We start from the raw sequence: 55,773 nt of genomic DNA, 5'->3' as shown, positions 1-55,773 counted from the left end.
TTCTGCTCGCCGTCGAGTTCGTACGGGAAGCCGAAGTTCACGCCGAAGCTCTTGCCGATCCAGTTCTGCTGCATGATCTTCACGCGCTCGGGCCAGCCGAGGCCGTCGAGATCGTTCAGCAGCTCATCCGCGTACTGCGTGATGCGCAGGTAGTACATCGGGATCTCGCGCTTCTCGACGAGCGCGCCCGAGCGCCAGCCGCGGCCGTCGATCACCTGCTCGTTCGCGAGCACGGTCTGGTCGACCGGGTCCCAGTTCACGGTGCCCGTCTTCTTGTACGCGATGCCCTTCTCGAGCATCTTCAGGAACAGCCACTGGTTCCATTTGTAGTAGTCGGGCTTGCACGTCGCGATTTCGCGCGACCAGTCGATCGCGAGACCCATCGACTGCATCTGGCCCTTCATGTAGTCGATGTTGTCGTAGGTCCACTTCGCGGGCGGCACGCCGTTCGCCATCGCGGCGTTCTCGGCCGGCATCCCGAACGCGTCCCAGCCCATCGGCATCAGCGTGTTGTAGCCGTTCATCCGCAGATAGCGGTACATCACGTCGTTGATCGTGTAGTTGCGCACGTGACCCATGTGCAGCTTGCCGGACGGGTACGGCAGCATCGATACGCAGTAGAACTTCGGCTTCTGCGAATCTTCCTTCGTCTTGTAGGCATCGGCTGCGCGCCAGTCGCCCTGGGCGGCGGCTTCGACGTCGGCGGGTACGTATCTCTCGTGCATGGTGTGGTTCGGGCTAGGCTTTAAGCGGCGCGACGGCTCGCGCGCAGGATTGGATCGAAAATCGTGCGTGCCCGGCGCGGGAACGGGCTGACCGGTTCCGCGCCGGGAAAAACGTCGATTATACCGCCCGTGCGGGCCCGCACGGCCGGTCGCGCGGGCCAGGGCCCGTTCACGCCAATAACGGGCTTGCGCCGGCCCCCGGAATGAATTTTTCCAAACCGGGGAGCGCGCGCCGGGGCCCGCAGCGACGGCGTATCAGGCGTATCAGGGTTTCGCGCCGGCGGCGGCCGGCGCGGCCGCGCTCCCGGCCGGCGGCACGTCGGTCACGAAGCCGATCCGCGTGAGGCCCGCGGCCTGCGCGGCGCCCATCACCTGCGCGATCACGTCGTAGCGCGTCGCGCGCGACGCACGCAGCCGCAGCTCGGGCGGCGCGGCGCCCGCGGCGGCGGCCTTGAACCGCGCCGGCAGCGCATCGAGCGCCACGGGCGCGTCGTCCCAGTAGAGCTTGCCCGCGTCGTCGATCGACAGGGTGACGGATTGCGGCGTGTCGCGCGCGACACTCGCCGCGACCTTCGGCAGGTCGAGCCGGATCGCGTGCGTCATCAGCGGCGCGGTGATGATGAAGATGACGAGCAGCACGAGCATCACGTCGATCAGCGGCGTCATGTTGATCTCCGCCATCGGCGCGGACGTCTTGTGGTGCTCGAGCCCGCCGAATGCCATGGTCGTTCCTCCGGAACCGGCGCGTCAGGCGCCCTGCGCGCACACGAAGACGTGCAGATCGCGCGCGAAGCCGTCGAGTTCCTCGGCGAGCTGCCGGACGAGCCGGCCGAGGATGTTGTACGCGAGCACCGCGGGAATCGCGACGACCAGCCCGAACGCGGTCATGATCAGCGCCTCGCCGACCGGCCCCGCGACGTTCTCGATCTGCGCCTGCCCGCTCGCGGCGATGCTGCCGAGCGCGTGATAGATGCCCCACACGGTGCCGAGCAGCCCGACGAACGGCGCGGTGCTGCCGATCGACGCGAGCAGCACCTGGCCGAATTCGAGACGCCGCTGCGAGCGCAGCATCGCGTGACGCAACGCGCGCAGCACGCGTTCGCTGCGCTCGACACGCGCGGCCAGCGCGGCCGGGTCGTGGTCGTCGGCCGCATCGCGCGCGGCTTCGGCGAGCGGCACGAACACGCGCTCGCGATCGGCGCCGGCCAGCGCGGCGATGCCCGCGTCGAGCGACGGCGCGCGCCAGAACGCGGCGAGCGCGCGCGGCCCCTGCCGCTTCGCGCGGACCAGCAGCCAGGCTTTCATGAAGAGGAAGCACCAGCTGGCGACGGACATCGCCAGCAGCACATAGGAGACGACGTGCGTGATCGCATCGCCGCTTTCGAGGTAGTGGACAACGCCGGTGGGAATCGCCATCGGAGTTTCCTCGCGGTGTCAGCGCAGGCCGAGCACGTCCTGCATGTCGAACAGGCCGGCGCCGCGCGCCGACAGGAAGCGGACCGCACGCAACGCGCCCTGCGCGTACGACACGCGGCTCGACGACTTGTGCGTGATCTCGATGCGCTCGCCGATCCCGGCGAACAGCACGGTGTGGTCGCCGACGATGTCGCCGCCGCGCACCGCGGCAAAGCCGATCGACGACGGATCGCGCTCGCCCGTCACGCCGTGGCGGCCGTACACCGCGCAGTCGTCGAGCGAGCGGCCGAGCGCGCCGGCGACGGCTTCGCCCATCATCAGCGCGGTGCCCGACGGCGCGTCGACCTTGTGGCGGTGATGCGCTTCGATGATCTCGATGTCGTAGCCGTGCGAGAAATGCTTCGCCGCGAATTCGAGCAACTTCAGCGTGACGTTCACGCCGACGCTCATGTTCGCCGCGAACACGATGCCGATCTTGCCCGCCGCGGCTTGCAGCTCGGCCTTCTGCTCGGCGGCGAAGCCGGTCGTGCCGATCACGAGCTTCACGTCGTGGCGCAGCGCGGCCTCGATATGGGCCATCGTGCCTTCCGGACGCGTGAAATCGATCAGGTACTCGGCCTGCGCGAACACGGCGTCGAGGTCGTCGGTCAGCTTGACGCCGGTGTCCTTGCCGAGGAACGCGCCGGCGTCCTGCCCGAGGAACGGCGAACCGGCGCGGTCGAGCGCGCCGACGAGCTGCGCGTCGGCATCGTTGAGAACGGCTTCGATCAGCATCCGGCCCATTCGGCCCGATGCGCCGGCAATCGCAATCTTCATCAGTTGCTCCGAGAAACCCCGTCCTTCAGGACGGGGAGGAAAGGAGCGCCGCTGTTTGACAGCGGCATTCCGCCGTTAAAATGGCCGGCATGATCCTTGTCTATCGCTACCGGGTGAAATCGCTCAACGGACTGCTTAACAAGCAGAGCCGTGCGGTGAACTACGTCTGGAACTTCTGCAACGACACGCAGAAGCACGCGCTCAAGTGGGGCAAGAAGTGGCCTACAGGATTCGACCTGAACGTGCTGACGACCGGCAGCAGCAAGGAACTCGGTATTCACTCCGGCACGGTCAACGCGACGTGCGAGCAATATGCGAAGTCGCGCAGTCAGCACCGTCGGCCCTACCTGCGCTATCGCGGCAGGAAATCGCTGGGCTGGGTGCCGCTGAAGGGCCGAGACCTGAAGCGCGAAGGCGACGCGTTTCGTTTCGCCGGCAACACCTTTCGCGTGTTCAACAGCCGCCCACTTCCCGAAGGCAAGATCAAGGACGGGACCAACTTTGCGCAGGATGCACGCGGCAACTGGTTTCTCAACATCGTGATCGAGATACCCGATGTTCAGGCCCGACCGATCCGTTCCGGTGTCGGCATCGATCTCGGCTTGAAAGACTTCGCCACACTTTCGACCGGCGAGAAGCTGCCTAACGATCGGTTCGGTCGATGCGCGGCCGAGAAACTCGCGAAAGCGCAACGGGCGCGAAAGCACAGGCGGCATATCGCGAAGTTGCACGCCAAAGTGACGCACGCCCGTGCCGATTTCCAACACAAGCTCGCGCTCGATCTGGTGCGGCGTTTCGATTACATCGCGGTTGGCAACGTATCTGCCGTCAAACTTGCCAGAACCAGGATGGCGAAGAGCGTCTATGACGCATCCTGGTCGTCCTTCCGAAACAAGCTCCGCTACAAAGCGATCGCGCACGGAGCTACGTTTGAGGAAGTCGACGAAAGCGGTTCGACCCAGTTCTGCTCGGCGTGCGGATCGAAAGACAGCACGACGCGGCCGAAAGGTATCGCGGGACTGCGAATAAGAGAGTGGGCCTGCAGTGACTGTGGTGTCGAGCATGATCGAGATACCAACGCTGCGCTAAACATTCTCCGATGCGGACGTGCATCGCCAGGTGTGGGAATCCCCTCCCTTTAGGGAGAGGAGGACGTCAAGGCTTTCTACACGACAGGTCTAAAGGCGGGCGGCGCATGCTGCCCCGTTTCCGCACGCCGGCCGCTTACTGCGCCGGTGCGGTGAGCGGCTGGTTCTGCAGGTTGTCCGAGCCTTGCGGGCCGACCGGCGGCGACGCTTCGTTCGACACGTTCGGCTGCGGCGGACGATGGAACTGGAACTGCGGCTGGATCGCCGGCGCGGCGCCCGGCGGCTGCCCGCCCGGCACCGGCGCGCCGCCCGAGGCCTGCGCGGCCGGCGTGAACCGGCGCGAACCCGAACCCTGCCCCGACACCTGGTTGGTCGCACGGTTGGCCGCGCGCGCCGCCTGGGCGTTCGCATCCTGGTCGACCACCGCGCCGGACGCCGGCACCGTGGCCGGGCTCGCGGCAGCGGCAGCTTGCGCGGCGCTTGCGGCGGCAGCGGCTTCGGAAGCCTTCTTCGCCGCGGCAGCAGCCTTCGCCTTCTTGCCGCCGCGGTCGCCGTCGATGTCGGCCAGCAGGTCGAGTTCGGACGGCAGGTTGTCGGCGCCGGTCCAGCTCGCGACGCGATCGCCGGAGAAGTTGACCACGAGGTCACGCTGCTGGACGATCGACGTCGAGCCGCGCTTGAAGTAGAAGAGGTAATCCCAGCGATCCGCGTGGAACATGTCCGCCAGCAGCGGCGTGCCGAGCAGCGCGCGGACCTGCTCGCGCGTCATGCCGGCCTGCAACTGTGCGGCTTTCTCCTGCGACACGAAGTTGCCCTGCACGACGGTGATCCGATATGGCGTGATGCTCTGCGCAATGCGCTGCGTCACGCTGTCGTACGACGAACAACCCGCCAGCGCGACAACGGCGGCGGCAGCGATGATGGCACTCCGCATGCGACTCCTCTGAAAGTGCGAAAGCGATTCTGGGATCATTTCCTTCACCGTGCTGGCCCGCGTGCAGGCCGCGCGTATATCTGGAACGGCGAAAAGCCGGTAACATTGAAGCCCTGCATTGTACTCTAGGGATGCCTAGCCATGACCAATCCGACGGATCTCAAGAATATCGGGCTAAAGGCCACCCTACCGCGCCTCAAGATTCTCGAGATCTTCCAGCAGAGCCCCGTGCGCCACCTGACGGCCGAAGACGTCTACCGCAACCTGCTCAACGAGCAGCTCGACATCGGGCTCGCCACCGTCTATCGCGTGCTCACGCAGTTCGAGCAGGCCGGCCTGCTGTCGCGCAGCAACTTCGAATCCGGCAAGGCGGTGTTCGAGCTGAACGAAGGTTCGCACCACGACCACCTCGTGTGCCTCGATTGCGGCCGCGTCGAGGAATTCTTCGACGCCGAGATCGAGAGCCGCCAGCAGGCGATCGCGAAGGAACGCGGCTTCCGGCTCCAGGAGCACTCGCTCGCGATGTACGGTTCGTGCACGACCGAGAACTGCCCGCACCGCAAGCACTGAAGCGCGCCACCCGCGCACGCAAGACGGCCCGGCCGGCATCTCGCCGCCCGGGCCGTCCGCTTTTTCGGGGAATGGTGCCGCGCGCCCGGAAGGCTTACGAAAGCCCTTCGGCGCCCGCGCAGGCCGGCTCGAACTCGAGCGCCCACGCGCGTTCCAGCGGGATCTCGTCGCAATTCGGCTGCGGCCCGCCGCGATCGACGATCACGAAATCGCTGACCGCGTCGAGCGCGAGCAGCGGATGGTGCCAGACGCCCTTCGCATAATTGACGCCCTGCCAGCCCTCGGCCAGGAACGCGCGCATCGCGTCGGGCCGGAATTCGCCGGCCGGCGCGACGACGATCGCGTAGCGCGACACCGCCGCGAGCGGGATGAACGCCTGGCTGCCGTGCGGATGACGCTCCATCAGCGTGATCGCGACCGGCACCGCGCGCGGCTGCGCGCGAAATACGCTGACGAGCGGCCGGCCGCCGTCCGCGCAGACGTCGATCGTCGCGAGATCGTGAAAGCGCTCGGTCGTGCCGCCGTTGATGGGGAAATGCCGCGCGCCTTCGAGCGCGATCACGTCGCCGAACGGCGCGAACGCTTCGCGGGTCAGGCGCTCGACGCGCAGGATCGGGGTTCCGCTCATGCCGCTGCCCTCCTTCAAGCCGGCTCGCCCCACAGACGCAGGCGCGACACGCCGCCGTCCGGGAAGATGTTGAACCGCACGTGCGTGACGGGGCCGAGCGCCGCGAGCTGGTCGAACGTGTGCACGTGATCCATCTGCAGCTTCTGCTCGCCGAGCAGTTCGGCCCAGAACATCGCCTGCGTGACGAGCGAATCGTCGGTGCCGCCCGTGACGTGCGCGGCCTGCAGCGAGCAGCGATCGGGGAAATTGCCCTTGAAGAACGCCGTGTCGACCTCGACGCGCCGGATGATGCCCGGCCGCGCGAGCGCGACGATCGCCCAGTCGTTGCCGGGCTCGCGGCGGCGCCGCGTTTCCCAGCCGTCGCCCATGTTCGCGCCGCGCCCCGGCATCAGCATCTGCGAGGCCGGGCCGAAGTGCTGGTTGTTCGCGGCCACCAGATAACCGCCGTTCTCGATCGCCGCGAGATCGACCAGCTCGCCGGCCGGCACGTGACGCCAGTCGCGCTGCGGCTGGCCGTACACGCGCAGCCGCGCGAGCCCGCCGTCCGGATACAGGTTCACGCGCAGGTGCGTGGCCGGCCGCGCATCGTCGACGCTCACGTAGTGATGCGAGTTGCCCTGCAGCGTCGTCGCGGGGACGATGGTGCGCCACTCGGCGTCGTCGGGCGGCGTGTCGCCGTCCACCGCGCAGGCCTCGATCGACGCGGCCGGCGGAAAGTTGCCGGTGAAGTGGCTCGTATCGAGATCGACGCCGAAGATCACGCCCGGCCGCGCGAGGCGCACCACGCAGAAATCATGGCCGGTCGTGCGCTTGCGGCGCGTTTCCCAGCCGTCCATCCACTTGCCGTGGTCGTCGTACTTGCCGGGAATGAACACGGCCGGCTCCGGATTCAGCATGCGCTCCTTCGGCGCGAAGAATTCGTCGCTGGCGAACAGCGCCTGCGCCCCGAGGCGCGGGTCGGCGAGGTTCATGTAGCGCCGCGTGAAAGCCGGCGCGTTCGGATCGAGAATGGGGGCTGCCATGTCGTCTCCATCATGTTGAGAAGCGCCGGCACGTCATCGCACCGGTCGCATGAAGTTCGGTCGCGCGGGGCGGCCAGGGGCGCCGCGCCGCGCGGGAGTCGCGTTCAGAGCGCGTGGGCCTGGTCGCCGGCGACCGGTGCGGCGCTGCCCGGCGCGTCGGCCACGTAGCGCAGCTCGCGGTTCAGCACGCGTTTCGCGCGGGCGCGGTCGATGTCGTTCTCCCACACCGCGACGACGACCGTCGCGACGCAGTTGCCGATCAGGTTGGTCAGCGCGCGGGCGATGCCGACGAACCAGTCGACCGGCAGGATCAGCACGAGGCCGAGCACCGGAATCGCGGGAATCGCCGACAGCGTCGCCGCGAGGATCACGATCGCCGAGCCGGGGATGCCGTGCGCGCCCTTCGACGTGACGAGCGACACGAGCAGCACGACGATCAGGTCGTGCGTGGACAGCGGCGTGTTGGTGGCCTGTGCGATGAACAGCACGGCGAGCGTCAGGTAGATCGAGAAGCCGTCGAGGTTGAACGAATAGCCGGTCGGGATCACGAGGCCGACGGTCGAATCCTTGATGCCCATGTATTCGAGCTTGCTCATCACCTGCGGCAGCACCGCGTCCGACGACGCCGTGCCGAGCACGATCGACAGTTCCTCGCGCAGGTAGCGGATCAGCTTGAACACCGAGAAGCCCGCGAGCCGCATCACCGCACCGAGCACGACCGTGACGAACACGAAGCAGCTCAGGTAGAACACCGCGACCAGGTAGCCGAGCTGCTTGAGCGACGCGACGCCGTACTTGCCGGTCGTGAACGCGATCGCGCCGAGCACGCCGAGCGGCGCGAGCTTGATGATGAAGCCGATGATCCGGAAGAACACGTGCGACAGTTCCTCGATCAGCGAATTGACGCGTTGCGCCTTGTCGCCGAGCAGCGACAGCGCGGAGCCGAACAGCACCGCGAACACGAGGATCTGCAGGATGTCGCCCTTCGCGAACGCGTCGATCGCGGTCTCGGGGATGATCTTCATCAGGTAGCCGGCCGTGTCCTTCAAGCTTTCGGCGTTCTTCGCGTACGTCGACAGCGACGCCGCGTCGAGCGAGCGCAGGTCGATGTTCATCCCGACGCCCGGGCGCGTGAGCCACGCGAGCACGAGCCCGATGCCGAGCGCGAGCGTCGTCATCACCTCGAAGTAGACGACGGCTTTCAGGCCGACCCGGCCGACCTTCTTCAGGTCGCCCGCATTGGCCATCCCGCTAACCACGACGCAGAACACGATCGGGCCGATGACCATCTTGATGAGCTTCAGGAAGCCGTCGCCGAGCGGTCGCAGCGACTCGGCGAAATGCGGGAAGAACGCGCCTAGCGCGACCCCCAGGATCAATGCGACGACTACCCGGCCAAACAGCGAATTGAGGAATTTCGACACGGCGCTCTCCCGATCCAACGGTTGCAGTTTCGTCTGTTCATACTGGTAAGACCAGTGATGTTATGGTGGATAGTAGGAAGCCGATATAGTGGCGTCAAGGACGGACAAAATAGGGATTTCCCGCCCCTGCGCACGCACTGCCGGCGCATCGGAAAGGGGCGGATCGTGGCTTTCCCGTAGGGCGGTCGTACGCCGCCCGCGTGCGGATTACAATGCCGGTCAGACCGGCCATCGTTCACATCATGAAAAATGTTCCGCATACCGTGACCGACGCCGCCATCGCGACGATCCGCGACCGGATCGAGGCAGGCGTGTATCCGGTCGGCAGCCTGCTGCCGGCCCAGCGCCAGCTCTCCGAGGAGCTGGAGATCAGCCGCGCGTCGCTGCGCGAGGCGCTGTCGACGCTCGAGGCGCTCGGGATGCTGCGCATCCGCGCGGGCAAGGGCGTGTACGTCGAAAGCGCGCAGGCGTCGGCCGCGCATCCGTGGCAATTCGCCGAGCAGTCGTCGCCGCCCGATACCTACCAGATGCGCTATGCGCTCGAAGGGTTCGCCGCGCGAATGGCCGCGCACGTGGTCAGCGATGCCGACATCGCGTGGTTCGAGGACAACCTCGCCGACCTGCACGTCGCGCTGACCGAAAGCGCGCTCGACGAGGCGTCGCGGCTCGATTTCGACTTCCACATGCGGATCATCCATCTGGCCGGCAACGCGGCGATCGAGTCCATCCTGCGCAGCAGCGCGGACATCATGAAGGAAAGCCAGCGCATGCCGTTCTACCGGCGCGAGCTGCTGCTGTCGACGTGGCACGAGCACCGCGCGATCGTCGACGCGCTGATCGCGCGCGATGCGGCGGCCGCCGGCACCGCGATCGAAACGCACATCGCGAACGCCGCGCAGCGCGCGGGCATCTTCTTCCCGACGCCCGGCGCGTAATCCTCCCGCGCCGCCGCCCGGCCGGTCCGGTCACCGTTCCGACCGATCGCGATACGCGCGCACGCGCTCGATGAACGCGCGGGCCGCGACGCTGCGGTACGCGCCCTTGCGCGTGAGCAGCGCGGCCGTGCGCGTCGGCAGCGGCGGATCGATCTCCAGCGCGCACAGGTCGCCGCTCTCGCGCGCGACCGCGTCGGGCAGCACCGTCGCGAGCCGGCCGCGCCGCACGAGCTCCAGCACCGCGCTGACCGTATTCGTCTCGATCGCGATCAACGGTCGCGCGTCGTGCTCGACGAAATACCGGTCGATCCGCTCGCGCGTCGCGAACGCACGGCTCAGCAGCACCAGCGGCTCGCCGCCGAGTTCGGCCGGCGTGAGCGCGCGGCGATGGCGCGCGAGCCGATGCGTGCGGCCCGTCACCAGCGCGAGCGGCTCGTCCCACAGCGGCAGCGCGTCGATGTCCGGCGCGCGCGGCGGCATGAACGCGAAACCGGCGTCGAGCCGGTCGTCGGCGAGCAGCGCCTCGATGCGTTCCTGCGGCATCGCGTCGATCGTCAGCGCGACGTTCGGATGGTCGGCATGGAACGCGTCGATCAGCGAGCCACTCAGGTAGGCCGCGAAAGTCGGCATCATCGCGAGCCGCAGCGAACCGCGGCCGAGATCCGCGACATCGTGCAGCGCGCGCTGCCCGGTATCGAGCTCGTGCAGCGCCGCGCGCGCATGGCGCGCATAGACCTCGCCGAATTCGGTGAGCCGCACCGTGCGGCCCGAACGGTCGAACAGCTGCACGCCGAGCGTTTCCTCGAGCTGGCGGACCTGCTGCGACAGCGTCGGCTGCGATACGTGCAGCGCGTCGGCCGCGCGCGTGAAACTGCGCTGCTCGGCGACGGCCAGGAAATAGCGGATGTGGCGGAGAAGCATCGCGGCCAACGTATTGGTTTTGCCAATAGAGACCATAACGATCCAGTCTTGGACGCTATGGGTCGATTCCCGCATCATACGCACATCCGCTTCCGCGCACCGCCGCTGCCGGCGCACCGGAGCGGCACGCCCGGGCCTGCCCTGCCGCCCGCCGCACGACGATCCGCCGGCCGCCCGATCCGGGCCCGGCCGCGATCCGCCCGGCGCGCATCGGCTCACCGCCGATCCGTCGACGCCGGCCCCGATTTCCGTCACCCCGCGCAGCCGACGGCCCCGTGCCGCCGGCCGGCGCCGCCGTTTTTCGCGATCATGGAACCGCATCACGACAACCACCCTCCCCTCACCCGCGGCATGACGCTGCTGTTCGCGTGCGCGTGCGGCATCGTCATCGGCAACATCTACTACGCGCAGCCGCTGCTCGCCGCGATCGCGCACAGCTTCGGGCGCGCGCCGACCGAGCTCGGCTATCTCGTCACGCTGACGCAGCTCGGCTATGCGGCCAGCCTGCTGCTGATCGTGCCGCTCGGCGATGCGGTCAATCGCCATACGCTGATCGTGCGGTTGCTGATGCTGAACGTCGTCGCGCTGGTCGCGGTCACGTTCAGCACCAACTTCACGATGTTCGTCGTCGCGAACGTCGCGGTCGGCTTCGTCACCTGTTCGACGCAGCTGCTCGTGCCGTTCGCGGCGTCGCTCGCCGATGCGCGCTCGCGCGGCCGCGCGGTCGGCACCGTGATGAGCGGGCTCCTGCTCGGCATCCTGCTCGCGCGCGTCGCGGCCGGCGCGATCGCCGACGGGTTCGGCTGGCGCGCGGTGTACGGCATCGCCGCGGTGCTGGTGCTCGCGCTGACCGCAGTGCTCGCCGTGAAGCTGCCGAAGGATCGGCGCGACGCGCGGCTCGACTATGCGGTGCTGATGAAATCGCTCGTCGCGCTGGTGCGCGCGCAGCCGCTGATCGCGCTGCGCTCGACCTACGGCGCGCTCGTGTTCGCGTGCTTCAGCCTGCTGTGGACGGGTCTCACGTTCCTGCTGAGCCAGCCGCCGTACAGCTATTCCGAAGGACAGATCGGCCTGTTCGGCATCGTCGGCGCAGTCGGTGCGCTCGCGGCGACGTCGGCCGGCCGGCTGGTCGATCGCGGCCACGGCAATGCCGCCACCGGCCTGTTCGCGGCGGCCGTGCTCGGCGCGTTCGCGCTGATCGCGACCGGCGCGCATTCGCTCGCGGCGCTGATCGCCGGCATCCTGCTGCTCGACGTCGGCGTGCAGGGCATGCACATCTCGAACCAGAGCGTGATCTATGCGCTGGCCGGCCATGCGCGCAGCCGCGTGACGACGATCTACCTGACGAGCTACTTCATCGGCGGCGCGCTCGGCTCGTTCGCGGCGAGCGTCGCGTACGGCCTCGACGGCTGGCGCGGCGTGTGCATCGCGGGTGCCGCGCTATCGGGCGTACTGATCGCGCTGTGGCTCGCGTCGCAACGCGTCGGTTCGCGGCAGGTCACGCAATGAGGCGGTAGAGCGGCAATCCAGCGATTCGTTTGCGCCGCACGACGAAAAAGGCACGCGCCGCGCATCGCGGGCGTGCCTTTTTGCCAGGGGCGTCGCTGCCGTCTCGACGCGCCAGCGCCGCACCGTCACGCGGCCTCGTTCGCGAAATCGATCAGCACCTTCATCGCACGCTGGCGGTCGCCTGCCAGTTCGAATGCGAGGTTCGCGTCGCGCATCGGGAACACGCGCGTGACGGCCGGCCGCAGGTCGACGCGCCCCGCGTTGATCAACTGCACCGCCAGCGCGAATTCCGCGTGGAAGCGGAACGAGCCGCAGATCGACAGCTCCTTCGCGACCACGACGTTCTGCGGCAGGCTCACGTCGCCGCCGAGCCCGAGCTGCACGACGATGCCGCGCGGGCGCATCACGTCCAACCCGTCGCGCAGCGCGCGCGCATTGCCCGAACACTCGATCATCACGTCGAACGTGCCCTTGCCGGCGCTGTAGCGTTCGACCCAGCCGGCATCGGCCGCCGCATTGATCGTGCGGTCCGCGCCAAGCGCGCTCGCGATTTCCAGCGGCGCGTCGACGACGTCGGTCGCGACGATCTCCGCCGCGCCGTGCACGCGCGCCGCCGCGACCGCCAGCACGCCGATCGGCCCGCACCCCGATACGAGCACGCGCTTGCCGATCAGCGGGCCTGCCCGCGACACCGCATGCAGCCCGACCGCGAACGGCTCGGCGAGCGCCGCGAGCGACAGCGGCACGTGATCGGCGACCTTCACGCACTGCACCGCGTCGCACACGAGCGCGTTGCGGAACGCGCCCTGCACGTGCGGCATCCGCATCGCGCTGCCGTAGAAACGCATGTCGAGACACTGGTTCGGCAGCCCTTCGAGACAGTAGCGGCACACACCGCACGGCCGGCTCGGATTGACCGCGACGCGATCGCCGACCTTCACCGACGTCACGTCCGGCGCCACTGCCGCGACCGTGCCCGCGACCTCGTGGCCGAGCACCATCGGCTGCTGCAACCGGATCGCGCCGAAGCCGCCATGCCGGAAGTAATGCAGGTCCGAGCCGCAGATGCCGCCCATCGCGACGTCGACACGCACCTGGCCCGGGCCGATCTCGCCCGCGTCCTGCTCCTCGACCCGCAGGTCGTTCGGCCCGTGGATCACCACACACATGCAACGCAACCGCATGACGCGCTCCTGGTTAGACGGCACTGGTCAGCCCGCCGTCGACGAACAGCGTCTGGCCGTTCACGAAATCGGACGCGGCCGACGCGAGGAAGATCGCCGCGCCGCACAGCTCGTCGACCTGCCCCCAGCGGCCGGCGGGCGTACGCTTGCACAGCCAGTCAGAAAACGCCGCGTCGTCGACCAGCGCGCGATTCAGTTCGGTTTCGAAATAGCCGGGTGCGAGGCCGTTCGCCTGGATGCCGTGGCGCGCCCAGTCGGCGCACATCCCTTTGGTCAGCATCCGCACCGCGCCCTTGGTCGCCGCATACGGTGCGATCGTGGGCCGCGCGAGTTCGCTCTGCACCGAGCAGATGTTGATGATCTTGCCGTGGCCACGCGCAATCATGTGCCGCGCGACGGCCTGCGCGACGTTGAACACGCCGTCGAGATTCACGCGCATCAGCGCATGCCAGTCGTCCGGGTCGAAAGCGTCGAGCGGCGCGCGGCGCTGGATGCCCGCATTGTTCACGAGGATGTCGATCGCGCCGACGCGCGCCTCGAACTCGTCGATCGCCGCACGGACCTGCGCGTGCTCGGCCACGTCGAACACCGCATGGTCGGCCGCGAAGCCTTCGTCGCGAAACCGGCGCGCGAGCGTCGCGGCCTTCTCTTCATTGCGATCGTTGATGACGATCGCCGCGCCGGCTTCCGCGAGCCCGCGGGCGAGCGTCAGTCCGATCCCGCGGCCGGAACCGGTAATCAGCGCGCGGCGGCCGTCGAGGCGGAACCGGTCGAGCGCATGGGTCATGGATGTCTCCTCGTGCCAGTCGAGCCGGCCGCCCGTCGCGCCCAGTCTCGTGTTCACGATATCTTCGGCCGCCGGCCCGGCCCGCGCCAATGGTCTTTTTTGATCCGGTTATCATGAAAACTGATTACCGTCGCGTCGTCCCCGCCACCCATGGAACTCAAGCAATTGCGCGCCTTCGTCACGCTCGCGGAAGAGCTGCATTTCGGGCGCGCCGCGCAGCGCCTGTTCATCGTGCAGCCCGCGCTGAGCATGCAAATCAAGGCGCTCGAGGCTGAACTCGGCGCGCGCCTGTTCGAGCGCGACCGGCACAAGGTCGAGTTGAGCGACATCGGGCGCGTGTTCCTGCCGGAAGCGCGGGCGACGCTGCAGCAGGCCGCGCGCGCGGAACAGATCGCGCGGCTGTCGAGCCGCGGCGAAATCGGCACGCTGCGGATCGCGTTCGTGTCGTCGGTGTTGCCGGCGCTGCTGCCGGCCGTGCTGCGCACGATGCGCGAGCGCTACCCGCTGATCGCGCTCGAACTGAAGGACATGCCGACGCCCGACCAGGTCGCCGCGCTGCGCGACCGCCGGATCGACTTCGGGATGATCCGGCTGCCGGCCGCGTATGCGGGCATCGACACGCGCGTGGTGCTCGAGGAAGGGTTCGTCGTCGCGCTGCCACTCGACCATCCGCTCGCCGCGCACGATACGATCGCGCCGGCCGCGTTGCGCGGCCACCCCGCATTCGTGCTCGCGCGCCGCTACGCGCCCGGCTTTCACGACGACATGCTGCTCGCGCTGAGCCGCGCGGGCACGACGCTCGACATTGCGCAGGAGTTCGGCGAATTCACGACGATGCTCGCGCTCGTCGCGGCGGGAATGGGGATCGGGCTGATTCCGGCGGAAGCGGCCAGCGCGCTGCCGCCGAACGTGCTCGCGCGGCCGCTCGACCTGGCCGGCCACCGCAGCGGCATCGGGCTCGCGTGGGCCGATCTCGACAGCCCGCTGAAGCGCGCGTTCGTCGATGCGATCGAGCACGTGACGGCGAACGCCGGGCAATAAAAAACCCGGCCGGGAAACCCCGGGCCGGGCTCGTTCGCCACGCCGGCCGCGTTGCGGCGGCCGCGCGACGTGCGGGATTACTTCGCGTTCGCGAACGCGACAGCCGTATCCAGCATGCGGTTCGAGAAACCCCACTCGTTGTCGTACCAGCTCGACACCTTCACGAGGCGGCCCGACACCTTGGTCAGCGTCGCGTCGAACGTCGACGAAGCCGGGTTGTGGTTGAAGTCGATCGACACCAGCGGTGCGTCGTTGTAGCCGAGGATGCCCTTCAGCGCGCCTTCCGATGCTTCCTTCATGATCGCGTTGACTTCCTCGACCGTCGTGTCGCGCTTCGCGATGAACGACAGGTCGACGATCGACACGTTGATCGTCGGGACGCGGATCGCGTAACCGTCGAGCTTGCCGTTCAGTTCCGGCAGCACGAGGCCGACGGCCGATGCCGCGCCCGTTTTCGTCGGGATCTGGCTGTGCGTGGCCGAACGCGCGCGGCGCAGGTCTTCGTGATAGACGTCCGTCAGCACCTGGTCGTTCGTGTACGCGTGGATCGTCGTCATCAGGCCGGTTTCGAGGCCGATCTTGTCGTTCAGCGGCTTGACGAGCGGCGCGAGGCAGTTCGTCGTGCACGATGCGTTCGAGATGACCGTGTGCTCGGCCTTCAGCACGTCGTGGTTCACGCCGTAGACGATCGTCGCGTCGACGTCCTTGCCGCCCGGCGCCGAGATGATCACCTTCTTCGCGCCGCCCTTCAGGTGCGCGCTCGCCTTTTCCTTCGTCGTGAAGAAGCCCGTGCATTCCATCACGACGTCGACGCCCAGCTCGCCCCACGGCAGTTCGGCCGGGTTGCGGTTCGCGAGCACGCGGATCTTGTCGCCGTTCACGACGAGGTAGTCGCCGTCGACCGACACTTCGCCCGGGAACTTGCCGTGCGCGGTGTCGTACTGGGTCAGGTGCGCGTTGGTCTTCGCATCGCCCAGGTCGTTGATCGCGACGATCTCGAGATCGTGCTTCTTGCCGTTTTCATAGAACGCGCGCAGCGTGTTGCGGCCGATACGGCCGTAGCCGTTGATTGCGACGCGAATCGTCATGGTCTATCTCCTGATGGCTGAAAAAATTCGTTTCGTGCAGCTTCACGGTGCAACGCGCGCGAGGGGTGGCGCGCGTCGCGTATGCTTTTAGGCCAGCACGGCCTTGGCGGTCTCGACGACGTGCTCGACGGTGAAGCCGAAGTACTTGAACAGCACGCCGGCCGGCGCCGATTCGCCGAACGTGTCGATCCCGACGACGCCGCCTTCGAGGCCGACGTACTTGTGCCAGAAGCTCGTCACGCCCGCTTCGATCGCGACGCGGCGCACGCCGTGCGGCAGCACGCGTTCGCGGTACTCGGCGTCCTGGCGGTCGAACACGTTGGTCGATGGCATCGACACGACGCGGGCCGCGATGCCCTGCTGCGCGAGCGGCTCGACGGCCTTCATCGCGAGTTCGACTTCCGAGCCCGTCGCGATCAGGATGATCTTGCGCGCGACGATTTCTTCGTCCCAGTCCTTCAGCACGTAGCCGCCCTTCTCGATGTTGGCGATCTGCGCATCGGTACGCGGGTTGAACGCGAGGTTCTGGCGGCTGAAGATCAGACTCGACGGACGATCCGCGGCGACCGCGTGAGTCCAGGCGACGGCCGTCTCGACCGTGTCGGCCGGACGCCAGACGTCGTGGTTCGGAATCAGGCGCAGGCTCGACACGTGCTCGATCGACTGGTGCGTCGGGCCGTCTTCGCCGAGGCCGATCGAATCGTGCGTGAACACGAAGATCGACGGCACCTTCATCAGCGCGGCCACGCGCAGCGCGTTGCGGCTGTAGTCGGAGAACGTCAGGAACGTGCCGCCGAACGGCTTGTGGCCGCCATGCAGCGCGAGGCCGTTGATCGCGGCGCTCATGCCGAATTCGCGCACGCCGTAGTTGATGTGGTTGCCGAGCAGCACGCCCGCGCCTTCCGGATTCGCGCGCACCGCCTTCGACGCCTTCCAGTTGGTCAGGTTCGAGCCGGTCAGGTCGGCCGAGCCGCCGAGCAGTTCGGGCAGCGCGGCGGCCAGCCCTTCGATCGCCTGCTGCGACGCCTTGCGGGTCGCGACCGTCTCGGCGCGCTCGTTCGCGCCGGCGATGATCGCCGCAGCCTTCTCGGCCCAGTCGGCCGGCAGCCTGTTGGCCATCCGGCGCTCGAATTCGGCGGCTTCCGCCGGGAACTTCGCGCGATACGCGGCGAACGTCGCGTCCCATTCGGACTCGGCGCGCTTGCCGGCTTCCTTCGCATCCCAGGCCGCGTAGACTTCCTGCGGAATCACGAACGGCTCCCACTTCCAGCCGAGCGCTTCGCGCGTCTTCGCGATTTCTTCCGCGCCGAGCGCCGCGCCGTGCACGTCGTGGCCGCCGGCCTTCGTGGCCGCGCCCTTGCCGATCACCGTCTTGCAGCAGATCAGCGTCGGCTTGTCCGACAGCTTCGCCTTCGCGATGGCCGCGTCGACCGCGTCGACGTCGTGGCCGTTCACGTTCGGGATCACGTTCCAGCCGTACGCTTCGAAGCGCTTCGGCGTGTCGTCGTGGAACCAGTTGACGACGTCGCCGTCGATCGAGATGCCGTTGTCGTCGTACAGCGCGATCAGCTTGTTCAGCTTCAGCGTACCCGCGAGCGAGCAGGCCTCGTGCGAGATGCCTTCCATCAGGCAGCCGTCGCCGAGGAACACGTACGTGTGGTGATCGACGATCTTCGCGCCGTCACGGTTGAACTCGTCGGCCATCAGCGCTTCGCCGAGCGCCATGCCGACCGCGTTCGCGAGGCCCTGGCCGAGCGGGCCGGTGGTCGTCTCGACGCCCGGCGTGATCCCGTATTCGGGGTGGCCCGGCGTCTTCGAGTGCAGCTGGCGGAAATTCTTCAGCTCCTCGATCGGCAGGTCGTAGCCGGTCAGGTGCAGCAGCGAGTACAGCAGCATCGAGCCATGGCCGTTCGACAGCACGAAACGGTCGCGGTCGGCCCAGTGCGGGTTCGTCGGGTTGTGCTTCAGATGGCGCGACCACAGCGCGACGCCGATTTCGGCCATGCCCATCGGCATGCCGGGGTGGCCGGAGTTCGCTTGCTGGACGGCGTCCATCGCGAGCGCACGGATCGCGTTGGCCATCAGGGTGGTGGAGGCGGGAGACGAAGTCGTCATGTCGAGTCCGGAGAACGAGTCGAGGAAACGGGGGCACGGCGGCATCCGGAAGCTCGAGCGTCAATCGTTCCCGGCGCGCGGTGCGGCGCCTGACGGACGCGAAGCGGACGGAGCCAACGGACGGGGCTGCAAAGCTCGTCATTTTAACAGATGGGCTGACATTTCCCTTGTCGGCGCATCGTGTTCCGGCACGGTTTTCCACCAAACCGCCCGCCTCCTATAATTCAGGCGTCGGAAACTGCCCGCCCCAGCGGCCCGCCCGTGAGCACCACCCTTCTCTTTCACCCTACGCCCGACGCCACCTACGGCTTCCCGAATGCGCGGCGGCTCGCGCACGTCGCGTCCCCGCACCAGCAGATCGAAGTCTGGGAAACCCCGCAGCTCGGCCGGCTGTTCACGCTGGACGGCCGGCCGATGACGTCGGTCGGCGACGAGTACGTGTATCACGAGTGCATGACGCACCCGGCCGCGCTCGCGCATCCGTCGCCGAAGAAGGCGCTCGTGCTCGGCGGCGGCGACGGCGGCGCGGCGCGTCAGTTGCTCAAGCACGCGTGCATCGAACGGATCGTGATCGCCGAACTCGACGACGAGGTGGTCGGGATGGCGCGCCGCTATCTCGACGACGTGCACCAGGGTGCGCTCGACGACCCGCGCGTCGAGGTCGTGATCGGCGACGCCGCGCATTTCGTCGAGGCGACGATCGAACATTTCGATCTCGTCGTGTTCGACCTCACGCCGCCCGATTCGCCGGCAGCCGGCCTCTATACGCGCGCGTTCTACGCGCGGCTCAAGCGGATCCTCACGCGCTGCGGCGCGATCTCGATGCATCTCGGCTCGCCGGTGTTCCACGCCGCGCGCATCGCGGCGCTGCTCGACGACCTGCGCGCGAGCTTCGCGGTCGTCGATCCGCTGTCCGCGCACGTGCCGCTGTACGGCTCGCAGTGGCTGATGGCGATCGCGAGCGACACGCTCGATGCGGCCGCGCTGTTCGCGCACGACGTCGACGAACGGCTCGCGGCCCGCCGCGTCCACGGCCTGCGCTACTACGATGCGCGGCTGCATGCGTCCCTCTTTGCCCTGCCGCGCGCGCTGCGCGATACACTGGGCGTTCGCCGCTGAACATCCGGACGGCCGCAACGTTCCGTTGTTCCAGCATGAGACCGGCGCAGGCGCGAGAAGCGCCGACACTGTGCAACAGGAGATTTTCATGACCGATCCACGTCCGGCCAACGTGCCTTGGTTGACGCCCTACCTGGCCGTGCGCAACGCGCGCGCGGCCATCGAGTTCTTCCAGGCCGCATTCGGCTTCACGGTGCGCGACGTGCACGACGAGGACGGCGCGATCATGCACGTCGAGATGGCCTATCGCGGCCAGCTGATCGTGATGTTCGCGCCCGAAGGCGCGTTCGGCTCGCCCGCGCTCACGCCGAAGCACGCGAACGCCACCGCGCCGCAATCGTTCTATCTGTATGTCGACGACGTCGACGCCACCTGGCAGCGCGCGCTCGACGCGGGCGCGAAATCGCTGAGCGCGCCGCAGGATCAGTTCTGGGGCGACCGGTTCGCGCAGATCGAGGATCTCGACGGCTACCGCTGGGCGCTCGGGTGCCGTCTCGACGCATGACTGAAACCGCCACACGCATGACCGAAGCCACCACCACCGCGGCCGTGCCGCGCTTTTTCGTCGACGCCGCGCTGCGCGCCGACGCCACGCTCGCGTTGCCGGCCGACGTCGCGCGCCACGTGCAGGTGCTGCGCCTGCAGCCCGGCGACGTGCTCGCGCTGTTCGACGGCACGGGCGGCCAGTACCGCGCGCGGCTCGTCGAGGTCGACAAGCGCAGCGCGCTCGTGCAGGTCGATTCGTTCGAGCCCGCCGAGGCCGAGCCGCCCTATCGCGTGACGCTCGCGCAGGGAATCGCCGGCGGCGACAAGATGGACTGGGTGATCGAGAAGGCCGTCGAGCTCGGCGTCGCAGCGGTCGTGCCGCTGTCGACCGCGCGTGGCGTCGTGAAGCTGTCCGGCGAACGCGCGGACAAGCGCGTCGCGCACTGGCGCGGCGTCGTGCGCGCGTCGTGCGAGCAATGCGGCCGCAACCGCGTGCCCGACGTCGCGCCGGTCATCGGCTTCAATGCATGGCTCGACGCGCTGCCTGCCGCTCCGGCCGACGGCGAACTGCGGCTGCTGCTGTCGCCGCGCGCGAGCATCCCGTTCGCGTCGCTGCCCGACGCGCCGCCCGCGGCCGCCGTCACGCTGCTGATCGGGCCCGAAGGCGGGCTGTCGCCCGAGGAGGAAAATGCAGCCCGCGCACGCGGGTTCACCGCGCTGTCGCTCGGGCCGCGCGTGCTGCGTACCGAGACGGCCGGGGCGGCCGTGCTGGCGGCGTTGGCGGCGCGCTGGGGCGGGTGGTAAAAGCGCGTCGGCGCGCCGCGTTCAACGGCTCGCCCCACACCGTGCTTCGCGCGCCACGCCCTGCAGCCGGACGCGAATCGCAGACGCAAAAAAGCCCGCTCGAAGCGGGCTTTTGACGGGTCGTTCGGCGAATCGGCCACGCGGACCGATGCGCTTACGCGAACGAGTAGAACACGCGGAACGCGACCTTGCGCTCGGCCCAGAATTCGGCCGCCTCGCGAAACACGTCGAGCAGCGTTTCGCGCCCTTCCTTGTCGAATTTCTGCGCGATCGGCAGCCCTTCGAGGACGATCACGAAACCGGGCTGCGCGCCGGCCTTCGCAACGAGGTCGGTCAGGCAGTCGTACAGCGCGTCGTAGTTCTTCCCGAAATGCTTCGGAAACAGGAACGAGGTCGCGATCGTTTCCATCACTTCCTGCTTCGACTGCGCGGCGCCGCAATACGCATACAGGAAATGCTGGCCGAGCCGACCGGCTTCGTCGGCGAGATCCTGCACGCGGAACGCGCGGATCGACTGCACGAGATTGGGTCGCACGGTCGTGAAAAGGCTCATAGGCTCCTCGTTCGATGAAAGCCCGGGCTCGGCTTCCTGTTGCTCCGGCGTGCCGCCGGCCTGCGCCGCCGCGTGCAGCTGAATCACACGCTGAAACAGATTGCCGTCGCCGGCCGCGAACAGTTCCGCCGCCGCCGTATCGTGCGCGTAGATGGAGTCGCTCATGCCATTCGTCCCGAAGTCATTCAACAATACGTTTAAAACTGTTGTAGTGGTCGCCCGTGTAATAACAGTTGTCGATCCGGCGCAACGGACCGCCACAGACGATCCGGCGCGCGCCGCGATTGCGCGCACGCGGCGTCGGCACCGTGTACTCATGGTAGTAGCCGCGCTTCGCCTTCGGCAGGATCCGCTCGCGATTGCCGAATACGACGCCGTCTTTCTCGTACGGATAGGGGCCGCCGGCGGCGATCAGGCTTAGCGTGGTCACGGCCTCGCGCGGAAGACTGGCAGTCGGGATCGTATCGAGCCCGCTGGCAGCCACGTCGGCCGGAACGGCCTCCCGTGCGTAAGCGGCGGAAACCAGACTGCCCGTCGGCGTGCCGACGATACCCATCGCGAACATCGCGAAGACGGACGCGAGCGCGCCGTTGCGGAGCCACTTGCGTGCCATGAACCAGGGTTCCCGCTGTTAAATCAAGTAGTTGACGACCAACAAAGGCGTTAGCGTAGCGTTATTGGCCGCGCGAATCAATGTCCGTTTGGGAATCGAAAGCCTCGCGATGCCGCGAATTCCGCATTTTTTACCGAAATCGCACTACATTTATCTTATATAAGATAGAATGCGTGCGGCACCTCTCGGTGGGCAAGAACTACTCCTTGCCTCGCTCGCTGCCTGGAGTGGAGAGATGCTGCCGTTGCTTTGCGGGAAGCGCGTGTGCGCCCTGCCCGGCGGCGTGCCCGTTGCGGGCACGCCTCTTTTTGCTTTTGTTTACAATTTTCCCGGACGCGCCACGCCGGTTCGACCGGGTGGCGCGTTCGTTCTGGCTCAGCGCGCGGCGTTCACGTCGGCGACCAGCAGCGCCGCCATGTTGACGATGCGACGAACGGTCGCCGATTCGGTCAGCACGTGCACCGGCTGCGCGGCGCCCAGCAGGATCGGCCCGATCGCGATGTTGTTGCCGGCGGCCGTCTTCAGCAGGTTGTACGCGATGTTGGCGGCGTCGATGTTCGGCAGGATCAGCAGGTTCGCGTCGCCTTCCAGCGTCGATTCCGGCAGGATCTCCTTGCGCAGCGCCGCGTCGAGCGCGACGTCGCCGTGCATTTCGCCGTCGACCTTCAGTTCCGGTGCGGTTTCCTGCAGGATCGCGAGCGTATCGCGCATCTTCTTCGCCGACGGTGCATTGCTCGTGCCGAAATTCGAGTGCGACAACAGCGCGACCTTCGGCTCGATGCCGAACCGGCGCACTTCTTCCGCGGCCATGATCGTGATCTCGGCCAGTTCTTCCGGGGTCGGATCGACGTTCACGTGCGTATCCACGAGGAAAATCTGGCGGCCCGGCAGCACGAGGCCGTTCATCGCCGCGTACACGCTGCAGCCCGGACGTTTGCCGATCACCTGGTCGATGAAGTGCAGGTGGCGGTGCGTGGTGCTGATCGTGCCGCAGATCATCCCGTCCGCTTCGCCCTTCTTCACCAGCATCGAGCCGATCAGCGTCGTGCGGCGACGCATTTCGACGCGCGCGAGCTGCTCGCTGATACCCTTGCGCGCCATCATCTTGTGGTACGTCTGCCAGAAGTCGCGGTAACGCTCGTCGTGCTCGGTGTTGACGACCGTGAAATCGGTGCCGGGCGTGAGGCGCAGGCCGTAGCGCTGGATACGGTGCTCGATCACCGACGGGCGGCCGATTAGGATCGGCTTCGCGAGCTTTTCGTCGACGATGATCTGAACGGCACGCAACACGCGCTCTTCTTCGCCTTCCGCGAACACCACGCGCTTCTTCTCTTCCGGCGCGGCGCGCGCGATCTGGAAGATCGGCTTCATCGTCGTGCCGCTGTGATACACGAACTGCTGCAGATGGACGCGGTACGCCTCCATGTCCTCGATCGGGCGGGTCGCGACGCCGCCGTCCATCGCGGCCTGCGCGACGGCCGGCGCGATCTTCACGATCAGGCGCGGATCGAACGGCTTCGGAATCAGGTATTCGGGCCCGAACGACAGATCCTGGATACCGTATGCGGTCGCGACGATGTCGCTCTGCTCGTGCTGCGCGAGCTCGGCGATCGCGTTGACGGCCGCGATCTCCATTTCACGCGTGATCGTCGTCGCGCCGACGTCGAGCGCGCCGCGGAAGATGAACGGGAAGCACAGGACGTTGTTGACCTGGTTCGGGTAATCGGTGCGGCCGGTGGCCAGCACGGCGTCCGGGCGCACTTCGAGCGCGAGCTCCGGCAGGATTTCCGGCGTCGGGTTCGCGAGCGCGAGGATCAGCGGGCGCTCGGCCATGCCCTTCACCATCTCCTGCTTCAGCACGCCGGCGGCCGACAGCCCGAGGAAGATGTCCGCGCCGTCGATCACCTCGGCCAGCGTGCGCGCGTCGGTCTCGCGCGCGAAACGCTCCTTGTCCGGATCCATCAGCTCGGCGCGACCCTTGTAGACCACGCCGGCCAGGTCGGTCACCGTGATGTTCTCGAGCGGCAGCCCGATGTCGACCAGCAGGTCGAGACACGCGAGCGCGGCAGCGCCCGCACCGGACGCCACCAGCTTGACCTTCTTGATGTCCTTGCCGACGACCTTCAGGCCGTTCGTGACGGCCGCGGCCACGACGATCGCGGTGCCGTGCTGGTCGTCGTGGAACACCGGGATCTTCATCCGCTTGCGCGCTTCGCGCTCGACGATGAAGCAGTCCGGCGCCTTGATGTCTTCGAGGTTGATCCCGCCGAAGGTCGGCTCCAGCGCGGCGATCACGTCGACGAGCTTGTGCGGGTCCGACTCGTTCAGCTCGATGTCGAACACGTCGATGCCCGCGAACTTCTTGAACAGCACGGCCTTGCCTTCCATCACCGGCTTCGACGCGAGCGGGCCGATGTTGCCGAGACCGAGCACCGCCGTGCCGTTCGTCACGACGCCGACCAGGTTGCTGCGCGCGGTGAAACGCGCCGCGTTGAGCGGATTCTCGACGATCTCCTCGCACGCGTACGCCACGCCCGGCGAATACGCGAGCGCGAGGTCGCGCTGGTTGATCATCTGCTTGGTCGGGGCGATCGCGATTTTGCCGGGGGTCGGAAATTCGTGATAGTCGAGCGCGGCTTCGCGCAGCTTGGCTTTGGAGGAGGCTTGGGTGGACATGTGTCTCGTGACGGGCGGATTAGAATAACTGTTCGACGGCATTGTAGCGCCAATCATCGGCCGCCAGACCGGCGATTCGGGTGCAACAGCCGCGACAAAAATGTACTGGATAGTGCAGGAGCGCCGCCACTCGCCTCGTACAATGCCGTTCCTTTCACCGTTTCGGATCGCCCGCCGTGCCAGCCGCCCTCTCCGAGTTTTCGCTGATCGAACGCTTCTTCACGCGCCGCGCCGCGCAGGGCGCGCGCGCGTCGACGCTCGGCATCGGCGACGATTGCGCACTGATTGCGCCCCGATCCGGGAAATTGCTGGCCGTTTCGACGGACATGCTGGTGGAAGGCCGACATTTCTTCCCCGACGTCGCGCCCGACGCGCTCGGTCACAAGACGCTCGCGGTCAACCTGTCGGATCTCGCCGCGATGGGCGCTGAGCCGCGCGCGTTCACGCTCGCATGCGCGCTGCCGCGCGCCGATGCGGCGTGGCTCGAGGCCTTCAGCAACGGGCTGTTCGCGCTGGCCGAGCGATACGGCTGCGAGCTGATCGGCGGCGACACGACGAGCGGGCCACTGAACCTGTGCGTGACCGTGTTCGGCGAAGTCGCGCCGGACGCGGCGCTGCGGCGCGATGCCGCGCGCGACGGCGACGACGTGTGGGTATCCGGCGCGCTCGGCGACGCGCGCGCGGGCCTCGGCGTCGCCCGCGGCGAGTGGACGGCCGGCGCGGACGAAGTCGCCGCGTTCCGGCACGCGCTCGAGCGGCCCGAACCGCGCGTCGCGCTCGGCCTCGCGCTCGCGGGCGTCGCGCACGCGGCGCTCGACCTGTCGGACGGCTTGGCCGGCGATCTCCAGCACATCCTGACGCGCTCGAACGTACGCGCCGAGATCGACGCCGACGCGGTGCCGCGCTCGGCCGCGCTCGCGACGCTGCCGGCCGACGTGCAGCGCCGCTGCACGCTGGCGGGCGGCGACGACTACGAACTGTGCTTCACCGCGCCGGTGGCAGCCCGCGCGGCGGTCGAAGCGGCGGGCGCCGCGGTCGGCGTGCCGGTCACGCGAATCGGTACAATACGCGCGTTGTCCGCGCCGTCGGCGCACCCCGCCATCGCGTGGCGCGACGCCGCCGGCGCGCCCCTCGCTCTCACGTTGCACGGCTTCGACCACTTCCATGCAGACTGATCCGACGCCCGCGCCCGCCGCGGCCGAGCCCGGCGCCGCGCCACCCGCGCCGACCCGCGTGACGGCCCGCTTCATGCTGTCGCACCCTGCGCATCTCGTGTCGCTCGGCTTCGGCAGCGGCCTCGCGCCGATCATGCCCGGCACGTTCGGCTCGCTGTTCGGCTGGCTCACGTTCGTCGTGCTCAACCGCTACCTGACGGTGCCCGAATGGTGGGCGCTGATCGCCGTCGGCTTCGTGGCCGGCGCGTGGGTCACCGGTTTCACCGCGAGAAAGGCCGGCGTGTCCGATCCGGGCGCCGTCGTCTGGGACGAGATCGTCGCGATCTGGCTCGTGATGCTGTTCGTCACGCCCGCGACCTTCGTCGGTCAGCTGTGGGCGTTCGTCGCGTTCCGCTTCTTCGACATGCTCAAGCCGCCGCCGATCCGCTACTTCGACCGCCGCCTGAAAGGCGGGCTCGGCATCATGGTCGACGACCTGGTCGCCGCGTTCATGACGCTGCTCGTGATCGCTCTGTGGCGCTCCGTCGGCGGCTGACCGATTTCCCGACTCCCGTTTCCCGACGCGCATGCCAACCGATTCCGTCGTCCATCAGCTTGCGATCCGCGCAGGCAACAAGCTGCGTGACGAGCACCTCACGCTCGCCACCGCCGAATCCTGCACCGGCGGGATGATCGCCACGGCGATCACCGACATTTCCGGCAGCAGCCAGTGGTTCGAGCGCGGCTTCGTCACGTACTCGAACCAGGCCAAGATCGAGATGATCGGCGTGCCCGCCGACCTGATCGACAAGCACGGCGCGGTCAGCGAGCCCGTCGCGCGCGCGATGGCCGAAGGCGCGCTGCGCAACAGCCGCGCGCAGGTCGCGCTGTCCGTCACCGGCATCGCGGGCCCGGCCGGCGGCAGCGAGAAGAAGCCGGTCGGCACCGTGTCGTTCGGCTGGAGCAACCGGCTGCATACCGATGTCGAGACGCTTGTGTTCAAGGGCGATCGCGAACAGATCCGCACGCAGGCAGCCGCGCATGCACTGCGCGGGCTGCTGAAGCTGCTCGACGAGCGCGAAGGCTGACCGGCCCGGGCGCGTGCCGCGCCCCTGTTCGGTTATTGAATCGCGTCGGGCTTCACGACGATCCAGTTCTTGTCCGCCGTCACCGGCAGGCCGAGCGACTTCTGCTTCGCGGCCGATTCGTCCGACCACGCGCGGATCTGCGCCATCTGCTTGTCCTTCTTGTTGACCCACACGCGCACGCCGCCGCGCGCGACGTCGGTCGCGTTCAGCAGCATGTAGCCGTCGGACGTCGGCGTGTCGCCCGCGACGAGCACCGGCTTCTTCCACTGGTCGATCCAGCCGACGATCGAACCGAGCTTGCCTTCGTACCACGTCATCGGGTTCATCAGGAACGGCGTGATCACCAGCGCGCGGTTCGCGGCCTCGTCGTACTTGCCGGCCTTGATCTGCAGCCGCGACGTCGTCAGCGCGCCGGTCGCCGGATTGCGCAGCAGCGTCGTCACGCCGATCACGTTCTGCGGCTTCACGTTGTAGCCGTACTTCGGGTCGGCCAGCACGAGCCGCGCGAGCTCCTCGTGCGCGGCTGTCATCACGTAGACCTCGATGCCGTTCTCGCGCAGCGCGTTGTACAGCTCCTGCATCCCGCGGAAGAAGCGCGGCGGATTGACCGTGCCGTCGACCACCTTGTCACCCTGCCAATAGCGGATCGGGATCGGCTTGCCGTCGGCGAGCATCGCGTCGACGTGGCGCTTCAGGTCGGCGAGCGACTGGCCGGCGAACGCCTGCGCGATCCACGGATAGCAGACCAGATCGTCGATCTCGCACAGCCGGTAGTAGTAGCTCGTCAGCGACTCCTTGTAGTCGGCGGAATCCTTGAACGGGATCAGCTTCAGCGACGGGTCGAGCGCGTCGCGCGTCAGCACGCCGCGATTTTCGAGGTACGGCAGCAGCGATTCCTCGAGGTCGTAGCGGTAGGTCGTGTTGTCGGCGTCGAACACCGCGTAGTCGCCGCGGTTCGCGTGCGCGGCGATCATCGCGTTCAGCGCCTTCGCGCTGTCGGCCGGCCAGTGCGACAGATCCGCCGCATGGGCGAACGTCATGCACAGCGACGCGGCGAACGCGCTCAGAAGACGGCGGGACAGCTTGGGCATGGCGTCGCTCCCTTTCTTGACGTTTTCGTGACGGATCGATGACAAGCCGCAGCATCGCGCGATTGGTGCGCGGGGATGCGGTGCGGAAGCGACGGGAAGTTGTCCGCGTGCGCCAGCGCGCGCCGGGCCGGCAGAGGAGCGGAAAAACGGGAGGGAAGCGGCGGGCTCGCGCGTGGGAGCACGCCGGCGCCGGCTGCCCGGGCGGGCGCTGGCGCCGGCCCGGACCACCGGTGCGACCGATCAGCGATGCGCGTTGATCGTGTCGCGCGTCTTCTGCGCGGCGAGCGCCGCGGCTTCGGCGAAATCCTCGCCCTTGCTCGCGTACAGGATCGCGCGCGACGAGTTGATCATCATCCCGGTGCCGTCCGCCGTGCGGCCTGCGTTGACGGTCGCCTGCACGTCGCCGCCCTGCGCGCCGATGCCGGGAATCAGGAGCGGCATGTCGCCGACGATCCCGCGCACGATCTCGATCTCCTTCGGGAACGTCGCGCCGACCACGAGGCCGAGCTGGCCGTTCTTCGCGTTCCATTTGTTCGCCGCGAGGTCGGCGACCACCTGGTACAGCGGCCGGCCGTTCGTGTCGAGGAACTGCAGGTCCGAGCCGCCCGGGTTCGACGTGCGGCACAGCACGATCACGCCCTTGCCTTCATGCTCGAAGTACGGCTCGACCGAGTCGTAGCCCATGTACGGATTCACGGTGACGGCGTCCGCGCGATAGCGCTCGAACGCCTCGCGTGCATACTGCTCGGCCGTGCTGCCGATGTCGCCGCGCTTCGCGTCGAGGATCACGGGCAGGCCCGGATGCTGCAGATGGATGTGCGCGATCAGCCGTTCGAGCTGGTCTTCCGCGCGATGCGCGGCGAAGTAGGCGATCTGCGGCTTGAACGCGCTCGCGTACGGCGCGGTCGCATCGACGATCTGCCGGCAGAATTCGAAGATCGCGTCGGGCTGGCCGTCGAACTGCACGGGAAAGCGCGACGGCTCGGGGTCGAGGCCGACGCACAGCAGCGAATTCGTGCGTTGCCACGCGGCGCGCAGCGATTCGATGAAAGTAAGCGGGGAAGACATGGCGGGTACTCGCGGCAAACCGTTGGTAGACCGCGTATTTTACCCGCGTCGCCGGCGCCCCTCGTGTGTCGCGGCATTGCTGCGCGCATCGGCGCGCTCGACGGTGAACGCGAAACGCCGCGTGAGCCGCTCGCCGGGCGCGAGCAGCGTCATCCCGTGCGCGGCCGCGCCGCCCGGCAGGTTCACCGCATTGATCGGATGATCGACCGGCTCGAAGCAGAAGAAATCCTCGCCCGGCGGCGTGTAGAGCACGTATGCGTCGGCGTCGGCCGCGACGGTCAGCGACAGCCGCCGGCGCGGCCAGCTCACCGTCGCGTGGCCGCCCCAGCCGGTGAACGCGTGGTTGACGAGCGTGGCCGGCAGCGGATACGCGACGCCGAACTGCCAGGCCGGCGGCACGCTGACGTGCCGCACCGGCAGGAAATCGGCGCCCGACAGCCACAGGCCGCCCGCCGCCGCGGCCAGCTCGGTCGCCGCATCGCGCACCAGGAACGGATGCACGCCGAGCCCGAACGGCAGCCGCGCGCGTCCCGCGTTCTCGATCGTCAGCGCGATCGACAGCGTCGCGTCGTCGAGCTCGAACGACTGGATCGCGCGGAATGCATACGGCGCGCCGGCCGTCCGGTCGAGCGACAGTTGCAGCGACGTGTCGGTCGCATCGTCGACCTGCCACGGCGCGAGCCAGCCGTCGCCGTGGATCGGCAGCGGCTCGTCGCGACGGTTGCGCGGCACCGCGACCTTGCGCCCGTCGCATTCGAAGCGCCCGTCGCCGATCCGGTTCGAGTACGGCAGCAGCGGATAGCACGCGAGCTCATTCGGGTCCGTCGCCGTCTCCGGGTGCTCGCAACGGCGGAACACCGGCATCAGCGCGCCGTTCTCGCCGCGCCAGTCGAAGCGCGCGATGCCGCCGCCGAGGTGCGGCAGCACGTCGAGCCGCAGCGACGCGTTCGACAACGTGACGGCCGCCGCATGCGCGGCGCCGACGCCCTGCGCGAACACGGCCGTCTGCGGGCCGGGGCTGACCGGCTGGGCGGCGGCGGCCAGGCGCGCGCGGCGCGACTGGCTGGTGGACGACGATGCGCGCGAGGACGTGGCGGTCATGGTGAGCTCCTTTCCTTCGTCGAAGAAACGATGCAGGTCGGTGCGAACGGTCAGGCCCAGCCGCCGTCGACGATCACGTCCTGCGCGGTGATCATCCGGCTGTCGTCGGCCGCGAGAAACAGCGCCATCCGGGCGAGGTCGGCCGGCAATAGTTCGGCGTCGATGCACTGGCCGGCCTTGATCGCCGCGCGGCCAGCGTCGTCGAGCCACAGCCGGCGCTGCTTGTCGGTCATCACCCAGCCCGGCACCAGCGAATTCACGCGGATGCCGAACGGGCCGAGATCGCGCGCGAGGCCGCGCGTCAGGCCCTGCACGGCCGCCTTCGCCATCACGTAGACGGGATAGCCGCCGTTCTTCAGCATCCAGCTGATCGAGCCGAGATTGATGATCGCGCCGCCGCCCTGCCGCTTCATGTCGTCGATCACCGCCTGCGCGGCGAAGAACTGGTGACGCAGGTTCACCGCGATGCCCGCGTCGAACGACGCGGGCGTCACGTCGCCGAGCGCGTGGCGCGTGTCGTTCGCCGCGTTGTTCACGAGCACCGCGATCGCGCCGATGCGCGCGCGGATCGCGTCGATCGCCCCGCGCAGCGCATCGATGTCGGTCAGGTCGCACGGCAGGAACAGCGGCGCATGGCGCACGTGCGCGAGGCGTTCGGCCAGCGCGGCGCCGGCCGCCGCGTCGAGGTCGACGAACGCGACGCGCGCGCCCTGTTCGGCGAAGTGCTCGACGAACGACGCGCCGATGCCGGTCGCGCCGCCCGTGATCAGCACCGCGCGATCCTCGAGGCTCGGGTAGCGCGCGAAGCGCGCGTCGCTCGCGGCGTGCGAGTCCGGCGCGGAAGTATCGATGGTCATGCGGATCGTCTCCGTGGAAACAGGTCGGTCAGTCGCGTACGCCGCGGTTCTTCAGCTGGTCGAGCAGCACGGCCGCGAGCAGGATCGCGCCACGCACGAGGTACTGGTAGAACGCGTCGATGTTCAGCAGGTTCATCACGTTCTCGACGGTGCCCATGATCAGCACGCCGATCACGACGCCCGAGATCGTCGCGCGGCCGCCCATCAGCGACACGCCGCCGAGCACGCACGCGGAGATCACGTTCAGCTCGAAGCCCTGCGCGGCGTTCGGCTGGCCCGACGTGATGCGCGACGCGAGAATCACGCCCGCGAGGGCTGTGACCGCGCCCTGGATCAGGAAGATGTACACGCGCGTGCGTTCGACGTTGATCCCCGCGAGCCGCGACGCTTCCGGATTGCCGCCGATCGCGAGCGTGTTGCGGCCGTACACGGTCTGGTTCAGCAGCACGCCGAAGCCGATGAAGCACAGCAGCGTGACCCAGATCGGCAGCGACACGCCGAACATCGACATCCCGCCGAGCGCGATGAAGGTATCCGACGACACGCCGACCGCCTGCCCCTTCGACACGATGAAACCGAGCCCGCGCACGATCTCCATCGTCGCGAGCGTCGTGATCAGCGCGTTGATGCGCAGGTACGCGATCACCGCGCCGTTCACGAAGCCGATCGCGGCGCCGGCCGCGACCGCCGCGACGATCGCGACGAACGTGTTGTCGGTCGCGTTCAGCACCATCGCGCACAGCACGCCCGAGAACGCGACGGTCGAGCCGATCGACAGGTCGAAGTCGCGCGACGCGAGACAGAACATCATCGTGCACGCGACCATGCCGATCTGCGAGATCGACAGCGCGAGGCCGAGCATGTTGTCGATCGAGAAGAAGTGATCGACGGTCAGCGACATCGTGATGAACATCACCGCGAAGATCGCGATCAGGCTGTATTCGGTCAGATGCTGCCACCACTTCTGGCGGTCGCTCTGCTGCGGAACCAGCGCGTCGGCCGACGGCTTCACGGCGGCGCTGGCCAGGTTTTCGTTGACTTGCATGATGTGTCTCCTGCTCCTGCATCGCGCGGCCCGCGCCGCGCGTGTTCGATTCGAATGTCGTATGCCGCGTCAGGCCGCCTCGGCCGCGCTGGTCTGCGGCAGCGCGAGGTTCAGCACCGCGTGCTCGTTCGCCTGCGCGCGCGGCAGCTCGCCGGCGATCCGGCCTTCGCGCATCACGACGATGCGGTCGGACACGCCGAGCACTTCCGGCAGTTCCGACGACACCATCACGATCGCGCAGCCGCGCTCCGCGAGCCGGTAGATCACGTCGTAGATCTCGTGCTTCGCGCCGACGTCGATGCCGCGCGTCGGCTCGTCGAGGATCACGACCTTCAGGTCGGGCTCCGCGAGCCAGCGCGACAGGATCGCCTTCTGCTGGTTGCCGCCCGACAGGAAGCGGATCTTCTGGCGCCGGTTCGGCGTCTTGATCTTCAGCCGCTGGATGAAGCGGTCGGCCGTTTCGCTCTCGGCCTTGCCGTTGATGAACAGACCCGCGCGCAGCGAATGGCGGCGGCAGCTGATGTTGATGTTCTCCGCGACCGACGCGATCGCGATGATCCCTTCTTCCTTGCGGTCCTCGGGGCACAGCACGATGCCGTGGCGGATCGCGTCGCCCGTGCGCTTCACGTCGATGCGCGCGCCGTCGAGCGTCAGCACGCCCGCGCGCCGGCGGTCCGCGCCGTACACGAGCCGCATCAGCTCGCTGCGACCCGCGCCGACGAGCCCGAAGAAGCCGACGATCTCGCCCGCGCGCACCGAGAAGCTCGCCGGTTCGCGCAATGCCGGCCCGTCGATGCCTTCGGCGGAAAACCGCACGTCGCCGAGCGCGCGCGGCGCGTAATGGTAGATGTCCGCGATCTCGCGCCCGACCATCTCGGCGACGAGCCGCTCGCGCGGCACGTCGGCCAACGCTTCGTGCGACGCGATCTTGCGGCCGTCGCGAAAGATCGTGCACGCATCGCACAACCGGTAGATCTCGTCCATCCGGTGCGAGATGTAGATCAGCGCGCGGCCCTGCGCACGCAGGTCGTCGACCAGCTTGAACAGCACTTCCGTCTCGCGATGCGACAGCGAGCTCGTCGGTTCGTCGAGCGCGATCACGCGCGCGTTGCGCATCAGCGCCTTGCAGATCTCGACCATCTGCCGCTGCGCGATCGACAGCCGCCCGAGCCGCGCGTCGGGATCGAGATCGACGCCCATCTCGGCGAGCCGCTCGCGCACGTAACGCTTCGCCTCGCGTTTCCTCACCCAGCCGAACGCGTTCGGCAGGCGGCCGAGCAGCAGGTTTTCCGCGACCGTCAGGTCGGGCACGTACTGCAATTCCTGGTGAATCACCGCGATGCCGGCCGCGATCGACGCGGCCGCATTCGCGAACTGCACGGGCTGGCCGTCGACCAGCACGCTGCCCGCATCGGGCTGATATTCGCCGCCGAGAATCTTCAGCAGCGTCGACTTGCCCGCGCCGTTCTCGCCCATCAGGCCATGCACCTCGCCCGCATGCACGTCGAACGAAATGCCGTCGAGTGCGCGCACGCCGGGAAACACCTTGCCGATATTGTCAAAACGCAGTGCCGCTGACACGTCGTCTCTCCACTTCAGAATCGATCGACCGCCGGCCGCCGCATCGCCGCGGCAGCCGGCGGGCCGCTTACTTCGACGCGAGCCCCATCTCCTCGCGCACCTTCGCCACGTTGTCGCGCGTCGCGAGCATGCCCGTCGTCAGCGTCAGCGGCGGCGGCGCCTTGCCCTGCGTGATCCACGCGTACATCAGGTCCGACGTTTCCTCGCCGTGGCGCTTCGGGCTGATGATCACGGTGCCGTAGAAGCCGGTCGGCTGCGGCTTCTTGAACTCGTTCAATGCCGAATCGGAACCGCCGATGCCGATGCCGATCATGTTGTCGGCCTTGAAGCCGCGCCCTTCGGCCGCGCGCACCGCGCCGAGCACGGCCTCGTCGTTCAGGCCGTACGCGACCCAGTGCTTGAACTGCGGGTTCTTGGTGAGCGCGATGTTCGCCGCGTTGAACGCGTTCTCGGTGTCGGTCTTCGCCTGCGGCGCCGCGATCACGTTCGCCTTCGGGAAGCCGGCGGCGACCAGCGCGTCGGTCGCGCCGCTCGTGCGGTCGTGCGCGGTCGGCAACTGCTCGTAGGTGATGTCGATCGCGCCGACGTCCTTCATGTCCCAGCCGCGCTTCTTGATCTCGGCCGCGATGCCGTCGCCGACCTGCTTGCCGATGTTGTACGCGGAAATCCCCATGTGCGGCACCGACTCGATCGGCTTGCCCGCGCCGTCGACGAGGCGGTCGTCGACCGTCATCATCTTCAGGTTGTGCGACTTCGCCTTCGCGACGATGCCCGGCCCGAGTTTCACGTCGGGCGTGCAGATGATGAAGCCCTGCGCCTTCTGCGCGGACAGGTTGTCGATCGCGCTCATCACCTTCTCGCCGGACGGCGCGCCGATCTTCACGAGCGTGAAGCCCTTCTGCTTCGCGGCGATCTCGGCGAATTTCCATTCGTCCTGGAACCACGGCTCCTCAGGCTGCTTCACCAGGAAGCCGATCTTGACCGGGTCGGCCGCGTGCGCGACCGGGCTGCCCATCACCACCGCGGCCGCAGCGGCCAGCGTTACGAACGTTCTGCGTTTCATCTCCAGTGTCTCCTTGTTTTCATCGAACAGGATGCAGCCGCTTGTTGGTTTCGACGCAGCGTGCGCGCGGCCGTCGCACGTGCGGTCTTTCGAATCGTTACGTCAGTTGCGTCAGTCGTGATACAGCGCCGCGCGCCCGCCGTCGACGGTGATGCACGCGGCGTTGATGAACGGCGCCTCGTCGGACGCCAGGAACACGGCCGTCATCGCGACCTCCTCCGGGCGGCCGATCCGCTTCATCGGCTGCAGCGCGAGCGTCTCCGCGCGCGCGGCGGCCGGATCGGGCTGCGCGTCCCACCAGTCGCGCGTCAGTTGCGTCTCGATGTAGCCCGGCGCGATCGCGTTCACGCGCACGTTGCGCGCCGCGTATTCGATGCCGAGCGCACGCGTCAGGCCGAGCACGCCGTGTTTCGCGACCGGATACGGGAAGCAGCCCGGGATGATCCTGAACGCATGCGTCGATGCGATGTTCACGATGCTGCCGCGACCGCGCTCGACCATGCCCTCCAGCGCCGCGCGGCAGCCGTGCCACACGCCGTCGAGATCGACCGCGAAGCAGCGCCGCCAGTCGTCGTCGGTCATCGTCAACGGATCGGCGAACACGTTGATGCCCGCGTTGTTCACGAGCACGTCGAGCGGGCCGAACGTCGCTTCCGTCCGCGCGAGCGCATCGCGCACCGCCTGCTGCCGCGCGACGTCCGCCTGCAGCGGCAGCACGCGCGCGCCGTCGCATTCGTGCGCGATCGCGGTGGCCGTGTGCTGCGCCTGCGGGAAGTCGAGATCGACGAGCGCGACGGCCGCGCCTTCGCGCACGAACGCGCGCGCGATCGCGGCGCCGATGCCGCGGCCCGCGCCCGTCACCATCGCGACCTTGCCCGCGAGGCGGCCCATCATGCGGCTCCGCCGCGCGCCGCGCGCAAGCCGACCTGGAACGCGCGCGCGTTCGCCGCGGTCGTGTCGGCCGACTGGCCCGGGCGATACAGCGCCGAGCCGAGCCCGAAGCCGTTCGCGCCGGCGTCGAGGAACGGCCGCATGTTGTCCGGCGCGATCCCGCCGACCGGAATCAGCGGCACCGCGCGGTCGATCACCGCGCGCCAGGCCTTCACGACGCTCACGCCGAGCTGTTCGGCCGGGAACATCTTCAGCACGTCGGCGCCGTTCGTCAGCGCCGCGAACGCTTCGGTCGGCGTCGCGACGCCCGGCGCGCTCGCCAGCCCGCGCTCGCGCGCGCGGCGGATCACGGCCGCGTCGCTGTGCGGCATCACGATCAGCGCGCCGCCCGCATCCTGCACGCGGTCCACGTACTCGGCGCGCAGTACCGTGCCCGCGCCGACGATCATGTCGTCGGGCAACGCGCGGCGCAGCTCCGCGATGCTGTCGAACGGCTCCGGCGAGTTCAGCGGCACCTCGACGATCCGGAAGCCGGCTTCGTAGAGCGCGCGGCCGTGGTCGGCCGCTTCGGCGGGCGTGATGCCGCGCATGATCGCGATCAGCGGACACGCATCGAACGCGCGCATCAGCGCGGCGTGGGGCGTGTATGGCGCGGGCAGTGTCAGGTCGGACGACATCGAAAGTTCCTCTGCAAGCAGTTCATTGATCCGCGCAGACGGGCTCGCCGTCCGCGCGCACGAGCCCGGCACGCGACGCGATCCGCCACAGGCCCAGCTCGGTCGCATGCGCGGCCACGCGCGCATGCGCATGGCCGAATACCTGGAGCGCATCGACGTAACGCGAACACAAGCCGTCGTCGCCGATCAGCAGCAGCGGCTGATCGGCGAGCGCGATGCCACGCTCCGCGAGCATCGCATCGAGCGCATTGAGCTCGTGACCGATCAGCAGGCCCGACAGGTAGTCGCCCTGCGCATCGGGCGCGAGCCGGTCGGTCAGCCCCAGCGTGCGCGTGCTGAAAATCGTCGCGAGCAGCCCCGTGTGCTGCGCGCCGCGTGCGACCGATACGCCGCGCACGAACGCGTCGCGGTCGGGCGACGCACCCGGGCGCATCGTGCGGCCGAGGATCGTGTGATCGCGCAGCACCGCGAACAGCTCGCCGGTCATGAAGGTCTGGAAGCGTTCGATCATCCCGTCCTTCACCCACGCCCATTTCGCATGCGTGCCCGGCAAGCCGATCAGTACCCCTGAACGATCGGCGCCAAGCGTGGGATCGCTCGCGAGCGCGCCGACGATCTGCGTTTCTTCGCCGCGCATCACGTCGGGCAATTCGCCCGTCGCGATCACGCCCGGCACGATCGAGACCGTCGCGCCGCGCGACGTCGTCACGGTGATGAGCCCCGCGACGAGCGCGTCGGCGCCGGCCGGCACCGCGACGTACGGCGCTTCGCGCCAGCCCTGCGCGCTGCCGACCATCCCGGCGGCGAGCACCGGCAGGCCGGGCGTACGGTCGAGCCAGTCGCCGCACGCTTCCTCGAACACCGCGTCGAACGCGCGCGCGCCGCCGCCCGGCACGTGCATCACGCCGGCCGCCCGGCTGCGCGTGTCGATCGGCACGCCGTGCGCGTCGTACAGATACGCGCGCAGCGACGTGGTGCCCCAGTCGAGCGCGATCAGCGACGGGGAAGCGGAACTGGCATCCGGAGCGGGCCGGGTCGAAGTCGTCATCGTTTGATCCTGCGGGTACCCTGCGGCGGGCTCCAGCCCAGTTCCGCGGAAATGGCTCGCGCTTCGCGCTGCACGAGCGGAATCAGTTCGTCCATGCGGTCGTGCGGCATGTACGGAATCGTGCTCGCGACCGACACCGCCGCGACGATCGCGCCCGACGCGTCGCGGATCGGCGCGGCCACGCAGCGGATCGACGCCTCGTTTTCCTCGAGATCGAACGTATAGCCGCCGGCCGCGTAATGGGCCATGCGCTGCAGGAACGCGCTCGTCTCGGGCCGGTTGTCGGGCTTGAAGTTGACGCCGGCCAGCGCGCGCCGCGCGGCCTCGAACAGCGAGCGCCACAGGTCCGGATCGAGGTCGAGCATCATCGCCTTGCCGATACCCGTCGACGCGAGCGGCATCCGGTGGCCGACGCGCGAGCGCATCTCGAGGCCGCGCGTGCCGGGAATCTTGTCGATGTACAACACGTCGTCGCCGTCGCGCACGCCGAGATGGATCGTGTCGAGCGTCGCTTCCGCGAGCGCCTCGAGATGCGGGCGTGCCACCGCGGTGAGCGGCATCTGCTCGAGCGCGATCGTGCCGAGCTCGATCAGCTTCGGGCCGAGCAGGTAGCCGCCCTGCACCTGGCGCAGATAGCGCGCCTGCACGAGGCTGCTGACGAGCCGGTGCGTCGTGCTGCGCGTCGTGCCGAGCGCGGCGCCGATCGCGCGCATGTCGCGCGCGCCGTTGGCGATCGCCTCGAGGATCGCGAGGCCGCGCAGCAGCGTCTGCGTGCCGGCCTGCTGCGCGGCGAGGTCGAGCGGCGTGCTGGTCGCGCCGATGGTGTCGGTCAGCGACGCATCGTCCGGCATCGCGCGCCGGGCGTCGAGGGCAAGGGAGTCTGGCATCTTGGTCATGGGGCGGGGCTTCTTCAACGGAATCGGTGAAGCCGCCCGCGCGGCGCCGGAACTGCGTCCGATGCGGCGGCGTGGCGGCGGTCGATGCACCGAGTAAAGCGCCCGGCGAACTTCATGGAAGGTGTCTCCGTGTGCGACGGGCGCCGCGCGATGCGTGGGTCCGAAGCTGTCGATGTGCTTCGGATTGTAGGAGCGCACGCATTCGTCTCCAATATTTGAATGCGTTGCCCAGATAATGAGAATCCCGGCGAAATCCACGGCGAGCCCGACATTCCGGCCGCGCCATGCGCACGGGGGCGGAACCCGCCGTTCCGCAGGTTCCGCCCCCGTTTGTTCTCCGCGTGCCGCGCTTACTGCTGGCTCGTGCTGCTGCGCGCCTGCATGTAGCGCTGTACGTCCGCGAACGACACGCGGCCGCTACCGGCGGCGTCCATCTGCCGGAAATGGTTCGCGACATAGCCGAGGCCGGCCGCGCGCGCCTGCGCCTCGGTGATCGACCCCGTGTTCTGCGTGTCGGCCGCGCTGAACTGCCGCGCGAGCTTGCGCACCACCTGCGCGTGCAGCGCGGCGCCGGTCGTCTGCGTGCCGGCGGTCGCGTGACGCGCGGCCGGCGGCACGTACGGGTCGCCGAGCTGCGCCTGGCGCGCGCGCGCCGGTGCGGCGGCGTCGCTCGCCTGCGCGAACGCGGAGAGGGATGTTGCGGCGCCGGCGCATGCGAGCGCCGCGGCAACGACGATGAAACGATTCTTCATGTCAGGCTCCAGTCTGGAATGAGGTCGTCGACGGCCGGCGAGCAGCGCCACCTGGGGCGCCTGTCGCCGGCCTCACGCATCGCATCAGTGCGCGGCCGCGCCGTAGAAGGTCACGAGATCGGCTTTCTCCTGCGGACGCGACGTATCGTCGAGATAGACCATGTGCCCGCCCTGATAGTCCTTGATCGTCAGGTTCGGTTGCGTGCCGAGCCGCGCGAGGTCGAGCTCGGTCTGGTAGAACGGCGTCGCGATGTCGTGATACCCGTTCAGCGACAGCACCTTCAACTGCGGATTCAGCGTCAGCGCCGCGGCCAGATCGGGAATCGTGTCGGGCATCGCGAGGCCGTCGTGCGTCCAGTCCCACGTGTTGATCGCATTGCTGCTCACCGAGTAGGCCGACTGCGCGGTGTACTTCAGCTCGTTCGGCAGGTAGCTGCCGATCGTGTCGGTGAACGGCTTCGTGATGAACGAGCTGGACGGATCGCCGTCGGCCGCGAGCGGGCTCGACACGGGCACGTTCACGCGTGCGTCGTAGCGGCCGATCAGCGTGCCCGGAATCAGCGACAGCTGGAAGCTGTTGTCGAAGAAGGTCGGGACCACGTTGAAGTCGGCATTCCACAACGCCTGCTTCACGCCGGTCGAATTTGCCATCGTCGTGACGAGATTCGGCGGCGGCGGCGTGTGGCTCGCGAGGTACGCGTTCACGGCCGGCGCGTAGCTGCCGGCCGTCAGCAGGCGCATCTGGTCCGCATACTGCGGCAGGTTCGACGGGTTCGGATTGTCGAGCTGATAGTACGCGCCGACCGTGCCGTACGACGGCACGAAGCCCGCGCAGCTCACAGGGCTCGCGCCCCTGTTCGAGTTGCCGACATAGTCGCTCGCCATGTCGCAGTTCGTGTTGTAGTTCAGGATCGACGACTGCAGCACGATGCCGTCGAGCTTCACGCCGGCCGTCTCGAGCAGGTTCGCGAGCACGTCGGTGCGCGGCGTGCCGTACGACTCGCCGAACAGGTACTTCGGCGAAGCGCTGCGCTGGTTCACGCTCAGGTAGCGCGTTACGAAATCGCGGAACGCGCCGGCGTCCTGGTCGACGCCCCAGAACGTCTGGTTCGTGTTCGGCGCGACCGCTTCCGAGAAGCCGGTGCCGATCGCATCGACGAACACGAGGTCGGTCGTGTCGAGCAGGGTTTCCTGGTTGTCGACGAACGGGAACGTCGACGTGTTCGCGTTCGGGTCGCCGGTCTGGATCCGGCGCGGGCCGAACGAGCCGAGGTGCAGCCACACCGACGCCGAGCCGGGGCCGCCGTTGTACAGGAACGTGACGGGCCGCTTCGCCGCGGGCTGGTTGTCGGCCGTGTAGGCGACGTAGAAGAACGATGCTTCGGGCGCGCCCGTCTGCGGATTGCGGGCGACGAGGTGGCCGGCGGTGGCCGTGTACCGGATCGTCTTGCCGTTCAGCGTGATCTGATGGTGCGTGACGGCGGCCTTCTCGACCGCGGCGGACGCGTCGAGCGACGCGTTCGCACTCGACGAATAACTGTTCGGATCGTTGTACGCGCGGTCGACCTGACCGGCGGGATCGGCTGAATTCGCGACGCTCGCGGCAGACGACGACGTCACGTCGTCGTTGCAGGCCGTCAGAATCAGCGAAGAACACACCACCCCCAACAACAGCTTCGCTTTGCTCGCTGGCATCGTTGCGTTCCTTCTCTCGGATGTTTTTTGTGTCGAGCGGCCGGATAAGCCACCCCCCGCCTCGATTGCGGCCGATAAGCCGAGGCGCTGGCCAATATACGCGAGCCCGTCAGCTTTGAAAAATTTTGAAATATTTGGCGCGCAAGCGGTGCAGCGCACACCTTTCAGGAATGCTTCGATTCGCGAAACGTTGCATTTCACAGCGCTTTCAGCGACTTTCGCGTTTACCCGCGGCGGCTAAAAAAGCACGGATTTCGTGCGATGTCGGTCAACAAAATCGCGCACTTATCGGTATTGCTCAGTAAAGCGAAATAGACGGATTCGTCTAAAGGATGTGGCCCGAAATGGCGGCGACACGGATGCGCTGCAGCGCACCAATCGCGCGTCGACGACGGAATGGACAACGCAGCAGCGCGGGCGCGCCGCTCACTCCGATTGCGGCAGCTCGGCCGCGCCCATCCGGTGCGCGATGACCGCCGCGCGCTGCGCCTGATAGGCCGAGCCGCGATGCGCATCGAACCAGCGCGGCTTCGGCAGCATCACCGCGAGACGCGCGGACTGCCACGCGCCGAGCCGGCTCGCGGGAATCTTGTAGTAATAGCGCGCGGCCGCTTCGGCGCCGTACACGCCGCGCCCCCATTCGACCGAATTCAGGTAGATCTCGAAGATGCGCTCCTTGTCGAGCACCGTTTCGAGCATCCACGTGATGATCAGCTCCTGGCCCTTGCGGATGTAGCTCTTCTCGCGCGACAGGAACAGGTTGCGTGCGAGCTGCTGCGTGATCGTCGAGCCGCCCGCGACGATCCTGCCGCGCGCCTTGTTCTTCTCCCACGCCTGCAGGATCGCGTCGACGTCGTAGCCGTTGTTGGTCGCGAAGGTCGAATCTTCGGACGCGATCAGCGCCCGCTTCAGGTTGCGCGAGATCTGGTCGTACGGCACCCACTGGTGCCGGATCTGCGCGGGCGGCGTGTCGCGCGACAGCCACCACGCGTCGGTGCGCATGAAGGCGGTCGAGCCCGGATTCACGAACGACCACAGCGCGATCTGCGCGAGATAGAACAATTGCGTCGCGAGCCACGCGCCCGCGAACACCGATCCCGCGTAGACGGCCCAGCGAGCGAGGCTCACCGTCCGCGTGCGCTGCGTGCCGCTCACCGCCACCACGTGCCGCGCTCCGTTCAGCTCGCCGCGAGCGCCTGGCGCAGCGCGGCCAGCACCGGCGCGCCGTCCGGCCGCACGCCGCGCCAGATGAAGAACGATTCGGCCGCCTGCTCGACCAGCATCCCGAGGCCGTCGGCCGTGCGCGCGCCGAGCGACGCCGCGTGCTGCATGAACACGGTCGGCTGCGCGCCGTACATCATGTCGTACGCGAGCGTGCCGGCACCGAACGCCGCGGGGTCGCATTCCGGCAGCGCGGCGTCGAGGCTGCCGGCCGTCGCATTGATCACCACGTCGTACGGCTCGGCCCGCACGACGCCGGGGCCACCGCCCGCGAGCGTGCAGCCCGCGTCGTGCGCGGCCTGCATGAACTGGCCGACGAGCGCTTCGGCCTTGCTCGCGGTGCGGTTCACGATTCCGATCGACAGCGGTGCACGATCGAGCAGCGGCAGCACGACACCGCGCGCGGCGCCGCCCGCGCCGAGCAGCAGGATGCGCGCGCCGGCAAGCGACACGCCGAGATTCGCCTCGATGTCGCGCACGAGGCCGACGCCGTCGGTGTTGTCGCCGTGGAGGCGGCCGTCGGCGTCGATGCGCAGCGTGTTCACCGCGCCTGCCGCCGCCGCGCGCGCCGACAGCGTGTCGGCGAGCGCATGCGCGTCCAGCTTGAACGGCACCGTCACGTTCGCGCCGCGCCCGCCTTCGGCGACGAACGCGCGCACGGCTGCCTCGAACCCGTCGATCGGCGCGAGCCGGTGCGTGTATTCGATCAGCTCGCCGGTCTGCGCGGCGAATTGCGCGTGGATGAACGGCGACTTGCTGTGCGCCACCGGGTTGCCGAACACGACATAGCGGTCGGCGCCGCTCGTCGACGCAGCTGCGCTCATGATGCGCGCCCCTCTTCGCCGTCGTTGCCGCTCGCGGCTTCGCCGCCGTCGGCCGCCGCGCCGTCTGCCTCGGCCAGCGCTTCGGCCTCGGTTTCCGCCGACGCGTCTTCCGCGTCGACCAGCGTGTCGTCGCCGCCTTCGGCGTCGTCCTCTTCGTCGGCCGCGTCGCCGCTCGTCACGGTCGGCGCGTCGAGCACGTTCAAGAGGCGCACCGACGCCTCGATCGTCAGCTCGTCGAGCGACATCACGTCGAGCAGCACGCGCGTGCCGCGCGCATGCACGCCGAGCCCCGGCACGTGCAGCAGCAGCGGGATTTCCTCGAGGCGCACGAGATCGCCCTTCACGACGCTCGCGACCACCTGCTTCTTCTGTTCCTGCGCGAGCCAGCGCAGGCACCAGAAGTACTCCATCCGGCGCTGGTAGTCGGCGTAGGCCGTATACGTATCGTCGAAGCCCTGCACGACCGCGTAGAGATCGGCGTCCTTCGGCTTGAACGGCGCGGCGAGCTTCGCGGTGACGCCGTGCTGCACGCACGCGAGCAGTTGCCACTGGTTCACGAGGTCGACGTAGCGGCGCAGCGGCGACGTGCTCCACGCGTACTGCGCGACGCCGAGGCCTTCGTGCGGCGCGGCCGTCGTCTGCATCCGCGTGCGCTTCGGGCCCGGTGCGCCGAAGCCGCGCTGCGAGCGGTAGATGCCCGGCACCGTGTGGTCGTGCAGGAACGCGCCCCAGGTCGAGTTCGCGAGGATCGCGAGCTCCGACACGATCAGGTCCAGCGGCGAGCCGCGGCGGCGCGGCGTGATCGTCACGTGCTCGCCTTCGACGTAGAAGTTGTAGTCGGTGTTGCGCTGCACCTCGCGCTTCAGGCCGTAGCCCGCGCGCGCGACCTGGCGCTTCTCGAACAGCGCCTGCGCGAGCGGCCACAGCACGGCGATGTCGTCCTTGTGCGGGTAGTCGCCGGTGCCGGCCGCGAGCGTCTCTTCGTTGACGAGCTCGTCGAGCGTGTTGTGGCGCAGGTTGCTCTTCACGAACACGAGCTCGGCGCGCGTCTCGCTTGCGACGATGTCCTGCGTGTCGCGGTTGACGATGATGTACAGCGACAGCGCCGGGCGGTAATCGCCCTCTTTCAGCGTGAACACGTCGACGACGTCGTCCGGCAGCATCGTGATCTTGTCGCCCGGCATGTAGACGGTCGACAGGCGCGCGCGCGCGATCGCGTCGACCGCGTCGCCGCGCACGATGCCGAGCGCCGGCGCCGCGATGTGCACGCCGATCCGCACGCGGCCGTCGGCCAGGTGCTCGACCGAGAACGCGTCGTCGATTTCGGTGGTCGTGATGTCGTCGATCGAGAACGCCTCGACGTCCGCGCGCGGCAGATCGTCCGGCAGCGGGCCGACCGTGACGGGCGGAAAGCCCGTGCCGTGCGGGAAGAATTCCGCGAGAAAGCGCGCTTCGTGCAGCGCACGCGGCGACTCGATGCCACCGCAGTCGAGCATCAGCCGCGCCGGCGACACGCCGCGCGCGCCGGCCGCCGCTTCCATCGCCTTGTATTCGATCGAATTCTTGTCCGGCCGCGTGAGCAGCCCGAGCACCTTGCCCGCGAACGCTTCCGGCAGCTTGCCGGCCTTCAGCTCCTCTTCATACTGCGCCTGCACCAGCGCCTGCTGGCGCTTGCGCTCGAGCGACGCGAGCGCCATCTTGAGCTGCTCTTCCGGCGCGCGCTGGTACTGGCCGCGCCCCTTGCGACGGAAGTAGACGGGCGAGCCGTGCAGCCGCAGCACCAGCGCCGCGCGCTCGACCGGGCCGTACGTCGCGCCGAAGTACTCGGCGGCCAGCGCCGTGTACGCGAACTCGTCGGCCGGCGCGCATTCCCACAGGAAGTCCAGATCGATCTGCTGCGCGGCCGTGTCGGCCTCCTGCATCAGTTCGCCCGCGGCCGGTTTGTCAAATTCGATCAGCACGTCTTTCGCGCGCACCTTCGCACGCCGCCCGCCGGGCAACTCGACCTGAAATGCGTCGCCCTGGCGCGACAGCACGCTGCCCGCCTTGAAACTGCCCGATTCCTCGAAGAAAACGTTCACTCAGTACTCTCGTTCAGACTGCCGGGCGCCGCGTCGGCGGCGCCGCATGATGATGGGGATTCGATCGGCACGCGGCCGGTTAAGACGTCTTTCCGTCGCAAAACGCGAGAACGTCGTCGACATAGTCGGCAAATTCGCTGATCCCGTGATCGCTGCCGTCGATCACGCGGGTTTTCGCGCCCGGGTAATGGGCCAGCATCTCGCGGTAATCGAGCACTTCGTCGCCGGTCGCCGCGAACAAATAGTAGCGGTCGGCGCGCGTGATCGCCGGCACGCGCAGCGCGTCGAGTTCGTGCAGATGCCGGCGCTCGACGACGATCGTGCCGCCGCCGTGCCACAGCGGCTGTTCGCCCAGATGCTGCTCGAGATCGCGCTGCGGCACGATCGCCGGATTCAGCAGCACGGCCTTCCAGCCGTGCTTTTCGGCGAGCCATGTCGCGTAATAACCGCCGAGCGAGCTGCCGATCACGGTGACGTCGCGGGCACCCGCGACCTCGGCTTCCGCGACGGCGATCGCCTCGAGCGGCGACACCGACAGCGACGGGCACCGCCACTCGCCGGTGCGGCCGAGTTCGGCCATGCGCGCGGCGAGCAGCCGCGACTTCTGCGATTCCGGCGACGACCGGAAGCCGTGCAGATACAGGATCACGTGCGGCTCCCGAGCGCATCGAGCAGCTTCTGGTGCACGCCGCCGAAGCCGCCGTTGCTCATGACGAGCACGTGGTCGCCCGGACGCGCGGCCTCGACCACCGCCTTCACCAGCAGATGCAGATCGTCGAATGCGCGCGCGCGGTCGCCGAGCGGCGCAAGCGCTTCGGCGAGATTCCAGCCGAGCGCGTCGCGCCCGGTCGGCGCGCCGTAGCCGAACACGAGATCGGCATCGGCGAGGCTCGCCGGCAATTGCGACTTCATCACGCCGAGCTTCATCGTGTTCGAGCGCGGCTCGAGCACGGCGAGGATGCGGGCATTCTGGCGGCCGATGCGCGCACGAAGGCCGGCGATCGTGGTGTCGATCGCGGTCGGATGGTGCGCGAAATCGTCATAGACGGTCACGCCGTCGACGCTGCCGCGCACTTCCATGCGGCGCTTCACGTTGCGGAACGATGCGAGCGAAACGGCCGCCTGCGCGGGCGGCACGCCGACGTGGCGCGCGGCGGCGATCGCCGCGAGCGCGTTCATCCGGTTGTGGTCGCCCTGCACCTGCCACGCGACTTCGCCGACGCGCTCGGCGTGCGAATACACCGCGAAGCGCTCGTCGACCGGCACGCCGTCCTCGGCCGGCAGCGCTTGCCAGCCGCCGTCGACGCCGAAACGCTCGACCTCGCTCCAGCAGCCGCGCGCCAGCACGCGCTCGAGCGCATCCGAGCGGCCGTTCGTGACGATCCGGCCGACCCCGGGCACGGTGCGTACCAGATGATGGAATTGCGTCTCGATCGCGGCGAGATCGGGGAAGATGTCGGCGTGATCGAATTCGAGGTTGTTCAGTACCGCGGTACGCGGCCGGTAGTGGACGAACTTCGAGCGCTTGTCGAAGAATGCCGTGTCGTACTCGTCGGCCTCGATCACGAAGAAGCTCGAATCGGTGAGCCGCGCGGACACGCCGAAGTTCAACGGCACGCCGCCGATCAGGAAGCCCGGGTTGAGCCCGGCGTCCTCCAGCAGCCACGCGAGCATCGACGACGTGGTCGTCTTGCCGTGCGTGCCCGCGACCGCGAGCACCCATTTGCCGGCCAGCACGTGCTCGCCGAGCCACTGCGGGCCCGACACGTACGGCAGGCCGCGATCGAGGATCGCCTCCATCAGCGGGTTGCCGCGCGTGACGACGTTGCCGATCACGAACAGGTCCGGTTTCAGGTCGATCTGCTCGGCGCCGTAGCCCTCGATCAGCGTGATGCCCTGCGCCTCGAGCTGCGTGCTCATCGGCGGATAGACGCCCGCGTCGCAACCCGTCACCGTGTGGCCCGCCTCGCGTGCGAGTACGGCGAGACCGCCCATGAAGGTGCCGCAGATGCCAAGAATATGGATGTGCATAGATGAATGCTTTCGCGCCGCCGGGCGCCGTCGATTCGGAAAGGATGCGTGTGCGTCGCGCCGGACGGGCCGTGCGGCCGGCGCCCGGCCCACGACCTTGCCGCGACACAAAGGACACTATTGTAACTGACGGCCTGCGATGCCCGGCGACCCGAACGATGCGCGCGAACGGCGCCGGCGCCCTCGGGCGGCGGGCCGCCGCACCCGTGCTCGGGCGCCGCGACGATCGAGTATGATTGCCGGATCATGTCTCGCAAACCTCTTGTCGATCCGCGGCGCGTCCGCGAGGAAATCGCCCAGTCCGCCGCCCGCCTGATCGCGGAGGACGGCCTGGACTACGCCGGCGCGAAACGCAAGGCCGCGCGCCAGTTGCTGGGCGATTCGCGCGTTGCCGGCGAATGGCTGCCGGATAACGACCAGATCGAGGAAGAATTGCGCGAGTACCTCGCGCTGTTCCAGAGCGACACGCAGCCGGACGAACTGCGCCGCCTGCGCGAGATCGCGCTCGACTGGATGCGCCGGCTCGCCGAGTTCCATCCTTATGTGACGGGCGCCGTGCTGAACGGCACCGCGAACGCGCATTCGGATATCCATTTGCAGGCATTCACCGACAACCCGAAGGACGTCGCGATCTACCTGCTGAACCAGAACGTCCAGTACGACGTATCCGAGACGCGGCATTTCGCGGGCCGCGGCGACGTCGAGACGCTCAGTTTCCTGTGGCGCCCGCGGCGCGACGTGGATGCGATCGGCATCCATCTCGCGCTGTATGCGAGCGACGACCTGCGCGGCGCGGTGAAGGCCGACGCGCGCGGCCGCGTCGCCCGCGCGGACGCCGCCGCGCTGCGCGCGCTCGTCGCGGCAGGCCAGGCCCCTTCCGAACCGGAATGACTCAACGATGATGATGAAACGCATGTTGGCGCTCGCGGTGGTCGCGGCCGCCGCCGTCGCCGGCGGAGTCGCCGCCGGTCACTGGTTCCGCGGCACGGTCGACGACGGTGTCGCCGTCGCCGCGCCGACCGCCCACGGCAATCCGGTCGAGCAGCTGTGGGCGTCGTCGCTCACCGGCGTCGACGGCAAGCCGGCGACGCTGACCGCCTTCAAGGGCCAGAAGGTCGTCGTCAATTTCTGGGCGTCGTGGTGCGGCCCGTGCGTCGAGGAGATGCCCGAGCTGGTCGCGCTGTCGCACCAGTACAAGCAGAAAGGCATCCGTTTCGTCGGGATCGGCGTCGATTCCGAGCAGAACGTGAAGAACTTCCTGCAGAAGGTGAAGGTCGACTATCCGGTGTTCGTCAGCGGCTACGCGGGCGCCGATCTGGCCCGTAATTTCGGGAATACCGCTGGCGCGCTGCCGTTTACCGTCGTCATCGACGAAACCGGCAAGATCCGCGAGACAAAATTAGGACAAATCCAGCCGGCCGAGCTGAAAAAGACGCTCGACGCGCTGTAATCGGCCCGGACAGCGGCCCGCGCGTTGCCGGCGATTTGCAGGTCGATCGCCGCAATTTCGCGGGAATTCGCCGATACTTTGCGTTCGCACCGGTAATTCTTGCAGGTCCGACGCGTCTGGCCGTTCGGCAAAACTAGACAAATTTCTCTAAATAGCGCTAAAGTTCGCGCAATTCCGCAGAAATAGAAGCGACCATGACACGATTGCTGGTGTTGCACGGCCCCAACCTGAACCTTCTCGGCACCCGGGAACCGGAGGTGTACGGCCGCGTCACGCTCGCGCAGATCGATCAGGCGCTTGCCGCGCGCGCCCGGGAAGCCGGCGCCGAACTGTTGTCGTTCCAGAGCAACCATGAAGGCGCGCTGGTCGACCGCATCCAGGCCGCGCGGGAGGAACAGACCGATTTCATCCTGATCAATCCGGCCGCGTATACGCACACGAGCGTTGCGATCCGGGACGCGATCGCCGGTGTTGGCATCCCGTTCGTCGAGGTTCACCTGTCGAACGTGCATCGCCGCGAAGCGTTCAGGCACCACTCCTACTTTTCCGACCAGGCCGAAGGCGTGATCTGCGGGCTCGGCTGGAAAGGTTATCTGTACGCGCTCGAGTACGCGCTGGACAAGCTGCAAGGCACGTCGCGCGGCTGATTTCGCGATCTAGATTCAGCGCCGGCCCCTAACCGGCGCTTTCACGTATTGAAAGGGGAATTCCCGATGGATCTTCGTAAGCTGAAAACTCTGATCGACCTCGTTTCCGAATCCGGCATCTCCGAGCTGGAAGTGACGGAAGGCGAAGGCAAGGTGCGTATCGTCAAGAACGCGCCGCCGGTCTACGTGCAGCCGACGGCTGGGTATGCCCCGCAAGTCAGCGCGCCCGCTCCGTCGGTCGCGCTGCCGACCGAAGGCGCTGCCGCGCCGGCCGCCGGCGCCGCCGCCGCACCGGCCGCTCCGCAGGGCCACGTCGTGACGTCGCCGATGGTCGGCACGTTCTATCGCGCGCCGTCGCCGGGCGCCGACCCGTTCGTGCAGGCCGGCGACACGGTCAAGGAAGGCCAGACGATCTGCATCATCGAAGCGATGAAGCTGCTCAACGAGATCGAGTCGGACAAGGCCGGCGTGATCAAGGAAATCCTCGTCGAGAACGGCCAGGCCGTCGAATACGGCCAGCCGCTTTTCGTGATCGGCTAAGCCCGCCGCGCGGCCCTGCCGGCCGCGCGCCGCCGATGCTCGCCAGGCGCCGTTCGCGCGCCCCTCGAAGAGACGAATACTCGCTATGTTTGAAAAAATCCTCATTGCCAACCGCGGTGAAATCGCGCTGCGCATCCAGCGCGCGTGCCGCGAACTCGGCGTCAAGACGGTGGTCGTCTACTCGGAAGCCGACAAGGAAGCCAAGTACGTGCGCCTCGCGGACGAAGCCGTCTGTATCGGCCCGGCCCCGTCGAACCTGAGCTACCTGAACATGCCGGCGCTGATCAGCGCCGCGGAAGTCACCGATGCCGAGGCGATCCACCCCGGCTACGGCTTCCTGTCGGAGAACGCCGATTTCGCGGAGCGCGTCGAGCAGTCGGGCTTCACGTTCATCGGCCCGCGCCCGGAAACGATCCGCATGATGGGTGACAAGGTCACCGCGAAGCAGACGATGATCAAGACCGGCGTGCCGTGCGTGCCGGGTTCGGAAGGCGCGTTGCCGGACGATCCGAAGGAGATCGTCAAGATTGCGCGCACGATCGGCTATCCGGTCATCATCAAGGCGGCCGGCGGCGGCGGCGGGCGCGGGATGCGCGTCGTGCACACCGAAGCCGCGCTCGTCAACGCGGTCAACATGACCCGCGAGGAAGCCGGCCGTGCGTTCGGCAACCCGCAGGTGTACATGGAGAAGTTCCTCGAGAACCCGCGCCACATCGAGATCCAGGTGCTGTCGGACGCGTACAAGAACGCGATCTGGCTCGGCGAGCGCGACTGCTCGATGCAGCGCCGCCACCAGAAGGTGATCGAGGAAGCGCCGGCGCCGGGCATTCCGCGCCGCCTGATCGACCGTATCGGCGACCGCTGCGCGGACGCGTGCAAGAAGATGGGCTACCTCGGTGCGGGCACGTTCGAATTCCTGTACGAAAACGGCGAGTTCTACTTCATCGAGATGAACACGCGCGTGCAGGTCGAGCACCCGGTATCGGAGCTGATCACGGGCGTCGACATCGTGCAGGAACAGATCCGCATCGCGGCCGGCGAGAAGCTCACGCTGCGCCAGCGCGACATCCAGTTCCGCGGACACGCGATCGAATGCCGGATCAACGCCGAAGATCCGTTCAAGTTCACGCCGTCGCCGGGCCGGATCACGTCGTGGCATACGCCGGGCGGCCCGGGCGTGCGCGTCGATTCGCACGCCTACAATGGCTATTTCGTGCCGCCGAACTATGATTCGATGATCGGCAAGCTGATCACCTACGGCGCGACGCGCGAACAGGCGATCCGCCGGATGCGCATCGCGCTGTCGGAAATGGTCGTCGAAGGCATCCAGACCAACATCCCGCTGCACCGCGAGCTGATGATCGACTCGAAGTTCGTCGAAGGCGGCACCAGCATCCATTACCTCGAAAACCGGCTCGCGCAGAAGCAGCAGGTCGCACCGGAAGAAGCGTAAGCATGAGTTATCGCGAACTCGTCGTCGAACTGGCCCGCGAGCATGCGGAGGCCCTGTCCGACGCGCTGCTCGATCTCGGCGCGCTGTCGGTGTCCGTCGAAGACGCCGACGCCGACACGCCCGACGAACAGCCGCTCTTCGGCGAGCCGGGCTTGGTGCCCGATCGCACCGCGTGGCAGCACTCGCGCGTGGTCGCGCTGCTGTCGGCCGACCATGAGCCAGCCGTGCTGCTCGCGGCGGCCGCGAACGAGATCGGCCTCGCCGAAACGCCGCAGTTCGTCGTGCGCGAAGTCGAGGAGCAGGACTGGGTGCGGCTCACGCAGTCGCAGTTCGAGCCGATCCCGATCGGCGAACGGATCTGGGTCGTGCCGTCGTGGCACGATGCGCCCGACCCCGATGCGCTCGTCCTCGAACTCGATCCCGGCCTCGCATTCGGCACCGGCAGCCACCCCACCACCCGTCTGTGCATGGAGTGGCTCGAGCAGTCGGTGAAGCCCGGCCAGTCGGTGCTCGACTACGGCTGCGGCTCGGGCATTCTCGCGATCCTCGCGAAGAAATGCGGGGCGAACCCCGTGATCGGCATCGACATCGATCCGCAGGCGGTCGAATCGGCGCGCCAGAACAGCGAACGCAACCGTGCGGAGGTCACGTACGGGCTGCCCGATGCATGCCCGGACGGCGAATTCGACATCGTCGTCGCGAACATCCTGTCGAACCCGCTGAAGCTGATGGCATCGATGCTCGCATCGAAGGTCAAGCCGGGCGGGCGCATCGCGCTGTCGGGCGTGCTCGCGCGCCAGGCGGACGAAGTCGCGGCCGTTTATGCGCGCTACGTCGACATCTCGGTCTGGCGCGAACACGAAGGTTGGGTATGCCTTGCCGGAACCCGCCGCGAAAGCCATTAGAATAGCGCTGTCCTTCACTCTGGCCAGCAGGCCGCCCGGCTCGACATGCTTCTTGCGACGCGCTGCCCTCATTGCGAAACCGTCTTCCGGCTGCAGCAGGAACAGCTCGCGCTGCATCAGGGGCTCGTGCGCTGCGGGCATTGCCACGAAGTCTTCAACGCCTCCGAATCGCTCGTTCCCGAGTACGCGCAGCAGCCCGAGCCGGCGTTGACCGAACCGGCTGCCGCGCCGAGCGACAGCGAGGCGCAGCCGCAGGCCGTGCCGGCCCGGCTGTTCGCCGCCGACGCACCGCCTTCCGGCCTGCCGACCGGCACCGACTACAAGCCGGAAGGCTGGGACATGTGGGCGCCGTGGCTCGACGCCGGCGTCGATCCGTCGCTGCAGCACAGCGTCGAGACCGTGCGCACCGAGCCGCTGATACCGGTCGCGCTCCCGTCCACGGAAGCCGGCGTCGTTCATCTGTCGGGTACGCCCGCACCGTTCGCGTCCTCGCCGGCCGAGCTGGATTCGTCGACTGCCGTCGAGCAACCGGCCGGACCGCATTCGCCGCACACGCGGCACGAATCGCATGAACCCGAAGCGGCCGCGCCCGCGCCCGTCGAGCGCGATCCGCGCGAGCCCCGCTTCGTCGCTCGTCCTCCGTCGGAAGCGGACACCGCGGCTGAACCCGCCGAACCTGTCGGTCACGCGCGTTTCGCCGCGCCGGACGACGAACACGCGCCGCGCGAACCGCGTTTTGCGTTCACGCCCGCACCGGCCGTCAGCGAAGCCGAAACCGCATCGGAACCCGATACCTTCACCCGGCACGACACCAGCCCGACCGCGGCAGCGGCCGATGAACCGGCAGCCCGGCCGGCCATCCAACCGGCCGCCCAACCGGCCGTCCAACCGGCCGTCCAACCGGCCGTCCCGTTCCCCGCCGCACTGGCCGATGACGATCGTCCACACTTCGCCGTCACGCGCGAGACCCGCGCGCCGCAGCGACGCGGGATGCTCGGCGGCTTTGTCGGCGGCCTCATCGCGGCCGCGCTCGTCGGGCTGCTCGCCGTGCAACTGGCGTGGTGGCAGCGCGAAACGCTGATGATCTACTGGCCCGTCACGCAAGGCTGGTTCCGGCAGGCCTGCACGCCGCTCGGCTGCACGGTCACGCCGCCGCGCGCGATCGACGGCCTGCGGCTCGACGCGACCGACCTGCGCCAGCTCGACGGCCCGCGCGAGCTCGAACTGAAGGTGCCGCTGACGAACCGCTACCGCGTCGCGCTCGCGTACCCGTCGCTCGAACTCACGCTGCTCGACGATACCAATCACGTCACCGTGCGCCGCGTGCTCGCGCCGCGCGACTACGTGCGCCCGGGCACGCCGATCGACGCCGGGCTGCCGCCCGGCACGACGCAGACGATGGTCGTCCGCCTCGAAACGAACGGCACGCCCGCCTCGAATTTCCGCGTCCAGATCTTCTATCCGTGACGCGCCGCGGCGCGCTTGCGCGCCCGTCTCAACCCGCGCGCCCGAGCGGCGCGCTATTTCGGAGCACGAACATGAGCAAAGTTACGCTGGGTGGCAACCCGATCGATCTCGCCGGCACGTTCCCGGCCGTCGGCGCGCAAGCCGCCGATTTCAAGCTGGTCGGCAAGGACCTCGCCGACCTGTCGCTCGCCAGCTTCGCCGGCAAGCGCAAGGTGCTGAACATCGTGCCGAGCCTCGACACGCCGACCTGCGCGACGTCGACCCGCAAGTTCAACGAAGCCGCGTCGTCGCTCGACAACACCGTGGTGATCGTCGTGTCCGCCGACCTGCCGTTCGCCGCCACGCGCTTCTGCACGACCGAAGGCCTCGCGAACGTCGTGACGGCATCGACGTTCCGCACCGGCCGCGCGTTCGCGAACGCGTACGGCGTCGACGTGACGAGCGGCCCGTTGAACGGCCTGACCGCACGCGCGGTGGTCGTGCTCGACGCGCAGGACAAGGTGATCCACGCGGAACTCGTCGGCGAAATCAAGGACGAGCCGAACTACGATGCAGCGCTCGCCGCACTGAAGTAAGCTTTCTTCCGCTTTCTCCTGCCGCGCCGCGCCCTTCGCGCGGCGTTGTCGCGCAGGGCCCCTCATTTCTACAGGAACGCACACCTTGGCTACGCTGATTTGCGGCTCGATCGCCTACGACTCCATCATGACCTTCGAAGGGCGGTTCCGCGAGCACATCCTGCCCGACCAGGTGCACCTCATCAACCTGAGCTTCCTCGTGCCGACGATGCGCCGCGAATTCGGCGGCTGCGCGGGCAACATCGGGTATGCGCTGCACCTGCTCGGCGGCGATGCGCGCATCATGGGCACGATGGGCGCGCTGGATGCGCAGCCGTATCTCGACCGGCTCGACCAGCTCGGCCTGCGCCGCGACCACGTTCGCGTGCTGCCCGATACGTACACCGCGCAGGCGATGATCACGACCGATCTCGACAACAACCAGATCGCGGCGTTCCACCCGGGCGCGATGATGCAGTCGCACCTGAACCATGCGGGCGACGCGCCGGACATCAAGCTGGCGATCGTCGGCCCGGACGGCTTCGACGGGATGGTCCAGCACGTGGAAGAGCTCGCCAAGGCCGGTGTGCCGTTCGTGTTCGATCCGGGCCAGGGTCTGCCGCTGTTCGACGGTGCGACGCTGCGCCGCAGCATTGAACTTGCGACCTACGTAGCGGTCAACGACTACGAGGCCAAGCTGGTGAGCGACAAGACGGGATGGTCCGAAGATGAAATCGCCAGCCGGGTCGACGCCCTCGTCATCACGCGCGGCGAGCACGGCGCGACCATCCGCCACAAGCAGGGCGCGGAGCAGATTCCGGTCGTACCGGCCGAGCGCATCGCCGATCCGACCGGTTGCGGCGACGCCTTCCGGGGCGGCTTGCTGTACGGCATCGAGCACGGCCTCGACTGGGCAACCACCGGCCGCCTCGCGAGCCTGATGGGCTCGCTCAAGATCGCCCATCAAGGGCCCCAGACTTACGTACTGACGCGCGCCGAAATCGACGCACGCTTCGAGACTGCATTCGGTTACAGTCTCAAATGAATATTGTGGGAGAGCAAAGATGTTGACGAAAAAAACCCTCACGCTCGCGGCCATGCTGACGGCCACGCTGACCCTCGCCGGCTGCTTCACGGCACCCGGCTCGGCGGATGTCTATAGCGTCGGCCAGGCGCAGCGCGAACAGACGGTCCGCATGGGCACGGTCGAAAGCGTCCGCGCGGTGCGCATCCAGTCCGACGGCGGCGGCAGCGCGATCGGCACGCTCGGCGGCGGCGCCCTCGGCGCGGTCGCGGGCAGCGCGATCGGCGGCGGCAAAGGCTCGATCCTGACGGCGATCGCCGGCGGCCTCGTCGGTGCGGTCGCGGGTAACGCAGTCGGCGAAAACCTCAGCACCGCGAACGGTGTCGAAATCACCGTGCGCCTCGACAACGGCGATCTGCGCTCGATCACGCAGGCGGCAAGCGGCGAAGCGTTCCGCGCCGGCGAGCGCGTGCGCCTGCTGTCGAGCGGTGGCGTCACGCGCGTCACGCACTAACCGGCATCCTCAGCACGCGGCGCAAGCCGCGGTCGAACGCATGTGCGAAGCCGCACATGCGTTTTTTTTCGTCCGCGCGCCTTCGTCCACGCACGCGTCGGCCAGCCGATCGATGATTCATACGGACGAAAAAAATCCCGCCACCTGAGCCAGATGGCGGGATTGATTGAGTAGCGCTACTCAACCCACGGACACCACGTGAGTGCCCGGGTGATGCTGCTCAGCCGCGATTACGGACGGCTGCCGGTCGGGAACGGCCATGCCGCTGCCGGGTTGAGCGCGGTCTTCACGCCCGATGCCGGCGCAACCGATGCGGTCGACGCGGTCGTTGCCGGTGCAGCCTTCTTCACGACGGCCTTCTTCGGAGCAGCAGCCTTCTTCGCCGGTGCGGCAGCCTTCTTCGCAGGGGCAGCCTTCTTGGCGGGCGCAGCCTTCTTCGCTGCAGCCTTCTTCGCAGGCGCGGCCTTCTTCGCTGCAGCCTTCTTCGCCGGCGCGGCCTTCTTCGCAGCAGCCTTCTTCGCCGGTGCGGCCTTCTTCGCAGCAGCCTTCTTCGCCGGTGCGGCCTTCTTCGCAGCAACCTTCTTCACTGCGACTTTCTTGG

General features: G+C 68.1%; 56 protein-coding genes (2 of these 56 running past the window's edge). 21 read left to right on the top strand and 35 right to left on the bottom strand.

All coding sequences use genetic code 11. The annotated features are described in order from the left end of the window. The 4 genes from leuS to dapB form a co-directional block, all read right to left on the bottom strand. On the bottom strand, positions 1 to 725 hold the beginning of the coding sequence (leuS, locus tag MMB92_RS16490; protein WP_006483409.1) for a leucine--tRNA ligase. Its footprint begins 1,870 nt before the window's first position; 725 of the gene's 2,595 nt are visible here — the first part of the coding sequence; its start codon is at positions 723 to 725; its stop codon lies off the left edge, out of view. A 264-nt stretch (positions 726 to 989) separates the two neighbouring features. After that, complete coding sequence (locus tag MMB92_RS16485) at positions 990 to 1,448, bottom strand: biopolymer transporter ExbD (RefSeq protein ID WP_006496723.1); 459 nt, start codon at positions 1,446 to 1,448, stop codon at positions 990 to 992. 24 nt (positions 1,449 to 1,472) lie between these two features. Beyond that, positions 1,473 to 2,141, bottom strand: coding sequence for a MotA/TolQ/ExbB proton channel family protein (locus MMB92_RS16480; RefSeq protein ID WP_062884117.1), 669 nt, complete (start codon positions 2,139 to 2,141; stop codon positions 1,473 to 1,475). Positions 2,142 to 2,159: 18 nt separating this feature from the next. Beyond that, positions 2,160 to 2,957, bottom strand: a complete 798-nt coding sequence (gene dapB / locus MMB92_RS16475; protein ID WP_062884118.1) for a 4-hydroxy-tetrahydrodipicolinate reductase — start codon at positions 2,955 to 2,957, stop codon at positions 2,160 to 2,162. An 89-nt stretch (positions 2,958 to 3,046) separates the two neighbouring features. Between dapB and MMB92_RS16470 the strand changes: the two genes are divergently transcribed. After that, positions 3,047 to 4,099, top strand: a complete 1,053-nt coding sequence (locus tag MMB92_RS16470; protein WP_062884738.1) for an RNA-guided endonuclease TnpB family protein — start codon at positions 3,047 to 3,049, stop codon at positions 4,097 to 4,099. An 82-nt stretch (positions 4,100 to 4,181) separates the two neighbouring features. Here the strand turns inward: MMB92_RS16470 and MMB92_RS16465 are convergent, their stop codons facing one another. Next, positions 4,182 to 4,979, bottom strand: coding sequence for an outer membrane protein assembly factor BamE (locus tag MMB92_RS16465; RefSeq protein ID WP_062884119.1), 798 nt, complete (start codon positions 4,977 to 4,979; stop codon positions 4,182 to 4,184). 141 nt (positions 4,980 to 5,120) lie between these two features. Here MMB92_RS16465 and fur point away from each other — a divergent pair, with 141 nt between their 5' ends. Beyond that, a complete protein-coding gene (gene fur / locus MMB92_RS16460; protein WP_006400349.1) occupies positions 5,121 to 5,549 on the top strand; it encodes a ferric iron uptake transcriptional regulator in 429 nt (142 codons plus the stop codon). Between the two features lie 94 nt (positions 5,550 to 5,643). Here the strand turns inward: fur and MMB92_RS16455 are convergent, their stop codons facing one another. From MMB92_RS16455 to MMB92_RS16445, 3 genes are all read right to left on the bottom strand, one after another. Further along, the gene (locus MMB92_RS16455) at positions 5,644 to 6,177 is read right to left on the bottom strand and encodes an ureidoglycolate lyase (protein WP_059721692.1); all 534 of its coding nucleotides are present in this window, start codon (positions 6,175 to 6,177) and stop codon (positions 5,644 to 5,646) included. 14 nt (positions 6,178 to 6,191) lie between these two features. After that, on the bottom strand, positions 6,192 to 7,199 hold the full coding sequence (gene alc, locus MMB92_RS16450; protein WP_124675221.1) for an allantoicase: 1,008 nt from the start codon (positions 7,197 to 7,199) through the stop codon (positions 6,192 to 6,194). A 104-nt stretch (positions 7,200 to 7,303) separates the two neighbouring features. Further along, a complete protein-coding gene (locus MMB92_RS16445) occupies positions 7,304 to 8,623 on the bottom strand; it encodes a C4-dicarboxylate transporter DctA (protein ID WP_006484664.1) in 1,320 nt (439 codons plus the stop codon). Between the two features lie 212 nt (positions 8,624 to 8,835). On the opposite strand from MMB92_RS16445, the gene MMB92_RS16440 reads away from it, so the two are divergent. After that, positions 8,836 to 9,558 carry an FCD domain-containing protein gene (locus tag MMB92_RS16440; protein ID WP_006484666.1) on the top strand — a complete coding sequence of 241 codons (723 nt, stop codon included), beginning with the start codon at positions 8,836 to 8,838 and terminating at the stop codon, positions 9,556 to 9,558. Between the two features lie 30 nt (positions 9,559 to 9,588). On the opposite strand, the gene cynR is transcribed toward MMB92_RS16440, so the two are convergent. Continuing rightward, positions 9,589 to 10,479 carry a transcriptional regulator CynR gene (gene cynR, locus MMB92_RS16435; RefSeq protein ID WP_034201868.1) on the bottom strand — a complete coding sequence of 297 codons (891 nt, stop codon included), beginning with the start codon at positions 10,477 to 10,479 and terminating at the stop codon, positions 9,589 to 9,591. A 309-nt stretch (positions 10,480 to 10,788) separates the two neighbouring features. Here cynR and MMB92_RS16430 point away from each other — a divergent pair, with 309 nt between their 5' ends. Further along, complete coding sequence (locus MMB92_RS16430) at positions 10,789 to 11,988, top strand: MFS transporter (RefSeq protein ID WP_212123224.1); 1,200 nt, start codon at positions 10,789 to 10,791, stop codon at positions 11,986 to 11,988. Between the two features lie 125 nt (positions 11,989 to 12,113). Here the strand turns inward: MMB92_RS16430 and MMB92_RS16425 are convergent, their stop codons facing one another. Both MMB92_RS16425 and MMB92_RS16420 read right to left on the bottom strand, forming a co-directional pair. Beyond that, positions 12,114 to 13,172: an L-idonate 5-dehydrogenase gene (locus MMB92_RS16425; protein WP_058901254.1), complete on the bottom strand. Its 1,059-nt coding sequence runs from the start codon at positions 13,170 to 13,172 to the stop codon at positions 12,114 to 12,116. A gap of 13 nt (positions 13,173 to 13,185) precedes the next feature. Next, positions 13,186 to 13,959: an SDR family NAD(P)-dependent oxidoreductase gene (locus MMB92_RS16420; protein ID WP_034201869.1), complete on the bottom strand. Its 774-nt coding sequence runs from the start codon at positions 13,957 to 13,959 to the stop codon at positions 13,186 to 13,188. 150 nt (positions 13,960 to 14,109) lie between these two features. Between MMB92_RS16420 and MMB92_RS16415 the strand changes: the two genes are divergently transcribed. After that, entirely contained in the window at positions 14,110 to 15,000 is an 891-nt protein-coding gene (locus MMB92_RS16415) for a LysR family transcriptional regulator (protein ID WP_062884121.1), read from the top strand. Between the two features lie 77 nt (positions 15,001 to 15,077). Here the strand turns inward: MMB92_RS16415 and gap are convergent, their stop codons facing one another. Further along, entirely contained in the window at positions 15,078 to 16,088 is a 1,011-nt protein-coding gene (gene gap, locus MMB92_RS16410; RefSeq protein WP_006485712.1) for a type I glyceraldehyde-3-phosphate dehydrogenase, read from the bottom strand. A gap of 87 nt (positions 16,089 to 16,175) precedes the next feature. Beyond that, positions 16,176 to 18,248: a transketolase gene (gene tkt, locus MMB92_RS16405; protein WP_062884122.1), complete on the bottom strand. Its 2,073-nt coding sequence runs from the start codon at positions 18,246 to 18,248 to the stop codon at positions 16,176 to 16,178. Positions 18,249 to 18,464: 216 nt separating this feature from the next. Between tkt and speE the strand changes: the two genes are divergently transcribed. From speE to MMB92_RS16390, 3 genes are all read left to right on the top strand, one after another. Then, positions 18,465 to 19,322 (top strand): polyamine aminopropyltransferase, encoded by an 858-nt coding sequence (speE, locus tag MMB92_RS16400; protein ID WP_006485711.1) that lies wholly within the window; start codon positions 18,465 to 18,467, stop codon positions 19,320 to 19,322. Between the two features lie 88 nt (positions 19,323 to 19,410). Continuing rightward, positions 19,411 to 19,827, top strand: a complete 417-nt coding sequence (locus MMB92_RS16395) for a glyoxalase/bleomycin resistance/extradiol dioxygenase family protein (RefSeq protein WP_006485715.1) — start codon at positions 19,411 to 19,413, stop codon at positions 19,825 to 19,827. Between the two features lie 17 nt (positions 19,828 to 19,844). Next, positions 19,845 to 20,612: a 16S rRNA (uracil(1498)-N(3))-methyltransferase gene (locus MMB92_RS16390; protein WP_062884123.1), complete on the top strand. Its 768-nt coding sequence runs from the start codon at positions 19,845 to 19,847 to the stop codon at positions 20,610 to 20,612. Positions 20,613 to 20,766: 154 nt separating this feature from the next. On the opposite strand, the gene MMB92_RS16385 is transcribed toward MMB92_RS16390, so the two are convergent. The 3 genes from MMB92_RS16385 to MMB92_RS16375 form a co-directional block, all read right to left on the bottom strand. Further along, complete coding sequence (locus MMB92_RS16385) at positions 20,767 to 21,330, bottom strand: barstar family protein (protein WP_006476945.1); 564 nt, start codon at positions 21,328 to 21,330, stop codon at positions 20,767 to 20,769. Positions 21,331 to 21,346: 16 nt separating this feature from the next. Next, entirely contained in the window at positions 21,347 to 21,778 is a 432-nt protein-coding gene (locus tag MMB92_RS16380) for a ribonuclease (RefSeq protein ID WP_006490731.1), read from the bottom strand. 375 nt (positions 21,779 to 22,153) lie between these two features. Beyond that, a complete protein-coding gene (locus MMB92_RS16375) occupies positions 22,154 to 24,454 on the bottom strand; it encodes an NADP-dependent malic enzyme (RefSeq protein ID WP_006490729.1) in 2,301 nt (766 codons plus the stop codon). Between the two features lie 176 nt (positions 24,455 to 24,630). Between MMB92_RS16375 and thiL the strand changes: the two genes are divergently transcribed. From thiL to MMB92_RS16360, 3 genes are read left to right on the top strand one after another with little or no spacing between them, the layout of a single operon-like run. Then, positions 24,631 to 25,629: a thiamine-phosphate kinase gene (thiL, locus tag MMB92_RS16370; RefSeq protein ID WP_062911022.1), complete on the top strand. Its 999-nt coding sequence runs from the start codon at positions 24,631 to 24,633 to the stop codon at positions 25,627 to 25,629. Continuing rightward, complete coding sequence (locus MMB92_RS16365; RefSeq protein WP_062884125.1) at positions 25,619 to 26,164, top strand: phosphatidylglycerophosphatase A; 546 nt, start codon at positions 25,619 to 25,621, stop codon at positions 26,162 to 26,164. The genes thiL and MMB92_RS16365 overlap by 11 nt, the downstream gene beginning before the upstream one ends. 31 nt (positions 26,165 to 26,195) lie before the next feature. After that, positions 26,196 to 26,696 carry a CinA family protein gene (locus MMB92_RS16360; protein ID WP_006488662.1) on the top strand — a complete coding sequence of 167 codons (501 nt, stop codon included), beginning with the start codon at positions 26,196 to 26,198 and terminating at the stop codon, positions 26,694 to 26,696. 32 nt (positions 26,697 to 26,728) lie between these two features. Here the strand turns inward: MMB92_RS16360 and MMB92_RS16355 are convergent, their stop codons facing one another. From MMB92_RS16355 to mpl, 18 genes are all read right to left on the bottom strand, one after another. Next, positions 26,729 to 27,787 carry a hypothetical protein gene (locus MMB92_RS16355; protein WP_006496736.1) on the bottom strand — a complete coding sequence of 353 codons (1,059 nt, stop codon included), beginning with the start codon at positions 27,785 to 27,787 and terminating at the stop codon, positions 26,729 to 26,731. Positions 27,788 to 28,027: 240 nt separating this feature from the next. Then, positions 28,028 to 28,855 (bottom strand): orotidine-5'-phosphate decarboxylase, encoded by an 828-nt coding sequence (pyrF, locus tag MMB92_RS16350; RefSeq protein ID WP_006483119.1) that lies wholly within the window; start codon positions 28,853 to 28,855, stop codon positions 28,028 to 28,030. Positions 28,856 to 28,894: 39 nt separating this feature from the next. Next, complete coding sequence (locus MMB92_RS16345; RefSeq protein ID WP_060263321.1) at positions 28,895 to 29,956, bottom strand: aldose 1-epimerase; 1,062 nt, start codon at positions 29,954 to 29,956, stop codon at positions 28,895 to 28,897. Between the two features lie 50 nt (positions 29,957 to 30,006). Then, positions 30,007 to 30,813 (bottom strand): SDR family oxidoreductase, encoded by an 807-nt coding sequence (locus tag MMB92_RS16340; RefSeq protein ID WP_060214180.1) that lies wholly within the window; start codon positions 30,811 to 30,813, stop codon positions 30,007 to 30,009. A gap of 28 nt (positions 30,814 to 30,841) precedes the next feature. After that, positions 30,842 to 31,858, bottom strand: coding sequence for an L-arabinose ABC transporter permease AraH (gene araH / locus MMB92_RS16335; RefSeq protein WP_006491027.1), 1,017 nt, complete (start codon positions 31,856 to 31,858; stop codon positions 30,842 to 30,844). A gap of 69 nt (positions 31,859 to 31,927) precedes the next feature. Then, a complete protein-coding gene (gene araG / locus MMB92_RS16330; protein ID WP_034201039.1) occupies positions 31,928 to 33,439 on the bottom strand; it encodes an L-arabinose ABC transporter ATP-binding protein AraG in 1,512 nt (503 codons plus the stop codon). A 67-nt stretch (positions 33,440 to 33,506) separates the two neighbouring features. After that, positions 33,507 to 34,502, bottom strand: coding sequence for an arabinose ABC transporter substrate-binding protein (locus MMB92_RS16325; RefSeq protein WP_006491025.1), 996 nt, complete (start codon positions 34,500 to 34,502; stop codon positions 33,507 to 33,509). Positions 34,503 to 34,613: 111 nt separating this feature from the next. Further along, positions 34,614 to 35,393, bottom strand: coding sequence for an SDR family oxidoreductase (locus tag MMB92_RS16320; RefSeq protein WP_059721694.1), 780 nt, complete (start codon positions 35,391 to 35,393; stop codon positions 34,614 to 34,616). Next, a complete protein-coding gene (locus tag MMB92_RS16315) occupies positions 35,393 to 36,070 on the bottom strand; it encodes a 2-dehydro-3-deoxy-6-phosphogalactonate aldolase (RefSeq protein WP_058901244.1) in 678 nt (225 codons plus the stop codon). The genes MMB92_RS16320 and MMB92_RS16315 overlap by 1 nt, the downstream gene beginning before the upstream one ends. A 22-nt stretch (positions 36,071 to 36,092) precedes the next feature. Then, on the bottom strand, positions 36,093 to 37,118 hold the full coding sequence (locus MMB92_RS16310; RefSeq protein ID WP_006487542.1) for a 2-dehydro-3-deoxygalactonokinase: 1,026 nt from the start codon (positions 37,116 to 37,118) through the stop codon (positions 36,093 to 36,095). Next, positions 37,115 to 38,014, bottom strand: a complete 900-nt coding sequence (locus MMB92_RS16305) for an IclR family transcriptional regulator (RefSeq protein ID WP_060263323.1) — start codon at positions 38,012 to 38,014, stop codon at positions 37,115 to 37,117. Before MMB92_RS16305 ends, MMB92_RS16310 begins: the two co-directional genes overlap by 4 nt. A gap of 350 nt (positions 38,015 to 38,364) precedes the next feature. Beyond that, entirely contained in the window at positions 38,365 to 38,766 is a 402-nt protein-coding gene (locus MMB92_RS16300; RefSeq protein ID WP_006496742.1) for an EF-hand domain-containing protein, read from the bottom strand. An 84-nt stretch (positions 38,767 to 38,850) separates the two neighbouring features. Then, positions 38,851 to 40,461: a peptidase S10 gene (locus MMB92_RS16295; protein WP_006496743.1), complete on the bottom strand. Its 1,611-nt coding sequence runs from the start codon at positions 40,459 to 40,461 to the stop codon at positions 38,851 to 38,853. 426 nt (positions 40,462 to 40,887) lie between these two features. After that, positions 40,888 to 41,625, bottom strand: a complete 738-nt coding sequence (gene mtgA, locus MMB92_RS16290; protein ID WP_060263324.1) for a monofunctional biosynthetic peptidoglycan transglycosylase — start codon at positions 41,623 to 41,625, stop codon at positions 40,888 to 40,890. 14 nt (positions 41,626 to 41,639) lie between these two features. Beyond that, entirely contained in the window at positions 41,640 to 42,506 is an 867-nt protein-coding gene (gene aroE / locus MMB92_RS16285; RefSeq protein ID WP_277562785.1) for a shikimate dehydrogenase, read from the bottom strand. Then, entirely contained in the window at positions 42,503 to 44,587 is a 2,085-nt protein-coding gene (locus MMB92_RS16280; protein WP_006496746.1) for an RNB domain-containing ribonuclease, read from the bottom strand. The genes aroE and MMB92_RS16280 overlap by 4 nt, the downstream gene beginning before the upstream one ends. Before the next feature lie 79 nt (positions 44,588 to 44,666). Further along, complete coding sequence (locus MMB92_RS16275; protein WP_006489407.1) at positions 44,667 to 45,236, bottom strand: YqiA/YcfP family alpha/beta fold hydrolase; 570 nt, start codon at positions 45,234 to 45,236, stop codon at positions 44,667 to 44,669. After that, positions 45,233 to 46,618 (bottom strand): UDP-N-acetylmuramate:L-alanyl-gamma-D-glutamyl-meso-diaminopimelate ligase, encoded by a 1,386-nt coding sequence (mpl, locus tag MMB92_RS16270; protein WP_006489410.1) that lies wholly within the window; start codon positions 46,616 to 46,618, stop codon positions 45,233 to 45,235. Before mpl ends, MMB92_RS16275 begins: the two co-directional genes overlap by 4 nt. Before the next feature lie 246 nt (positions 46,619 to 46,864). On the opposite strand from mpl, the gene MMB92_RS16265 reads away from it, so the two are divergent. From MMB92_RS16265 to MMB92_RS16220, 10 genes are all read left to right on the top strand, one after another. Next, complete coding sequence (locus MMB92_RS16265) at positions 46,865 to 47,509, top strand: hypothetical protein (protein WP_034201043.1); 645 nt, start codon at positions 46,865 to 46,867, stop codon at positions 47,507 to 47,509. Positions 47,510 to 47,516: 7 nt separating this feature from the next. Continuing rightward, positions 47,517 to 48,068 (top strand): TlpA disulfide reductase family protein, encoded by a 552-nt coding sequence (locus MMB92_RS16260; RefSeq protein ID WP_080331128.1) that lies wholly within the window; start codon positions 47,517 to 47,519, stop codon positions 48,066 to 48,068. 194 nt (positions 48,069 to 48,262) lie between these two features. Continuing rightward, positions 48,263 to 48,715, top strand: coding sequence for a type II 3-dehydroquinate dehydratase (gene aroQ / locus MMB92_RS16255; protein WP_058901241.1), 453 nt, complete (start codon positions 48,263 to 48,265; stop codon positions 48,713 to 48,715). Positions 48,716 to 48,781: 66 nt separating this feature from the next. Next, positions 48,782 to 49,255: an acetyl-CoA carboxylase biotin carboxyl carrier protein gene (accB, locus tag MMB92_RS16250; protein WP_006496751.1), complete on the top strand. Its 474-nt coding sequence runs from the start codon at positions 48,782 to 48,784 to the stop codon at positions 49,253 to 49,255. 85 nt (positions 49,256 to 49,340) lie between these two features. Next, positions 49,341 to 50,708 carry an acetyl-CoA carboxylase biotin carboxylase subunit gene (accC, locus tag MMB92_RS16245; protein ID WP_006490723.1) on the top strand — a complete coding sequence of 456 codons (1,368 nt, stop codon included), beginning with the start codon at positions 49,341 to 49,343 and terminating at the stop codon, positions 50,706 to 50,708. A gap of 2 nt (positions 50,709 to 50,710) precedes the next feature. Further along, entirely contained in the window at positions 50,711 to 51,613 is a 903-nt protein-coding gene (gene prmA, locus MMB92_RS16240) for a 50S ribosomal protein L11 methyltransferase (protein ID WP_006496752.1), read from the top strand. Between the two features lie 45 nt (positions 51,614 to 51,658). Then, positions 51,659 to 53,080: a DUF3426 domain-containing protein gene (locus MMB92_RS16235; RefSeq protein WP_277562784.1), complete on the top strand. Its 1,422-nt coding sequence runs from the start codon at positions 51,659 to 51,661 to the stop codon at positions 53,078 to 53,080. Positions 53,081 to 53,151: 71 nt separating this feature from the next. Further along, positions 53,152 to 53,655 carry a thiol peroxidase gene (gene tpx, locus MMB92_RS16230; protein WP_006476975.1) on the top strand — a complete coding sequence of 168 codons (504 nt, stop codon included), beginning with the start codon at positions 53,152 to 53,154 and terminating at the stop codon, positions 53,653 to 53,655. 85 nt (positions 53,656 to 53,740) lie between these two features. Continuing rightward, positions 53,741 to 54,679, top strand: coding sequence for a carbohydrate kinase family protein (locus tag MMB92_RS16225; protein WP_006490717.1), 939 nt, complete (start codon positions 53,741 to 53,743; stop codon positions 54,677 to 54,679). Between the two features lie 19 nt (positions 54,680 to 54,698). Then, on the top strand, positions 54,699 to 55,172 hold the full coding sequence (locus MMB92_RS16220) for a glycine zipper 2TM domain-containing protein (RefSeq protein ID WP_006476977.1): 474 nt from the start codon (positions 54,699 to 54,701) through the stop codon (positions 55,170 to 55,172). Between the two features lie 230 nt (positions 55,173 to 55,402). On the opposite strand, the gene MMB92_RS16215 is transcribed toward MMB92_RS16220, so the two are convergent. Then, positions 55,403 to 55,773, bottom strand: partial view of a histone H1-like DNA-binding protein gene (locus MMB92_RS16215; RefSeq protein ID WP_006490719.1) — the 3' portion only. 280 nt of this gene lie beyond the right edge of the window; 371 of the gene's 651 nt are visible here — the last part of the coding sequence; the start codon falls outside the window, past its right edge; it ends in the stop codon at positions 55,403 to 55,405.

The organism is Burkholderia sp. IO2 (genome assembly GCF_029522185.1).
Lineage (GTDB): Bacteria > Pseudomonadota > Gammaproteobacteria > Burkholderiales > Burkholderiaceae > Burkholderia > Burkholderia cenocepacia.
This window is presented reverse-complemented; position numbering and strand designations above follow the sequence as displayed.

Excerpts from the sequence above, each read along its gene's own strand:
- MMB92_RS16470 (WP_062884738.1), top strand. The coding sequence starts at position 3,047 with ATGATCCTTGTCTATCGCTACCGGGTGAAATCGCTCAACGGACTGCTT.
- MMB92_RS16260 (WP_080331128.1), top strand. The coding sequence starts at position 47,517 with ATGATGATGAAACGCATGTTGGCGCTCGCGGTGGTCGCGGCCGCCGCC.
- MMB92_RS16375 (WP_006490729.1), bottom strand. The coding sequence starts at position 24,454 with ATGTCCACCCAAGCCTCCTCCAAAGCCAAGCTGCGCGAAGCCGCGCTC.
- MMB92_RS16455 (WP_059721692.1), bottom strand. The coding sequence starts at position 6,177 with ATGAGCGGAACCCCGATCCTGCGCGTCGAGCGCCTGACCCGCGAAGCG.
- MMB92_RS16425 (WP_058901254.1), bottom strand. The coding sequence starts at position 13,172 with ATGCGGTTGCGTTGCATGTGTGTGGTGATCCACGGGCCGAACGACCTG.
- tkt (WP_062884122.1), bottom strand. The coding sequence starts at position 18,248 with ATGCCGCCGTGCCCCCGTTTCCTCGACTCGTTCTCCGGACTCGACATG.
- MMB92_RS16305 (WP_060263323.1), bottom strand. The coding sequence starts at position 38,014 with ATGACCAAGATGCCAGACTCCCTTGCCCTCGACGCCCGGCGCGCGATG.
- MMB92_RS16440 (WP_006484666.1), top strand. The coding sequence starts at position 8,836 with ATGCCGGTCAGACCGGCCATCGTTCACATCATGAAAAATGTTCCGCAT.
- MMB92_RS16265 (WP_034201043.1), top strand. The coding sequence starts at position 46,865 with ATGTCTCGCAAACCTCTTGTCGATCCGCGGCGCGTCCGCGAGGAAATC.
- aroQ (WP_058901241.1), top strand. The coding sequence starts at position 48,263 with ATGACACGATTGCTGGTGTTGCACGGCCCCAACCTGAACCTTCTCGGC.
- MMB92_RS16310 (WP_006487542.1), bottom strand. The coding sequence starts at position 37,118 with ATGACGACTTCGACCCGGCCCGCTCCGGATGCCAGTTCCGCTTCCCCG.
- MMB92_RS16320 (WP_059721694.1), bottom strand. The coding sequence starts at position 35,393 with ATGGGCCGCCTCGCGGGCAAGGTCGCGATGGTGACGGGCGCGGGCCGC.
- MMB92_RS16315 (WP_058901244.1), bottom strand. The coding sequence starts at position 36,070 with ATGTCGTCCGACCTGACACTGCCCGCGCCATACACGCCCCACGCCGCG.
- MMB92_RS16480 (WP_062884117.1), bottom strand. The coding sequence starts at position 2,141 with ATGGCGATTCCCACCGGCGTTGTCCACTACCTCGAAAGCGGCGATGCG.
- MMB92_RS16430 (WP_212123224.1), top strand. The coding sequence starts at position 10,789 with ATGGAACCGCATCACGACAACCACCCTCCCCTCACCCGCGGCATGACG.
- MMB92_RS16355 (WP_006496736.1), bottom strand. The coding sequence starts at position 27,787 with ATGCCCAAGCTGTCCCGCCGTCTTCTGAGCGCGTTCGCCGCGTCGCTG.
- MMB92_RS16340 (WP_060214180.1), bottom strand. The coding sequence starts at position 30,813 with ATGACCATCGATACTTCCGCGCCGGACTCGCACGCCGCGAGCGACGCG.
- cynR (WP_034201868.1), bottom strand. The coding sequence starts at position 10,479 with ATGCTTCTCCGCCACATCCGCTATTTCCTGGCCGTCGCCGAGCAGCGC.
- aroE (WP_277562785.1), bottom strand. The coding sequence starts at position 42,506 with ATGAGCGCAGCTGCGTCGACGAGCGGCGCCGACCGCTATGTCGTGTTC.
- MMB92_RS16465 (WP_062884119.1), bottom strand. The coding sequence starts at position 4,979 with ATGCGGAGTGCCATCATCGCTGCCGCCGCCGTTGTCGCGCTGGCGGGT.
- MMB92_RS16365 (WP_062884125.1), top strand. The coding sequence starts at position 25,619 with ATGCAGACTGATCCGACGCCCGCGCCCGCCGCGGCCGAGCCCGGCGCC.
- MMB92_RS16380 (WP_006490731.1), bottom strand. The coding sequence starts at position 21,778 with ATGGCACGCAAGTGGCTCCGCAACGGCGCGCTCGCGTCCGTCTTCGCG.
- MMB92_RS16325 (WP_006491025.1), bottom strand. The coding sequence starts at position 34,502 with ATGAAACGCAGAACGTTCGTAACGCTGGCCGCTGCGGCCGCGGTGGTG.
- MMB92_RS16235 (WP_277562784.1), top strand. The coding sequence starts at position 51,659 with ATGCTTCTTGCGACGCGCTGCCCTCATTGCGAAACCGTCTTCCGGCTG.
- MMB92_RS16220 (WP_006476977.1), top strand. The coding sequence starts at position 54,699 with ATGTTGACGAAAAAAACCCTCACGCTCGCGGCCATGCTGACGGCCACG.
- MMB92_RS16295 (WP_006496743.1), bottom strand. The coding sequence starts at position 40,461 with ATGCCAGCGAGCAAAGCGAAGCTGTTGTTGGGGGTGGTGTGTTCTTCG.
- araH (WP_006491027.1), bottom strand. The coding sequence starts at position 31,858 with ATGCAAGTCAACGAAAACCTGGCCAGCGCCGCCGTGAAGCCGTCGGCC.
- accC (WP_006490723.1), top strand. The coding sequence starts at position 49,341 with ATGTTTGAAAAAATCCTCATTGCCAACCGCGGTGAAATCGCGCTGCGC.
- dapB (WP_062884118.1), bottom strand. The coding sequence starts at position 2,957 with ATGAAGATTGCGATTGCCGGCGCATCGGGCCGAATGGGCCGGATGCTG.
- MMB92_RS16395 (WP_006485715.1), top strand. The coding sequence starts at position 19,411 with ATGACCGATCCACGTCCGGCCAACGTGCCTTGGTTGACGCCCTACCTG.
- alc (WP_124675221.1), bottom strand. The coding sequence starts at position 7,199 with ATGGCAGCCCCCATTCTCGATCCGAACGCGCCGGCTTTCACGCGGCGC.
- MMB92_RS16385 (WP_006476945.1), bottom strand. The coding sequence starts at position 21,330 with ATGAGCGACTCCATCTACGCGCACGATACGGCGGCGGCGGAACTGTTC.
- mpl (WP_006489410.1), bottom strand. The coding sequence starts at position 46,618 with ATGCACATCCATATTCTTGGCATCTGCGGCACCTTCATGGGCGGTCTC.
- MMB92_RS16415 (WP_062884121.1), top strand. The coding sequence starts at position 14,110 with ATGGAACTCAAGCAATTGCGCGCCTTCGTCACGCTCGCGGAAGAGCTG.
- accB (WP_006496751.1), top strand. The coding sequence starts at position 48,782 with ATGGATCTTCGTAAGCTGAAAACTCTGATCGACCTCGTTTCCGAATCC.
- pyrF (WP_006483119.1), bottom strand. The coding sequence starts at position 28,855 with ATGTCTTCCCCGCTTACTTTCATCGAATCGCTGCGCGCCGCGTGGCAA.
- prmA (WP_006496752.1), top strand. The coding sequence starts at position 50,711 with ATGAGTTATCGCGAACTCGTCGTCGAACTGGCCCGCGAGCATGCGGAG.
- gap (WP_006485712.1), bottom strand. The coding sequence starts at position 16,088 with ATGACGATTCGCGTCGCAATCAACGGCTACGGCCGTATCGGCCGCAAC.
- tpx (WP_006476975.1), top strand. The coding sequence starts at position 53,152 with ATGAGCAAAGTTACGCTGGGTGGCAACCCGATCGATCTCGCCGGCACG.
- MMB92_RS16360 (WP_006488662.1), top strand. The coding sequence starts at position 26,196 with ATGCCAACCGATTCCGTCGTCCATCAGCTTGCGATCCGCGCAGGCAAC.
- fur (WP_006400349.1), top strand. The coding sequence starts at position 5,121 with ATGACCAATCCGACGGATCTCAAGAATATCGGGCTAAAGGCCACCCTA.
- MMB92_RS16345 (WP_060263321.1), bottom strand. The coding sequence starts at position 29,956 with ATGACCGCCACGTCCTCGCGCGCATCGTCGTCCACCAGCCAGTCGCGC.
- MMB92_RS16485 (WP_006496723.1), bottom strand. The coding sequence starts at position 1,448 with ATGGCATTCGGCGGGCTCGAGCACCACAAGACGTCCGCGCCGATGGCG.
- MMB92_RS16390 (WP_062884123.1), top strand. The coding sequence starts at position 19,845 with ATGACCGAAGCCACCACCACCGCGGCCGTGCCGCGCTTTTTCGTCGAC.
- MMB92_RS16420 (WP_034201869.1), bottom strand. The coding sequence starts at position 13,959 with ATGACCCATGCGCTCGACCGGTTCCGCCTCGACGGCCGCCGCGCGCTG.
- MMB92_RS16300 (WP_006496742.1), bottom strand. The coding sequence starts at position 38,766 with ATGAAGAATCGTTTCATCGTCGTTGCCGCGGCGCTCGCATGCGCCGGC.